We start from the raw sequence: 57,671 nt of genomic DNA, 5'->3' as shown, positions 1-57,671 counted from the left end.
CTTTGTCCGGGTTCGTGTCAACGGGGAGCTGCGTGATCTGTCGGACAGCATCGAGCTTGAGAAGAATAAGAAGCATACGATCGAGGTTGTGGTTGATCGAATCGTGGTCAAGGAAGATATTGAGGCACGTCTTGCCGATTCGATCGAGACGGCATTGAATCTGTCGGGCGGCCAGCTTCTGGTTGATATTATGGGACAAGAGGAGCTGCGCTTCAGCTCCAACTTCGCTTGCCCGATCTGCGGTTTCAGCATGGAAGAGCTGACGCCGAGGATGTTCTCTTTTAACACCCCGTTCGGAGCTTGTCCGGAATGCGACGGCTTGGGTGTGGAGATGATTGTGGATTCGGAGCTGCTGGTGCCGGATATGAGCAAAAGTATAGAAGAAGGCGCCTTTGCCGCATGGAGTGGAGGCACCTCCACCTATTATCCGCAATTTCTGAAATCGGTCTGCGTGCATTTCGGCATTCCGCAGGACAAGCCGGTCAGCACCCTGACCCAGGAACAGATGAATAAGCTGTTATATGGCACGGGCAAAGAGAAGGTTCATTTCCGTTATGAGAATGATTTCGGTCAGCGCAAGGAAGCGCACGTGACCTTTGAGGGAATTATTCCGAATCTGGAACGCCGCTACCGGGATACGAATTCCGAAGGTATTCGCGAGTACATCGAAGGCTACATGAGCAGCAAGCCATGCGACGTATGTAAAGGGCATCGTCTTCGGAAGGAGAGCCTGGCCGTTACGATCAATGAGCGCAATATGGCCTACGTTTCCAGTCTGTCGATCGGGGATTCCCTGAAATTCTTCGATCATCTGGAACTCAGCGAGAAAGAAACCCAGATTGCCAACCTCATCCTGAAAGAGATTCACAGCCGGCTGGGATTCCTGGTCAATGTGGGATTGGATTACCTCACCCTCAGCCGTTCAGCGGGAACGCTGTCTGGCGGGGAAGCACAACGAATCCGGCTAGCCACGCAGATCGGATCGAGCCTGATGGGCGTGTTGTACATTTTGGACGAGCCTAGTATTGGACTTCACCAGCGGGATAACGACCGACTGATCTCCACCCTTGAGCATATGCGGAATTTGGGCAATACGCTGATTGTGGTAGAGCACGACGAAGATACGATGATGGCTGCGGACTATATCATCGATATCGGTCCAGGCGCTGGCATCCATGGCGGCCAGGTTATTGCGGAGGGAACACCGAAGGAGATTATGAAGGACCCTAATTCTCTGACGGGGCAATATCTGAGCGGCCGCAAATTCATTCCGGTTAACAGCGAGCGGCGCAAGACTGATGGACGCTGGCTTGAGATCAAGGGCGCGAAAGAAAACAATCTCAAGAATATCAACGTGAAAATTCCGATTGGCGTGTTTACTGCGGTAACCGGCGTGTCCGGATCCGGTAAATCAACGCTGGTGAATGAGATTCTGTATAAAACGCTGGCCCGCGATTTGAACAAGGCGAAGGTGCGTCCAGGGAAATACCGTGAAATGAAAGGTCTCGAGCATATCGAGAAGGTCATTGACATTGACCAGTCTCCGATCGGCCGTACGCCTCGCTCGAACCCTGCTACCTATACAGGCGTCTTCGACGATATCAGGGACATCTTCTCCCAGACGAATGAAGCGAAGATTCGCGGATACAAGAAAGGCCGCTTCAGCTTCAACGTGAAGGGCGGACGCTGCGAGGCCTGCCGCGGGGACGGAATCATCAAGATTGAAATGCACTTCCTGCCGGATATTTACGTTCCTTGCGAAGTATGTAAGGGCAAGCGCTATAACCGTGAAACGCTGGAAGTCAAATATAAAGGCAAGAACATCTCCGAAGTGCTGGAGATGACGGTTGAGAATGCAACGGATTTCTTCCAGAACATTCCGAAGATTCACCGCAAAATGCAAACCTTGATGGATGTTGGCTTGGGCTACATTACGCTGGGCCAGCCTGCCACAACGCTGTCCGGCGGTGAAGCCCAGCGCGTGAAGCTGGCATCTGAGCTGTACCGCCGCAGCACAGGGAAAACGATGTATATCCTGGATGAACCGACAACCGGCCTGCATGTGGACGATATCGACCGTCTGTTAGTTGTGCTCCACCGCCTGGTAGAATCCGGCGAGTCCGTCCTGGTCATCGAGCACAATCTGGATGTCATTAAGACGGCGGATTATCTGATCGATCTTGGTCCAGAGGGCGGCAGCGGTGGCGGTACGATCATTGCCACAGGTACGCCTGAGGAATTGGTGAAGGTGCCGGAGTCTTATACAGGCAAGTACCTGAAGCCGGTCTTGGAACGTGATACGAAGCGAACCAAGGAACTGAACAAGGTTGAGGCTGCGCGTTCATAGTAGTTCGGCTTTCTTCCCATGCTGAAGGGGATTGCGCTGGCATTGTAATCAACAAATAACTTCAGCCAATGAACAAGAGGTTGTCTGAGAAAAGAGCACCCGATGGAATAATCGGGGGCTCTTTTTTTCTTATCCAAGAGCAGCTTAGAGAATGGAGTAGTCGGTGAAGGAATATACTGTGTATTTTCATATATTCCTCCAATACCATCCCGTTCCAGGATATGGTATGATCTTGGTGATTTTGATTAATGGGGGGATTGTATGAAGAGGTACACCTATTCCATGCTGATTGCTCTGGCAGCAAGTGCTTTATACATAAACTCATCCACTAGTGCTCAAGCAGGCGTTATTTTTTCAGATATCGATCCATCCTATGCAAAGGATGCCATTCTCCGGTTAGCAGACAGCGGGCTGCTCCAAGGTGACGGGTACGAGGAGTTCAATCCGAAAGAAAACGTGAGCCGGCAGGATTTTGTTATCATGATCGTAAATGCGTTAAATCTGAGTACAGGCAATCCTCCCGAGAGGGCTACATTTAAGGATGTGTCTAACGATCATTATGCCTTCTCCGCTATAGAAGCTGCGGTGAATAAGGGACTCGTCATGGGAGTCGGAAACGGAAGGTTTGGACTGGGACAACCGCTGACACAGCAGGATATGGCCGTGTTATGCCAGAGAGCCCTGCAAGAGATTACCGGCAAGGAAATTTTGCATGAGGGAACCTTGCAGGAGAAGTCTAATGATCCTTCGATTAGCGAATATGCAAAGGATGCTACAGCGCTTGCGCTGGAACTAGGTCTCTTCCCGGAAACCGCAAGTGATGGTTTTAGCCCCAAGGGGACAGTTACAAGGGAAGCCGCCGCCGCCGCAACCTTCAAATGGCTGCAAGCGGCGGAGCAGATCAAGCTGGATGCCCCCGAGAGCGGGTTGGATACTCCGGAGGAAGAGCTGGATTCTCAGCCAGAGAAAGAGCAGGAGACTCAATCAGAGGATACGCTACCGATCATCTATGGAGTTGCGACGCCTTCCCGAGAAGCAGCAGAAGTACCTTCAGGAGGTGCGCAGCCACATTCACCGCAATCGGGAACGGAATCGCAGGGGCCGTTACAATCACAGCTGCCGACAACACCACCTTCAGCTCCTAATGATGTGAAATTTCATGATGTGAATGGTCAGGTTCAATTGACCTGGACTCAGCGACAGGGCGAGACCTACAACGTCTATTCCAGTGCACAGCCGGGGGCAGGCTATACGTTATTGGCAGGCGGAGCGAGTGTGGAGGCGGGTTCTTATGTGATATTGAACGCAACTCATCAGGAGCCGACCTTCTATGTCATTGAAGCTGTCAATAGGATCGGCAAGAGCGGTTATTCCAGCGAAGTTTCGAGCCGGCCGAATAAAGTATCGGGTCTTCAGGCTATTCTAAATGAGGAAGAGGAATCCATTAGTCTAACCTGGTCAGATGCACAGGAAGGCGTTAAATATAATGTTTACTACATAGGACCCGACGGATCGAGATCACGCTTAAATGATGATCTGTTAGATAACCGTGCGTATCTCATCTCAAATCTCAATATGTTAGCTGGCCCGTCTGGCAGGTATACCCTTTATGTGGTCGCTGTTAACGGACTGAACGTAAGCAGTGAACCTTCCAATGAGGTTGCCCTCGATGTCAAAAAGGATCCGGAGGATCGGATCACGATCACGGACCCGTCCGTAGCCTTGCCTAATGATGACTTGGAAGAGGAAACGACAGCCGAACCGGAGTCGGTCACGGAGGACGATGGAGGACATCATCTTGATCCTGCAGATGTGCCGCTTGAGAGCTCCAAGCAGCCCCAACCCGATTACATTCCCTAAAATAACGGGCCACAGCCATGATGAAAGTCATGCTGAAGTCTGACAATTTGGTTAAAAATGAGAAATTTCTATGACTTTTTTTCATTTTTGGGGACAGAGGGCTTGCATCTGGACGGGCACATGGATAACATATAAGAAGATATGTAAATTTGCCCGAGAACAAACCCACGAGGAGGTACGTTTCATGATCCTTGCAGCAGCATCGGATGCGAGCGCAACATTCAAGACATTTGATATCTTTATGATTTTGTTTACGATTTTGATCTTGGTTGGTGTGGTTCGCTTGCTGATGGCCCGCCAAAAAAATAAATTCGCAATCGCTTTCGGCCTCGTCAGCTTATTTGTGTTCCTGTATTCTGACTATGCCATGATTACGGGATGGTTTAACAATTAGGCTGCATTCCGTACGTTATTAAAGCGGCTTCATTTGACGAAGGAAATACATACAAACAAGACGCCCTTCTGCTCTTGCAGGATGAAGGCGTCTTTTTGTTGCTTCGAGGGAAAGTTACACAATCCGCAAGAAAATAAAAAAGAAATAGGTCTAGAAGCAATGGCTGTATATGGAAAAACATGATAAATTGAGGAGTACAAGTTGGATAGAGGATGGAACCGGGGGAGGAATCGAACAATTGAAGAATATACATTGGCAGCAGCGATCAGCTGCTGTTCTGCTGGGGACCGTGATTCTGGCGGGAAGCTGCGGTGTCGTTATGGATACCGATATTGCGGCAGCTGCAGCATCAAAGAACAAAAGTACATATGAACAAAACGCGGTGCCACAGGTCATCAGCCTGATGTCGCCGTCGGTCGTTGGCATTATCGGGAAGGCTGCATCAGGAGGCGGGGAAGTGGACGATCGATATAACCTCGCTCATGGCACGGGGGTCATCTGGAAGTCAGACGGCTGGATTGTGACGAATGCCCATGTGGTGGATGGTCTTACCGGCATCACGATTGTGACCTCCGATGGCAAATCCTATAAAGCCAAGGGCGTATACAGTGATCCGATGAGCGATATCGCCTTGGTCAAAATCAATGCCAAATCCTTGAAGCCAGCCAAGTTTGCCGCTACCGCGCAAAATGCGCTGGTGGGGGAAACCGTGGTTGCCATTGGCACCCCGATCTCATTCTCGCTGCGGAATTCAGCCTCGGTCGGTGTGGTTAGCGGTCTAAACCGCAGCGTGGACGGTTCTTACCGTCTGATTCAGACCGATACAGCGATCAACCCTGGAAACAGCGGCGGCCCGCTGGTTAATCTGAAGGGCGAGGTTATCGGGATCAACAGCAAGAAATTCGCCGCGGTCGGCATTGAAAATATGGGTTTCTCCATCCCGGCGGAAACCGTTCGTTATGTGACGGATCACTTATTGAAATATGGTGAAGTGAGAAGAGCGGCACTCGGGTTGGAGCTGGAAGAGAGCTGGTCGGCCATTGTGGGGCTTCCTTCAGATGACCCACTGACGGTTACCAAGGTGCTGTCTGCAGAGGCACGCAAAATCGGGATTCAAGAAGACGATGTGTTATACGCAATTAACGGAAAGCGCGTATATTCCGTTGTAGATATAAACGAACGGTTAAAGTCCTTCATGCCGGGCCAGCATGTTCAATTGCTGATGCAGCGTGACGGGGATATCGTAAATCTTAAACTGACGCTCAGCCAGGATGGAAGCCAAGCTGTTTCGTCAAGCGTTGGGGAGGCTGAGTAATGGTTAAGAGAGCAAGCACGGAATCAAGCCGGCGTCTGCGGCGGTTTACAGCGGGCGCTGTGGCGGCTTTCATGTTATTTACGTCGCTGTCACTTCCGGTATGGGGGGATGACGTGGTTCCCGAGAAGCGGGTATTGATGGTGCAGAGCGGCAGCAGTACAGCTTCGGTGAATGGCACGGCCTACACGATTGCCAAACCCCAATTGAAACAGGGGGTGCTCATGGTGCCGCTTGGCGTGTTCAAGAAAGCTTTTGGCAGCGAGATCAGGCTCGAAGGGGAGAATCGGGTTCGATTGCTGCAGGGCTCGCATACCGTTGTGCTCGTGATCGACAACAAGACGGCTTGGATCGATGGGAAAAAGGTGCAGCTTCCGGCAGAACCAACGATGGTAGCCGGCACGCTGATGGTGCCTCTGCGCCCGGTTGCGGCAGGGATTGGCGCCAAGGTGAGCTCTTCCCAAGGCAAGCTGTCCATTAGCCTCATGGTTATGGATAAGGAAGAGAAGCAGGGCGAAGGTGAAATCAACAATACCACGGGAAAGACACGGATCGGGAATAGTTATTATGAATGGAGTATGAATTATCCCTCCTGGATGATGGTTGGAAGAGGGACGGACGACGAGAGCGGAGCCGCGTTCAATGACGCGACGGGCCGTTACTACTTGGAAGTCCATGCTTCCTCCCAGAAGGTGAAGCAAAGTCCCGATGACCTGCTGGAACGTCTTCTGAAGGAAGTAAACGACTCCGGGGATGTTGTGCTTCACCAGGAGACGGTCTCCGGCGGAACCGTGCCATACGCCAGAGTCATTTCTCGCGATGTGGACGGCGTCTTATGGGAAGGGCGGCAGTATTATGCCAACGACCGCGTGTATGAGCTGTATTTTGCCGATGCAGAAGCGGTTCACTACAAGGATATGGACAAACATGCGGGCTTGCTGGGCTCATTCAGAACGACCTATAATGCGGGGGACAAATCAGCAAAAGATGTATCGACCATCGTCAATGGTCTCCGGGAAACAGGAAGTGAGGAATACGGAATATGGTTCGGCGTTCCTGCAGGCTGGGAGATCAATAACAAGGAAATGCTGTATGGCGGGGAGGGAGAGGGCTACCTGTCCGTTTCGGTGACATCCGCTCCGACGGGGGCCGACTCTACATTGTCGGCTTGGGCACAGCGGCTTAAAGACTGGCTGCCGGAATCCTTTGTCAAGGATGCATACGAATATGTCGGACTTACGCCTGTTGAAATATCGGGTGTAAAAGGACAGATTCAGGAGGTACGGTACAACTTCGGCGATAAATGGGTAACCGAGTATGAAGTGATGATTCAGAAGAACGGCTATCGTTATTATCTGGAGTACGCGGTACCGGATGGCCAGGAGCGGGCGGCTTCCAACTGGAAGAAGGTTCTGGAATCGATTGAAATCGATTATGAGGTCGTGCCGGAGAACTTCGGCCGTATCGGCGAGGAAGGCTATCTGACGGATAAATCCAAAATGAGAACCAAAAACTCTCAAGCTTATCGCTATCATATCGATATCCCAAGGTATTGGGAGCCGCTGAACGATCAGTTCGAGCAGGGAAGCGTGGAGTATGGTTTTGCCGGGGGCGGATTTGAGATTATTGCACAAAGGGACGTCGCTGCAGAATACATCGTCAGCAATCTGAAGCGATATTATAACGAAGCGAGCTCAGCCTCGGGAACCAAGGTGAAGCTGCTTGGGGTTGAAAATATCACTTACGCCGGTGTCCCAGCCGTGTCGTTCAAGGTACATCAGGTCAAGAGCGGTGTAGGTTTCACCACACAGGAAATCGTCTTTGAGAGCGGGAACATTGCCTACACGATTACGACGACGCTGAACGATGCCAATGCAACGGACGCGCAGAAAGCCGCGATTGAGCGTGCGCTGTCATCATTTGAACTGGTGAAATGATAGAAGACATGAAGGAACTCATCTGATCTTTTTATTGCAATAGGGTTCATTATCGGCATCATTTATAGCTGTCCAGCTGCATCCATGGGGTGCAGAGGGGCAGCTGTTTTGATATAGACAGCGGGGATATCGCCAAATTATTTGGTGACATATAGAACGTATGTGCCGTTTTTGCGGTTCGATATGTTAAAATTAAAATAGTGAGTGTATTTATAATCAATGAAATCGGCTTGTAGAAGAGGGAAACAGCGGATGAAAAAAACAATAGGCATGTTCGCTCATGTGGATGCTGGGAAAACCACGCTGGCAGAGCAGCTGTTATATATGACCGATACCATCCAGGAGCGCGGCCGCGTGGATCATCAGAGCGCTTTTCTGGATAGTCATGATATTGAAAAAGAACGCGGGATCACCGTATTCGCCGATCAGGCGACCATGCAGTTCAACGGCTCTACCTATTATTTGATCGATACACCGGGTCATGTCGATTTCTCCCCGGAAATGGAGCGGGCCATTGGGGTAATGGACGCCGCGATTGTTGTCATCAGTGCCGTGGAGGGTGTCGAGGGTCATACCGAGACGGTATGGCATTTGCTGCGCAAGCATGGGGTGCCCACGTTCTTTTTTATTAATAAAATCGATCGGGTGGGCGCGGATGTGCCGCGTGTGCTTGAAGAGATTCGACATGAGCTTACCGAGGACGCCTGCATGATCACAGAGGAGGATGTGCTGCACGAAGGCGTGATGCAGTCCTCTCTTATAGAGGCGATTGCAGAGCGGGACGAGAAGCTGCTGGAGCTCTATATGGAGCAGGGATATGAGGTTTCGCAGTGGTTGGATACGATGACAGCGATGATACGGGAAGGACAACTCTTCCCCTGCTTCAGCGGCTCTGCTCTGCAGAATATGGGGGTGACTCATTTTCTGCATCAGCTGGATCTGCTGACCGTTACGGATTATGATCCCGGGGCGGAGTTTGCCGGGAGGGTATATAAGATTCGCCATGATGAGCAGGGAACGAGGCTGACCTATATCAAAGCCATGGGCGGAACGCTGCAGGTGCGGGATGAAATCGTTTATGTGTCCGGAGCCGAGATGATCCGGGAGAAGGTGACGTTTATCCGCCTGATCAACGGGGGACGGGTCATGAATACCGACCGGGTGCATGCGGGTGATCTGTTTGTGGTGACGGGTATTTCTGCGGCTGCGGCAGGAGACGGACTCGGGGCTTTAAGCGGACGGACGGCATACGAGCTTGTACCGACATTGAAGTCGAAGGTGCTGTTTGAATCCTCCATTCATCCCAAGGATATGCTGCGCGGATTTCGTCTGCTGGATGCGGAGGACCCCTCGTTGTCCGTGCAGTGGGACGAGCCGGCCCAGGCGATTCATATTCACGTGATGGGGATCATTCAGCTTGAAGTACTGGAGCGCATCGTGTTCGAGCGGTTCGGATACCGGATTTCATTCGGTGAACCGGAGATTCTATACAAAGAAACCATCACAGAGGATGTTGTGGGCTGCGGCCATTTCGAACCGCTGAAGCATTATGCGGAGGTGCATCTCCGGCTGGAGCCCGGAGATCGCAACAGCGGCATCGTATTTGCCAATGCTTGTCATCCCGATGTTCTGCCGGTCAACTATCAGCATCTGGTTGCCCAGCATGTCGGTGAGAGGGATCATCACGGGCTGCTTACAGGCTCTCCGGTCACTGATATCAAGATAACCCTGCTCAAGGGGCGGGCGCACAACAAGCATACACACGGCGGGGATTTCAGGGAAGCTACCTACCGAGCCCTTCGCCAGGGCCTGGAGAAAGCAAGCAATAGGCTGCTGGAGCCTTACTATCACTTCAAGGTGAAGGTGGATGTGGAGCATATTGGACGGTTGATGTCGGATCTGACCCAGGCGAAAGCCAACTTTGAGCCGCCGGAAACATCAGGGGACAAGGTAACGGTCACGGGGTCAGCTCCTGTATCGACCATGATGAATTACAGTATGGAATTAGCCGCCTATACCAAAGGAAGAGGTGCGATATCCCTTGTTTACGGCGGTTATGACCGTTGTCATAACGAGGCAGATGTCATTGATCGTAAAGGATACGATAAGAATGCCGATCCTGAATACAGCTCCTCCTCCATCTTTTGTGCGAAGGGCAGCGGTTATGCTGTGCCTTGGGATGAAGCCGACCGGCATATGCATGTGTAGGTCGGCGGAAGCGAATAGGCGTACAGCTAGGAAATCGAGTGATAATGCGTCCAGCAGTGCAGACAAGAAATATGGGCAAATAAGGGATACCAAGGCTTTATTTAGGTCCGGAAGGTGCTGCGCATGCATCATATCGATCTTAACGCGTGCGCAGTCCAAGAGGATTATGAAGAGAGGGATCCTTTTTCTACTGGCTGCTGGCGCGAAGGGCGCATCGTCCAATAGGTGATGCCGGTCGTAATCAGCATTAAGACGCCGGTCATCAGGAATACCGAATGAATGTTAAAAACGCCGCTGACCAAACCGCCAACGAGCGGTCCGGCCATGCCGCCAATCTGGTTGGCCGTCTGGTTGAGGCTGAACGCCCGTCCGCGGAATTCGCTTGGCGTATGTTTGACAACAAGGCCGTTGAGTGCGGGGAATACGGCACAGAAGAACGCACCGTAGGCAAAGCGGATGGCTGAGAACGCCCAAATATTGCTGAACAGGATTTGAGCGAGCGATCCGATTCCGCCGGCCAGCAGGCCGATCAGGAGCACCTTCTGGAATCCGATTTTATCGGCCAAGCGCCCCCACCTAGCTGCAAACAAGATGCTCGCGATCCCGACGATGGAGAAGACGAAGCCGGCAATCATCGAAGTATGTGATGAAGAGCCGCCAATCTGAGCGATATAGAGTGGCAGTACGGGCTCGATTGTCATGACGGAGAACTGCGTCAGAACGGTGAGCATGAGCACGGTCATGAGCGCTTTGTTGTGTCCGGCGACTTTGAAGGTGTTCATGACGGAGACGCGCTCCTTGCTGGGTACGAATTTCTCTTCTTTGACCCAGAATATGACGAGCAGCGTAGCTGCGAAGCAGAGCATCCCTGCCAATCCGAATGCCATTCGGTTGCTGAACAGGGAGGCCAGCGTGCCGCCGATCATGGGACCCATGATGCCGCCGGTGGCGGTTGCCGTGGACATCATCGAGAGGGCATAACCGACCTTTTTCTCAGGGGTATTGGTACCGACGATTGCGATAGCGCCCGGGATAAAGCCGGAGAGAAGGCCTTGCAGCAGGCGGAGAATCAATACCTGGTACTCATTCGTTACAAACGCCATCAGAACATAGATGACAAAGAGCACGAGCCCTGCACGGATAATCATCGGCTTGCGCCCGTATTTGTCCCCTACAGCTCCCCAGAAGGGAGAGGACAAGGCGCCCGCAAAAAAAGCGGAACTGAACAGCAGTCCCGACCACATTTCCGTATTCTTGGTAACGCCGAGTTCAATCAGAAAAAGCGGGAGAAATGGTATGACCATTGAGAAGCTTGATGAAACAATAAAGGAGCCGAACCATAGTATCCATAAATTCTTTTTCCAACTTTCCATGTCTTCTTCATCTCCTGATGTGCGATTTGTTGTAATCCTTCGGGCTTCCCCTCCAATCTTTAGATAGATAATGGTGTATGTATTAGTTGTTCACGGTCTCTTGGGTTATTTATAAATATCGAAATCTTAACTTCGGTCATTCCCATAAAAGGGATATCACAATTCGGATAAAGCAAAACGCCCCCCAAATTCGGTAAACTGGAATCACCCAGACTACCGCACTAAAGCGAAAGGCGTGCAACTTCATCCTACACCACATGATATGGAATGGGAAGAGGCTGGGTACGGGTGGATGGAGGCTAAGGGCTCATTTCAGGATGGCTTGGAATCCCCTGGTCATCGCATAAATAAAGGGTTTTCAGGAATCGATAAGACGTTGACATAATATCGTAAAATTATTTTTTTGGGGAGAACTGATATGAGAGAAACGCTGAAGGATCTATATTCGAATACATTGTTCCAACATGTGACCGACCGGTTAAAGGAAGCCTATCCGGCATTCGATGTGAACCGGTTCATGGGGCTTGTTCATGATGAAGCTTGGGAGCGGGAGGAGTTCAAGCAGCGCATTCGTCATATTACGATGGCCTTAACGGACACGCTGCCCGCTTCCTACCCCGATGCTGTGCAGATCCTTAAACAGGTGGCACCGCATTTTAGAGGCGTTGAATATGTGTTTTTTCCGGATTATGTTGAGGTTAATGGCATGGAAGACCTGGAGACCTCGATGGAGGCTTTGGCGGTATTCACGCATTCTTCTACGGCGGAGTTTGCCGTGCGCCCCTTTATTATGCAGGATCAGGAACGGATGCTGACTCAGATGATGACATGGGCTCGGTCTGAGGATGAGCATCTGCGCAGATTGGCGAGCGAGGGCTGCAGACCGCGCCTGCCCTGGGCCCCGCAGCTGCCGGCGCTGATTAAGGATCCGCGTCCGGCTCTGCCGATCCTGGAGCAGCTGAAAGAGGACTCTTCCCTCTATGTAAGAAAAAGCGTGGCAAATCACCTGAACGATATCTCTAAGGACCACCCGGAGCTTGTGCTTGAGATTGCCGCGAAGTGGTATGGCCAGCATCCTCTCACGGATTGGATCGTGCGTCATGCGCTGCGTTCTCTGCTGCGAAAAGGGGACATCCGGGCATTGGCTATTTTCGGATATGTGGAGCTGGAAGAGCTTGAGGGACTTGAAGTCCGCGAGCTTCGCATCAAGCGGTCTGTGATCGCGATGGGCGACGACCTGGAGTTTGTTTTTCAGGTGGTCAATGAAACGGGTAATCCGATGGCACTGCGCATCGATTATGAGATTGATTATATGAAGGCGAACGGCAAGCTTGCGCCGAAACGCTATAAATGCTCGGACAAGATCTATTCACCGGGAAGCTGGAAGGTCGAGAAAAAGCAATCCTTTAAGCCGATCTCGACGCGCCGCTTCTACTCCGGTGATCACCGCCTTCACATTGTGGTGAACGGCAAGCGATTGGCCAGCATGGACTTTGTGCTGGAGGGCGCGGAGTAAGCGTAGGGGACTTGTGCAGGACGTATACCGACAAACCCTGGGTGCAGGACGTTGCACTGCAAACCTGTGGCAAAGGAATCCCGGACCGGGTTGACGGTACGGGAGAGTTCCGTTCCAAAGTTTTGTACATCGTGTGCGACTGCTCCCTGGCGCACGGCACGGTGCGTGGTCCGGGGCATGCTTGGATGGCTGTCGACCGCCGAGATGTTAAGAAGGCTCTGACTAAAGGATACGGAGATCAACATGCAGTATTCCAGATCCCTGGTTGAGGAAAGAGGAAGTAATCCCCGTATGCAAAAGAAAGAGATGATAATACTAGCCCCGCACGGTGATCATGCCAGGCAGCGGTCGTAGCAGGTCATGTGAGGCAAGCCTTCCAAGGGGAGGGCTTGTTTTTGTTTTGTGCAAAACTGAGCGCCATGCGGATTATGGCAGCACTATCAAATGTGTGGAAATCAAGCTAGCAGGTAGAAGAGAAGCCGGACTTTTGGTACACTAGATAAGTTGAAGAGCTATTCAAGTGTTAACAACCAATTGATATAGATGTGAAACGCCCTGTTCTATGAAAATAGAGTATGGCTTGTTGGTTTCAATGAAAGAATAGTAGTACACAGTATACCGGCATGAACCGGTCTGGGAGGATATAGATGGACACGAAAGCAATACAAAGAGAAGACGTGGAATTGCTGGCGCCGGCAGGGGATTGGGATTGTATGCGGGCTGCCGTGGCGAATGGGGCGGACGCGATCTTTTTTGGAGTCGAAAAGTTTAATGCCCGTGCACGGGCGAACAATTTCCGGATGGATGAGCTGTCCGAAATTATGGCCTTCCTGCACAGTTACGGGGTTAAGGGATTTCTGACCTTCAATATTCTGGTGTTTGAGAACGAGCTGGAGGATGCCAAGGAACTGATTGATGCTTGCGTGGATGCCGGGGTGGACGCGGTGATTGTGCAGGATCTGGGTCTGGTGAAAATGATTCGCGAAATCTCGCCGGACTTCCCGATCCATGGCTCTACGCAGATGACAATCACTTCGCCGGAGGCTGTCGAGTTCACAAAGCCGTTTAATATGGAGCGCGTCGTGCTGGGACGCGAGAACAATCTGAAGCAAATCCAGAAGATAGGGGAGCAGGCAAAACTGCCGATGGAAGTATTCGTGCATGGTGCGCTATGCGTATCGTACTCGGGTCAGTGCCTGACTTCCGAAATGTGGGGAGGTCGTTCCGCGAACCGCGGCGAGTGCGCGCAGGCCTGCCGTCTGCCGTATGATCTGATCGTGGATGGCGAGCAGAAGCCGATGGGCGACGTCGCCTACTTGCTCTCGCCAAAGGATCTGGCCGCCATTGATCTGATGCCGGAGCTGATCGAAGCGGGCGTGACTTCGTTTAAGATTGAGGGCCGTTTAAAGAGCCCTGAGTATGTGGCCAACGTCGTGAGCAAGTACCGGAAGGCCATTGACCGGTATTTCGACGGGGAAGATGCGAGACCGAGCAAGGAAGAGGTGCGTGAGCTGCAGCAGAGTTTCTCGCGCGGCTTCACGCATGGCTTCCTGGATGGAACGAACAATAAAAAGCTGGTTGAGGGTACGTTTCCAAAAAGCCGCGGCGTGTATCTCGGCCGGGTAGAGCAGATTCTGCGCGACGGTGTTGTCTGCAAGCTGGATGCGCCGCTCAAACGCGGGGACGGCATCGTGTTCGATGCTGGAGATCCTACGAAAAAAGAAGAAGGCGGACGCGTCTACGACCTACGGCGCAAGGGCGTGAAGCTGGAGGGCGAAGCGGAGGAAGGCTGGATCATTGATATTGTTCCCGGCCGGAGCGACGTGGACCTGCGCAAGCTGCATGTCGGCGACCGGATCTGGAAGACCAATGATCCGGCACTGGACAAGCGCCTCCGTCAGACGTACGAGACGGAGAAGCCGTACCGGGTATTCCCGGTACATGTGCGTGTCAGCGGCCGTCCCGGACAGCTGCTGTCGACCTGGTGGACCGATGTGCAGAAGGGCACGACGGTCCAGGTGGATTCGGAGCTGGAACTGGAGATTGCCCAGAAGCGTCCGCTCAGCCAGGAAATTCTGGAGGAGCAGCTTGGCCGCCTGGGCGGAACGGTGTTCCAGCTTGAGGCACTGGACGTCGACCTGTACGGCGACGTCATCGTGCCGATTCGCGAGCTCAACAGCATCCGCCGCCGTGCGGTGGAGCTGCTCGCCGGCGAGCGGCCTAAACCGCCCGTGTACGTGAAACGGGCGGTGGCGGTGTATGGCGATGCGGCTGTGCCCGCAGCGCCCGTGGGCCGCGGTGAGGCGAAGCTCACCGCGCTGTGCCGCAGCCTGCCGCAGGTGCAGGCTGCACTCGAGGCCGGCGTTGAGATGATCTACGCCGACTTCGAGTTCATCAAGCAGTTCCCGGCAGCGGTGGAAGCCGTGCGTGCAGCCGGCAAACAGATTGCGCTGGCAACGCCGCGCATTCACATGCCGGGCGAGAACGGCTACCACAACAACATCCTGCGCCTCCAGCCGGACGCCGTGCTGGTGCGCAACACCGGTGCGCTGTATTTCTACCTGCGCCACCGGATGGAGAACCCGGGGGCGAAGCATCCCCGGCTGATCGGCGACTTCTCCTTGAACATCGCCAACCATAAGGCGGTTGACCTGTTCGTCGAAGCCGGATGCGATGCCGTCACGCCTTCCTATGACCTGAACATCCAGCAGATGGTGGATCTTCTCGGTAAGGCCGACACGTCCAAAATGGAGATTGTCATCCATCAGCATTTGCCGATGTTCCATACGGAGCACTGCGTGTACTGCACGTTCCTCAGCGAAGGAACGGACTTTACGAACTGCGGTCGTCCGTGCGAAGAGAGCCGCGTGTCCCTGCAGGACCGGATCGGCATGTCCCACCCGGTTCGGGTAGACGAAGGCTGCCGTAACACGGTATATAATGCCATCGAGCAGTCCGGCGCCGAGTATCTCGCGAACTTCATGGAGCTGGGCGTATCCAGCTACCGCGTGGAGTTTCTTGAAGAGACGCCGGAACAAGTCCATGAGGTCATCGATCTCTACAACCGCGCTCTGCGCGGTGAGATCAACGGTACCCAGGTATGGAAGAAGCTGAAGGCAACCAACCAGCTTGGGGTAACGCGGGGGCAGTTGGTGAAGTAAGGAACGGATATCTTTATGAAATATAAGCACATGCCAGCGATTGGGCTGACATGTGCTTTTTTTGTCTGGAGAATATGAATATAACTTCTATCCTATCTCAACTCTTTAATGTTATTCCGTTCTTCCACATATGCAATGCTCCGCTCCACAAATTCCAGCACCTCTTCCGAGACAGGATACAGCCCGGATTCTTCTGCCGGACGCTTTCGCACTTCCCAGAACTTGTCCATCAAGTCTTCATCTCCGCCAAAAGTTTCATTGGACAGCGCCATTAATTCGCTGGCTATATTATAGCCCTCATCGGATTCCGGCAGGATAGCCTGCTGTACGCACCACTCTATTCTCCGGAGCAGTGAGACGTACTGCTGTGTCATCCGGTCATTGTGGCTGAGGTTCGGGAGTGCCTGCTGTAGAAAGACGCGCTCTTCTTCCTCGAAATAATCCGTCCATTTTTTCGCGCTCGCTTGTGCGTTCTGTACAAGGTGGGATACTCGCTCCCAGGAGAGCGAACCCTCCAGATCGGTCATATGGATCAGGGAGGTGGTGTTGGAAATATGGGTCTGTAACAAAGACAGCTGTTCCTGCAGATGATTGTGATGCGCAGTCAAAATATCGCGGTAGGATAACTTGTCCAGCACATTTTGGATCTCCTCCAGCGGCAGCGCCAACGATTTAAGGAGCGTGATTTTTTCCAGCGTAAACAGGTCGTCTTCCGAATAGTAACGGCGTCCGTTATCCTCTTTCTCGCTTGGCTTTAAGAGACCGATCTGATCATAGTAGCGCAGCGTTCGGACCGAGATGTTCCACTGTTTGGCTACTTGCCCGGTTGTCCATCGATTCATGCCGTTCCTCCTGAACATAAAACTTGCAGGTGACGTCACGTCACTCTCTATAGTGGAATTATATCACAGAGAATCTGGAGGAATGGATGATGAGTAGAACGGAGACTTGGAAGCAGAAGGACCCTTGGACATGGCGGGAGCTGGTGTTGTTGCTGGTCCTTGAATTTGTGTTAGTGATGGTGGTAGTCAAGTATGGGATGCAATCCATATATGAAACCGTCTTTGAAAATACACTTTACTCCGGTACACTCACTGGTCTCACGATCGCAGGTGTACTTTTAACAGGATTATATTTAGCTGCACTGCGCCCAAATTTGAGACCACCGATCTCTATAACTGCGCTTTGCGCGGCGAGATTAGCGTTCCCTACGTCCACCAACAGGATCAGTGTGAATTTCGAGATTATTGATGTAGACGTTTCTTTCTATCATCAGCAATCAACATTTTGGCTTTTTGTCGAATGAAGTTTTTTACAAGTGATGGGCTGCCCGTTCCATGGGTAAATGCTCGAATTCTCTATCTCAAGATATCGGCCTTGGCTTTCCAAAGTCGCACCAAGAACCGATAAAGGTCCAAGGGAGTCATTCTTGGCTACTTCATATACGATTTGAGATGGGAGAGAGACTTTAGCATGATCACGAACACAAGAAGAAGGTGCATTGCTTTTCTGCTGCTATGTGCCCTGCTGATCGTTTTGCCAGAGAAGGGGATTACGTCGGCAGCTGCTGCCGATGGGAAGGAAAAGGTAAGGCACCGGGCAACCTACATTTTTGATGGAACCCAGAATCAAGTCACGGTCCGTACAACCCGGATCAGCTTTGATACCGGGATGAAAAAGGTGAGTGAATATGATTTTACCGATAAGACATTGTTGCCGTCGCACTACCGGTTTTGGTCCACGAACGGTTTCAATATGCAGGATGGGGTTGTCGCGGACACGCCTCAAGGACTCAAAGCCTATACGGTAGCGGTACAGAGCCCTGTCCAAGGAAAAGGTGAAATTACTATTATTTATGAATTTGATTACACCACCTTGTCGCTGCGAAAAGTGAAGGAGATCCAGCCGGGGCCAAGAGTCGGGCTTGAAGCCCAGCTCGGCCTGTACTCCTTATATTCGGAAAAAACCGGAATCCAGTATTACTCACTGGTGGACAACAAGCGAAAGCTGTCCGGGGGGCGGTTAATCACTTCGGAGGATGTGACGGAAACCGATTACAGCCTCTCGCCGGCTCCGGCTTCACAGAATTTTGGTGTATATTGCCCCATTAGCCAACTGACCGGCTGTTATAACGTTACATTCGGCGGAGGGAAGGGCAGCGCGGTCAAAGTCACGGAGAACCGGGTGGCATATGATTCCAAGCAATCCACGTCCACGAAGAGTTTTATGGCCGGAGGGACCAGGATTAAATGGAAGAACAGTTACCAAAACGGTACCTACCAATGGACCGTGGAGGGAAGTCGCAGCGGCGGCAAAACCGTCTCTCTCTATAAGGGGCTGGTCAAGGAAGTAAAAACCTTTGTTTCCCCCGGCGGCAAGTACTTGGTGATCATTGCGGATCCTTCAGGAGGCGTCAACAAGACGCAGAACGGCAAAGTGTACATGTATGATCTTAAAACCTTGAAGCTGGTACAGCAATACGACGCCTTATATAAAGCGTATGTTACCGGGATTCGGTGGGCATCGGATGAGCTCTATGTCATCGAATACTATTTTTCTAATCCGGGCGCCTATCCGCCGTCCTTCTATTACGTCCCGGAAGGGAAACATTTCAAAATCGAGTACGACCAGTACCGGGATTGGGTCAACTACTGGGACTCCTTCTCGTATGAGGGCCTATTCTATTTGACGCTTCCGGTCGCGGTGACATCCGGTAACGGCGTGCTTTCTTATGAAGGGCAGCCCGCGTTCCACATGAACGGCCTGTATTACGTTCCACTGAAGGAGTTCGCCGATGCATTCCATATCCAATATGAGGTGAAGGGTAAGGAACTGCTGTTCCAGCGGGAAAGTCGAACGAGCAAACTTGCAGCCAGCCAGAACAAGCAAGTGGTCGTCGACGGAAAGGTGTTCCTGCCGCTCGGACAGTGGAATAAGGAACTGGGATTAAAGGTTGCCTTGGCCAATAGACACGTCATGAACACTACACTGCAAATCAGCGATGAGCTGCGTAAGACGGAGGCGGCTATGAAGACGGAGCCTCAAGCCTTTCAGGCTATCGTGGAGCGGCTTCAGCGGGCGGGTGATGGATCCGGTGGTTTTGTGGGTGATCTTGCTTGGGAGATGACCGAGGCGGATCGCGCCGTATTAGGGAATGTGCAAGTTGTGCTTAATCATGACCGGAGCTTGAGCATCCGCATGCAGACTAACCGTGAATACGGGGAGATAATTCCTGTCATCATCACTAGCAGGGATTATGGCAAGGTGCTCATGGAGCTTCCGGTCGATATGAAAGATAAGTACCAGGCGACGACCTCAGCCTTGCCGAACCATGTTTTTGATGACGGGGTAGTGACCGTCGTCCTCCCCGACTCCAAGGAGTCGTTCTCGGCCTTTACGCTGAAGCTACCTGACTTTGACAAAAATCGGTTTTAATCGAAGGTTTGATCGGACTCATGGTACAATGTCATCAATATGTGGGAGACTTACGAGAATGGAGAAGATAGGATGAACATTCGTAAAGCGATCATACCGGCCGCGGGACTGGGCACGCGGTTCCTGCCGGCCACGAAAGCAATGCCGAAAGAGATGCTTCCTATTGTGGACAAGCCTACTATCCAATACATCATAGAAGAAGCTGTGGCTTCCGGCATTGAGGACATTATCATCGTGACGGGTAAAGGAAAGCGGGCGATCGAGGACCATTTTGATTCCTCATTTGAACTTGAACATAATTTAGCGGAGAAGGGCAAGTGGGGGCTTCTCGAAGAGGTGCGCAAGCCGTCCAATATGGCGGATATCCATTACATTCGGCAAAAAGAGCCCAAGGGTCTTGGGCATGCGATCTGGTGTGCGCGTAAATTCATTGGAGACGAGCCGTTTGCGGTATTGCTCGGTGACGATATCGTGGAGTCGGAGGTGCCTTGCCTGAGGCAGATGATGAAGGTCTACGATACATATCAATCCGCCATTGTGGGCGTTCAGCCTGTCGAGTGGGACGAAGTTAATCGATACGGGATCGTAGATGGCCAGCAGAAATCAGAACGAATCTATGAAACGTCAAGGCTGGTAGAGAAGCCGTCCCGTGCAGAGGCACCGTCCAACCTGGCCATCATGGGCCGTTATATTTTGCCGCCGGAGATCTTTGACTTGCTGGAGAATCAGGAGGTTGGGAAGAACGGGGAAATTCAACTGACTGATGCGCTGTCTGTACTAGCTTGCCGGAGTCCGATTATAGCCTACAATTTTGATGGCATACGCCATGATGTCGGCGAGAAGCTGGGTTTTATTGAAACCAGTATTCATTACGCATTGCAGCGGGAAGAGTTGAGAGATGATTTGATTGCTTATATGAGCAATATATTGAGGAAAGTGAGATGATTTAGGAAAAATAGCGGGTGCATTCCTATAGCAGGTGTTGGTCTGCTTGGAAATGCGCCCGCTATTTGTTTTAGAATTGAAGATCTATTAGCTGCTTGATATTGTGCTGTGCATTCGGGTCAACTTGCTTTAACTTCTCAAGCAGCACTTCATCGCTCTGGCCTTGCTTCTGAAGCGAAGCTAGGTACCATCTAGCGATCTCTTGATTGGATGACTGCGTAAGATCCTCCTGGATGCCTATTTTGAGGGCATTGGCTGCCTGCTCCAATTGATTCATCATGTAATACATTTTTCCTGCATGGAGGATCATATCCGGTGTAATTTCAAAGGGATTCCCCTGGAGTTGTCCTTCTGGCAACGTCTTCAGGTGTTGAATGCCTTTCTGGACTTTAGAGAATGCATCGGTCGCCTTCATAAAGTACTCGTCTTTTTTAGAAGTTTCGCCTGTTCCAAGGGCCTTCATGCCGAGTTCATACCCTTGCAGTATGATGTCCTTGTACCATTCAATGTCCCAGTTGAACTTTTGAGCGTTCTGGATCAAGACCTCGTATGCTTGCTCCGGTTGCTGCTTGATTTCATATAATTTCATTAAACTTCGCAACATTAATTTGTTATAAGGTTCGTCTTCCAGTGCTTTGTTAAGTAAGTCAACTGAAGCATTATAGAAGCCTTCATCTTGGTTTTGCTGATAAACCGTTTGATAGAGAGATGATAGAAGCAGAACAGAGTCTGGATGACTCGAACGGATGCTAAGATCTTTATCCAGAGGGGCTTTGATCTCTTCATAAGAGGTACTAACCTGGATGACCCTGCGAGCCTCCGCAGCTGCATCGGCAGCTTGAACATATCGAATCGATGTAATCAAGACAAGAACAGCACTGAGACCAACCACAGCGCTATATGCGCCTCTAGCAGTGGAATCCTTTACATTCCATTTGTTAACCGGTCTATGCTCCATCGCCGCTGCCATACCACCAAGGCCCAGGAATACAAGAATTCCCATGAACACATAACTCATATTAAAGTCCAAAATACTATGAATCAAAATGGAAAGGACAATGATGAGATATAGGAAGTGACTATGGCGCTCATCTTTACTACCTTTGATATAACCACGAATATACTTAAAGAATATATATAAGATAAACGACATGAAGATCACGAATCCGACAATGCCGACCTCGATCAAGTACTGTAAAAAGAAGTTATGCGCTTGACGGCTTGTGTATGGGTTGTTCTGATACTGCTCATAGAGTGAAGCCCATGCTCCGCCTCCGGCACCAATTATCGGGTAGTCAGCCAGCACCTTCATAGCATCTTTATAGAAGGTAAAGCGTTCCAAAACACTGTGCTGATTAAAGTTAATGTTCTCAAGTCGGACGCTGATGCTTTGCGGGAGTATATTTTTTAACCCAGTACCCATAAATAGAATAATCAGCAGGCCTCCAATTATAACGGAGCCAAGTGGGATCCATAGGTTGGAGGTTTTTTTAATTGACCAATTGCTTAGAGCTTTTTCAAGTTTAGGAGCGATAAGACTTTGTATAACCCACCCGAGGAGTCCTACGATAGCGGACGTAACAAGCAAAATTCCCCAGCCCTTAAGGGCACCACTGCTGCTGAATGCTTCATTTAAACTCAACCCCAGCTCTGTTACTGGTTTGGAAATGATCAGCGAAGCCACACCTGCTATACCGCAGTATAGGATCCACAATAATTGTTTAGCCGGCTTCAGGAATAGGAGCAACAGAATAAATACTACGGGAAGCATGACCAGACCACCACGAGACAATGTCAAGAGCAGCGATACTATGATGGGTACCAGCATAAAGCTATGAAAAGCTTGACTGTACCATTTTCGAGATGTCGTTACGAAAAAAACTGCTGCAAACAAGAAAGCCATGAGAAAAGCCGCATAAGTATTTGCGTATTGGAACACCGATGTCAGACGAAGACCATTAGAGTCGGTCATGACAGCATAAGTATATGTACCGTTTAAGACCGTGTTAGAAAACCATTTTGCAATGGCACCTACAGTTCTGCCCTGGCCAAACCAATGCAGTAGACCGAAACCAACAATAAGATATGCTACAGCCATAATCGTACTTTGAATGATTCGGTTCCCTAACTTGTCACGGAGTACGTACAGTCCAATGATAAACATAATAGCGTAGATACAATTAATGATAACCATATTCATGGCAAGAACATGGGAGGCGGCACTAGTTAGCGAGAGTATGTAAGTTAAGGGAAGTAAAAGCACACCTACAGCTAGCCAATCCCTTTGATCTTTTAATTGGATGCTTTTAAAGCTATTTGCAATCCAGAGAAATAATAAAAGACATGATAAGATTGAAGCCCAGAAAATCGGTTTCTCAAAAACTAAAATTTGTCCGTTAAATAGAGCTGTTTGGAAAGGAGTCCAAGCTAGAAACAGAATAATTCCTGATATTAACACCCAAAACAAAACCGATCTCGTATCGCCCTTCCTCGACGCGGCGGCTTTTTTACCGTATACTGGATTCGACAACGTAATTAGCTCCTTTTCTTGTAGATACGACAATATTCTAGCATATGATTTATATTATAACCAAGATAGTAAACATTATCTGGGGAAATGTAACTCTTGAATTAATTCAGAAGTATATTAAATCGCTTTTCTATAAAGTAAACCAAATAAGGGGAAGTCTAATGAGTCGTTTTAAGAGAGTTCTTTTGTTTGTAATAGCAGTAATATCAATGATAGGTTCTTTTTCTATCTTGGAAATATATAATCGATCTAATTACAATGTCTTACTAAGCTTTGAAGTGAAATCAGAATTCTCAGATGATTATCAAGTTTTTTATTCTAAAGATAACTTAGGGTGGGAAGAACAAAAATCTTTACACTTGGACTATAATACTCCAGGAGACTGGAAAACTCTCGAATATCAAATTCCAAAGGACACAAGTCAATTACGAATTGATTTTGGAACGAACAAAGGTGATATACTACTTCGTTCGTTGATTATTTCTACTAATTCACAAGTTCCTATTTTTCTGGAAAGACTAAAAGAAGCTTCATACAATCAACTACAATTAAAGAATGTACTTGAAGATCGGCTCGAGATTTATTCTTTGGGAAATGATCCTTATATAGAATTTAGCGTACAGCAATTTATCCAGGATTCGGTGCATAATACGAGTTATAGTCATAAGGTTAAAAATATTGTTATTAGTATTATTTTTAGTGGTCTTATTGTATTTATAACTAGATACCTGAAAACCATTTTCCAATTTTTCAGAACTATTACGGCTAATAACCGCTTAATTTTAAACTTAGCGAGAAATGATTTTAAAACTAAATATGCCTCATCGTATCTTGGAGTCATTTGGGGATTTGTAAATCCTCTTTTGACTATTCTAACTTATTGGTTTGTATTCCAGGTCGGTCTTAGAAGCGGTAACGTTTCAGAAGTTCCATTTATCTTGTGGTTTATTACAGGTATCGTTCCTTGGTTCTTCTTTGCAGAAGCATTCTCAGGCGCAACCAACTCATTACAAGAATATAGTTATTTAGTAAAAAAAGTTGTGTTTAAAATAGAACTCTTACCTGTAGTGAAAATAGTTTCTGCATTATTTGTTCATTTATTTTTTATTTGTTTTCTATTCGTTGTATTTGCTGCGTACGGTTACTATCCGACAATCTATAATCTTCAATTTATATATTACTCTGTTTGCTTGATAGTTTTGGTTCTATCGTTATCTATTCTAACATCTGCAGTAGTGTTATTCTTCAAGGATTTAGGCCAGATTATAACTATAATTCTACAAATGGGTTTTTGGTTTACCCCTATAGGATGGCCGGTGGCTATGTTATCAGAATTCTGGGCATACATCTTTAAGCTTAATCCTGTTTTTTATATTGTACAGGGCTATAGAGATACTTTCATTGACAAGATCCTGTTTTATGAGAGACCGTATGAGACATTATATTTTTGGATATTATGTCTAAGCATTTTTACTTTAGGGACAGTGGTGTTTAGAAAGTTGAAGCCTCACTTTGCTGACGTACTCTAGGAGTTGAATATTTTATGAAACCAATGATAGAAGTTAAAAACATTGTAAAGAAGTACAGATTATACAATAAACCAATAGATCGTCTAAAGGAATCTTTGAGTCCCAACAAAAAAAAATATCATCAGGAATTCAATGCTTTAAATGATGTATCCTTTATTGTAAATAAAGGTGATGCAGTGGGAATACTCGGGAAGAATGGGTCGGGTAAATCTACATTACTTAAGCTTATCACTGGTGTTATATCTCCAAGTTCTGGGGAGGTTATCGTAAATGGGAAAATATCCGCTATTCTTGAATTAGGTGCTGGTTTTAATCCTGAATATACTGGTAGAGAAAATATATATTTGAATGGATTAATGATGGGTTACACTAGAGAAGAAATGGATGAGAAGATCAATTCAATTATCGATTTTGCTGATATAGGGACATTTATAGAACAGCCAGTAAAAGTGTATTCAAGTGGAATGTTTGCAAGACTAGCATTTGCTGTTTCTATTAATGTTGAACCAGATATTCTAATCGTTGACGAGGCATTGGCAGTAGGAGATATTCGATTTCAGACAAAATGTATTGAGAAAATGAAGGAATTGAAGTCAAACGGGACTACTATATTATTTGTATCCCATGCAACGGAACAAGTAAAAAGATTTTGTAACAAAGCAGTTTGGATTAAAGAAGGTAAAGTTAAGGCTGAAGGTGCATCGAGTGAGATTGTAGATTTATATGAAGATTACATGAAGCATGGCAATGATTATTTTGGAGCTGCGAATACAAACTCCGTTGCTGTTAATAGAGCTTTTGATAAAAGTGACGAGGAAACAATTATATTGCCAGAAGACCCAAATATACTTGCTTCCATCACTAACGTCAATATTACCAAAGACGAACTTAAATCCTTCGACCAATTAGAAATTGAAGTTATCTATGAAATATATGAAAATTTTATTGAAGACATTTTAATTGGAGTAGCCCTTTATACACCCAAAAGAGACTATATTTTTGGTCCTAATACTCACTTGGAAAAAATAGAGATCCCAAAAAGTTTTGGGAGACACAGTATAAAATATATAGTTCCGAAGCTTCCATTGATGGGAGGTACTTATTGTATTGATGTTGGAATATTTAGCAATGAAGGTTTAATCTGTTTAAATTATAAGGAGAATGCCAATCAATTTGTAGTTACAAATGATTATTTTTCGGAGGGTCTTGTTTATTTGAATCATAGATGGGAAGTGGTTAAATGATCAATATTTCTTTTGATCAGTATCAACGATACAAGAATGTTGCGAATCTAATAAATCGTCTTCGTACGAAAAATGAGGTATTTAGAATCCTTGAGGTCGGGGCTAATGAGCACCAGAACCTAGAATTATTTTTGCCAGATGACATGATTTTTTATCTGGACATACAAATTCCCGATCAGCTTTTAAATAACCCACGATACATTTTGGGCGATGCCACAGAAATGTCCTTTTCAAATGATTCGTTTGATATTGTAGTAGCCTTAGATGTATTCGAACATATCCCTCCCCAGAAAAGAGGGGATTTTATTAATGAATTATATAGAGTTAGCTCTCAGTTCTTTGTGCTCACTGCACCGTTTTATTCAACAGAGATAATTGAAGCTGAAAAGAGAGTAAATAAAATATATAACCTATTCTTTAAAACTGATTTTATTTGGTTAGAAGAACATTCAACTAACGGTTTACCGAAACACGAAGAGTTGGAGAGTCAATTGAAAAACAACCATTATCCGTATTGCGTTTTTAATCATGGGAATATAGATATATGGGAAAAATTAATGGGAGTTCATTTTATTGCTGCTTCCAATCCTGAGTTATTAATGTATCGTCAAGAAATTGACGATTATTATAATAGATATTTATTTGATTATGACTTTACTGATAGCTCCTATCGGAAAATATTTGTTGTGGGTAAGGAAAGAAGTATTGAGGCTGTTCAAATGAAACCTCACTGCGACATTCCTCAAGATAGAATAAATAAAATCAATGAATTAGTAATTAATTTTTATAGACTTGCGGCCCTTATGAGTTCAAAGCTGAATGTTCCAATGGAACAATTAATTAATAAAGAGGATGAGACTGATTATATTCAAGTTTTCATTGATGAGGGGCATGGCTACAATGAGCAAAACAGTCATACTATAAAACATATTCACGGACATACGGTGAGACACTTTTCTAAGGAAGTTAACTATCACAATTCTATTGCCTCGATTAGAATTGATCCCTCTAATTATATGGGCATTTTTAAAATATATAACATAAGACTGTTTGATAATATTGGAGAAGCATTTTCAAGATATACGATATCAGGAAACTATAGTTTTAATCATAAAAATAATTATCTTTTTGAAGAGGACGATCCACAGATAATTATTAAGTTTGATTCTAATGTTAATCTGAATCGTATAGAATTCGATGTTTTAAGGTTCTTTGATGATTATCGAGTTATTATTCCTGAGATTAAGAATGAAATTCTTGCATTAAATGACATCTGCGAAAACAGATTAACTGAAATTAACAATTTGAATAGTGTAGTGTCTGAGATAACCAATAAACAAAATGAAACTTTAGAATTACTTGAACTAAAAGAGAAAGAATTAAAAAGAATGCAACTGGAGTATGAGACACTTCAATTGCAAATGAGGACTATAGAGTCTAATAATGAAAATGAGATGAGGATTGTTAGAGAGCAGTTAGAACTAAAAAGTAATGAGTTAAATCGAATTTATAGCTCTAGGGTTTGGAAGTTGATTAAAGGGACTATTAAGACTTAAGAGGAGTGTAGGTTTTGAAATTGGGGAGATTTAAAGATAAATTAACTTCTGTGATAACTGGAATATTTAGAATTAAAACGAAAATAAGACTAAAACCTATCTCAGATTTAAGAAAGTCAGGGGGGGAATGGATTTCAGATGGCAATGATCCTGCTTTTTTAATCGAAGGTAATTTTTTTGGTGGATGGAATAAAATTTCATATTTCTCCCAGTCTGAAGAATACATCCCATTGAAGTTATACTGGGATATTGGAGAAGGATTTTCTGAAAAAGATAGTAAAGTCATATGTGCTATATTGCCTGGAAGCCTGAAATATGAACAATTTATATACATCCCCGTAGGAACGATCAATCTTCGGTTGGATCCTGGGGAAAGAGAGCTAACTTTCGGTTTGGAGAATCTGTATTTCAGAAAAACGACAAGGTTAGATGTATTGTTAGCATCATTCAGTAGAATTCTCAAGGAAAGAGGAGGTGGTTTAGTAACTTTTAAAAATATAATAAATAAAACTTATAGAACTTACAAAACTCAAGGGCTAAAGGCAATATGGAGAAAGGCAAAGAGTACATTGGGGATAGATTCGGAAACTAGTGCTCAGGCTTACCAGATATGGATTATACAAAATCAATTGTCAGATGAGGATAAATTAAAGATTAACAGAGAAGTCGAGCAATTTACATACAAGCCGTTAATCTCAATAATTTTGCCGGTATATAATGTTGATGAGATTTGGCTACGGAAATGTATTGATTCAGTGATTAATCAGATTTATCCTAACTGGGAACTGTGTATTGCTGATGATGCTTCACCTAAACCCCATATTAAGAAAGTACTTAGGGAGTATTCAGAACGTGATGCCCGAATAAAGGTAGTCTTCAGAGAAAAGAATGGTCACATCTCTGAATCATCAAACACTGCTCTTAGTATTGCACAGGGAGAATTCATTGGGTTACTTGATAATGATGACGAGTTAACAATTGATGCATTATATGAAAATGTCAGACTCCTTAATGAACATCCAGATGCTGATATGATTTATAGTGATGAAGACAAAATTAGTGTAGAAGGTGAGAGAAACTCGCCATTTTTTAAACCAGACTGGTCACCTGATTTATTAATGACACATATGTATGTTTGCCATTTTGGAGTGTATCGTACATCTTTGGTTAAGAAAATTGGAGGATTTAGAAATGGGTTAGAAGGTAGTCAGGATTTCGATTTAGCTTTGAGAGTAAGCGAACTAACTCACAACATCTACCATATCCCTAAAATTCTATATCACTGGAGAACTATTCCTGAATCGACCGCGTCTGGTCCAGGAGCTAAAAACTACACACATTATGCCGGACTAAAAGCAGTTAATGATGCTATACAACGAAGAGGGATTGATGGTTACATTGAGGAACTCGAGGGTTACTCGAATTTTTATAGAGTGCACTATAATAATAGGATTGATTCACTGGTTAGCATTATCATTCCTACTAGAGACGGCGTATTGCTAGATCAATGTTTGAGTTCATTAACGAAAACACTGTTGGATAAAAAATATGAGATTATTATTGTTAATAATGGAAGTTCTCTAAGAGATACATATTTACTTTTTGAAAAATGGAAGAGTATCCTTAAGGATCAATTAAAAATCATAACAGTTGATGAGCCATTTAATTACGCAAGAATAAATAATGTAGCTGTTGAAAATGCGAGTGGAGAGCTTCTCTTATTATTAAATGATGACATTGAGGTTATTAGTTCTAATTGGTTTGATGATATGGTAGGACAGGCAGTAAGAGAAGAGCTTGGGGCAGTAGGTGCCTTTCTAATATACCCTGATAAAACGATTCAACATTCTGGTTTAACTCTCGGTTTAGGTAAACAAAGAGCTGCCGGAGATGGACATCACAATCGTCCAATAACTGATCCGGGATATTTTGGGGCAATGTTATCTGTTAAGAATGTATCTGCTGTGACGGCTGCATGTTTGATGGTGAAAAAAGAGATATATCTAAAAGTAGGCGGGATGGACGAGAATTTGTCGGTGGCTTACAATGATGTGGATTTTTGTCTTAAACTAAGATCTGAAAGTTACTTAAATATATGGTTACCTTATGTTCAGATGATTCATCATGAGTCAAAAACTCGAGGAGATGATTTGTTATCTAATGAGAAATTAATTAGATTAAACAAAGAAGCATTATACCTGCAAAATAAATGGGGAAATATTCTTCTAGAAGATCCTTACTATAATCCTAATCTTTCTTTGGATACAGGGTATGCTCTAAACATAGAGGCTTCTTTAATAAAGTAGAAATAGACTTGGTATTAGGGGGAATCGGACTCTATCGTATAAGTTTTGAAGACTTAAGTTTGAGGTCAGCAGATATATTACCTTGATATTTGTATCTTGTCTCTACTCTAAGTGATTAATAGCAGAGAAAATGGCTGACATGATAAATTGGTGATCAATTCGATAATTTCCCTCGCTTCTTTAGTGAGAATTCATTGTTTGAAATTACTTGAAAAATAACAATGAGATATTGAAGTCAAGGCGGGGTATTTTAATGAAGAAGAATTTTGCTCTCTGGATTATATTAACCATTATGTTGATAAAAGGGTTGGTTTGGACATTCATTATTCCCCCCTTACAAAACCCTGATGAGCCTGTTCATTTTGCATATGTCCAATTTATGGGTGAAGAAAACAGGGTACCTATCCAAACATCCGAACAATCTTTTTCTCATGAGCTAAACTTATTTACAATGGCTGTTAAACTTAATGAAGTTGCCTTCAATCCAGAGTCAAAATATACCACTAATCAACCTATTTATGACATGCTCTCAAAGCCTGAAAACAATAACCCGTTACAACGTGTTTCTGATGGAAGTAATCTTGCCGCAGGGTATCCGCCAGGTTATTACTTTTTCGCATCCTTATTTTACAAATTGGGATATGAATCCACAATAATTTTCCGGTTTTATGCTGTTAGGATTTTTTCAGTATTGTTAAGTCTGGTCGCTGTTACATTGGCGTATTTCGCTGGCAAAAAAATAGAGCCGAATTCAAATTTTTTAGCTTCAGTTTTAGCAATTACAACGGGCATGCATCCGATGTTTTCAATGATTGGTTCAGCGGTAAACAATGATATCATGATGGATGTTGTTTCTATAGCGCTTTTGCTTTGGCTTTTTACTATAGCAACAGAATCTGTTAGTGAAAAAACACTTATCATCGGTGGTTTACTTTGTGGATTTGGTTTGATTATTAAAGCTCATATGGTATATGTTTGTGGATTTATTTTATTCTCAGCTCTCTTAATTTTTATAAAAAAATACGGAATGAAATCTACACTGCGTTCTGCTGTGATGGTTTCTGTGCCGCTGCTTATTTTATACCTTCCCTGGGCCTTCTTTAGTTTAAGACACTATGGTTCTTTCACTGGTGGCGTATCAATGCAACCACAAGGTGATGCGTCACTTGGTTTGAAATGGTATTTTCAAAATGCCTTTTTAAATGAAGCAGGCAGGAATAGATTCTTCGATCTATGGATACGGACATATTGGGCTAAATTTGGGTGGTTAGATACCCGATTCAATTCGATCTTGGTTTATAAATTGATTGCTCTAATTGTGATCACGGGATTAACTGGGGCAGTGTATGGCATAATTCGCAGAAGAGAAAATTATAAAATAGTTTTGTTCTGTTTGCTTTTTTCTTTAGGGAATGTATTCTTTTTATATCTAGTAGAGATTATTTATTTCAGGGAATACCATAATTTCATGCTGCAAGGACGATATTTGTTCACTTCTCTTGTTCCAATTAATTTAGTATTGATTTATGGATTCAAATACATTTTCCGGAAATATACAAACTACGTTTATTATTCAGCTGCATTTTTAATGATTTTATTTAATTTAATATCAATTAGCCTTATATACAGTCGGTATTATTAGAAGTAATAATGTCACTTATTCTCAACAATTTTTTCGCTTACTCGTCTGGATTTCAAGAATATTTAGCTAGGATTACAAAATTAGTGGACTATTTATTATAAAATGAAATGGAGGGATAACAAAAAAATGAGGATATTGGTAATAATACCAGCTTTTAATGAGGGAGGAAATATCGAAACAACCCTTCAAAATATAAATAGTATTTATAATACTGATCTAGATATTCTTGTAATTAATGATTGTTCTACTGATAATACCTCTCAAATATGCAGAAATTATAACGTGCATTTGATAGATCTACCATGCAATCTAGGAATTGGTGGCGCTGTACAGACAGGATATAAATTTGCTCGGAATAATAATTATGATATTGCTATTCAACTAGATGGGGATGGTCAACATAATCCAATTTATATAGAAAATCTCATTAACCCAATTCTTAGGGGTGAGGCTAGCTTAGTTATTGGTTCAAGATATATTAATAAAATGGGATTTCAATCTACAGCAATGAGAAGGTTGGGCATTCGCTATTTTTCTAAACTTCTAGAAATACTTACCGGCCAGTTAATTACTGATCCTACATCTGGATTCAGAGCATGCGATAAGCGGGTTATTCAACTGTTTTCCAATAGATATCCAGTAGATTATCCCGAACCCGAATCTATTATGTTTTTAAAGCGAAATAACTTAAAAATTATGGAGGTTCCTGTAATCATGGAGCCAAGGTTACAAGGTACTTCATCTATTACTTCATTAAAATCCATATATTACATGACCAAAGTATCACTAGCTATAGTTATAGATCGAATGAGAAAGCAAGTTTCGTAAGGAGGGGCTATGATCTCTTTTAAATTACAGGTTATCTTAATAGCTTCTTCGCTGCTCTGTGTAGTTTTACTAATAAATCTTTTAAGCAGATACAGACTGGAATTAAAATATTCTATTCTTTGGATCGCTGTTGTAGTGTTATTGTTCATACTATCCATATTCCCTAAAGTTTTCAGCTTTTTCTCGGAATCATTGGGCATAGAACTTCCTGTAAATGCATTGTTTCTGTTCTCGATTTTTGGTTTGATATGTATTTCCTTTTCTGCAACATTGGAAATCTCAAAAGCCAATAACAAAATTAAAGATCTAACTCAAGAAATTGGAATTATGAAAAGAAATGTAGAAATGTTATCTATACAATTAAAGTTGAAGAGCGAGGATAGGGATGTTAAAAAATAGCACTGCATTCAGTTATCTTTTGTTGGGATTAAATGTAATTATGTTATCAGGAGGACAAATACTCTTCAAAGTTGGTTTAGAAAGAATGGGAGGAGTAAACCTAGCTCAATCCTGGAAAGCAATTTTTAATCCGATAATATTCTCTGGTCTAATGCTTTATGTGATAGCTACTTTAATATGGTTTGTTGTGTTGTCGAGAATTCCTTTAAGCATAGCCTATCCAACACAATCCATAGCTTATATTCTTGGTATCTTTGCTGCTGTATATATGTTTAATGAACCAGTATCATTGATGAAGTGGATAGGAGCTTCACTTATACTTATTGGTGTTATTTTCATAGCCACAAATTAATTAGGAGGTATTCTAAATGAAAGGCATAATACTAGCTGGCGGTACTGGCTCACGCTTGTATCCCTTAACTAAAGTAACTAATAAACATCTCTTGCCAGTTGGAAAGTACCCAATGATATTTCATGCTGTACATAAGTTGAAACAAGCGGATGTTCAGGATATTCTAATTGTAACAGGTAAGGACCACATGGGTGATGTAGTAAACCTACTTGGAAGTGGAAGTGACATGGGAGTAACTTTTACGTATAAAGTTCAGGATGAAGCAGGTGGGATCGCTCAAGCTTTAGATCTTGCTGAAAACTTTGTTGGAATTGATCAAATGGTTGTTATTCTAGGTGATAATGTTTTTGAAGATGATCTATCGCCATTCGTTCAGAATTTTAGAAAGCAGCAACATGGAGCGAAAATTCTTATACAGGAAGTAGAAGATCCAAAACGATTTGGCGTGCCCGAACTCCAAGGGAATCGAATAATCTCAATAGAAGAAAAACCGTCTAACCCAAAATCTAATTATGCAGTAACAGGAATTTATATGTTTGATCATCATGTTTTTGGCATTGTTAAGACACTGAAGCCTTCTGCTCGTGGAGAACTCGAAATCACCGATGTTAACAATGCATACATTGCAAGAAGTGAACTCACGTATGATATTTTAAACGGATGGTGGACCGATGCGGGCACACACTCTTCTCTTGCAAGAGCAAATGAGTTGGCACATGATCTATTATTTACCGAGGAATTTGGCAAGCTTAAAGTCTAGTAGGCTGGTAGGAGGTAGAAATATGAGTGTTATTCGCTTATCCTTAAACGATGCTTTGTTGATTGAACCAAAAGTCCACGGCGATCACCGGGGTTTTTTTATGGAGAGTTACAACGATTCGCTATTTAAGCAACACGGCATTACCTACAACTTCATCCAAGACAATCAATCTTTATCTGCCGAAGCTGGTGTCTTGCGGGGACTTCACTATCAACTCAACCCTAAGGCTCAAACCAAACTCATACGTGTCTTAACAGGTGCCATCTATGATGTCATCGTAGATATTAGAAAAAGCTCTCCTACCTTTGGTAAGTGGGTTGGTGTCATTTTAAGCGAACACAACCATCGTCAGCTGCTTGTTCCTAAGGGCTTCGCACATGGTTTTTGTACGCTTGTGCCCAATACCCAGGTTCTCTATAAAGTGGACGAATATTATTCCCCCGAAAATGACCGCGGCATACTATGGAAGGATCCGGCTTTGGGGATCGATTGGCCAACATCAAATCCGATTTTATCGGATAAAGACCAGCAGCACCCGCTGCTGAAAGACGCAGAGATGAATTTTGACTAGGGGGCAGTTTGGATGAAACTACTTGTTACCGGCGGGGCCGGTTTTATAGGCAGTAACTTTATTTTATATATGATTCAGCAGTATCCCGATTACCAGATCATCAACATGGATGCTCTTACGTATGCGGGCAACCTTGAAAATTTAAAATCCGTTCAACACCATCCTAACTACTCATTCGTACAGGCAGATATCGCTGATAAACCAGCAGTAGACGCGATTTTCCAACAAGGCATTGACGTCGTAGTTAATTTCGCAGCAGAATCCCACGTGGATCGCAGCATCCTGGAACCGGAAATCTTTGTAAACACCAATGTCATGGGCACACAGGTTCTTCTGGATGCAGCCAAAAAATATGGCGTGACCAAGTTTGTTCAAGTATCCACTGACGAAGTATACGGTTCTCTCGGGGATACGGGATTATTCTCTGAAACCACACCACTTGCTCCTAACAGTCCTTACTCAGCTAGCAAAGCAGGCGGGGACCTGCTCATAAGGGCTTATCATGAGACCTTTGGTCTCCCGGTTAACATCACTCGATGCTCGAATAATTATGGACCATACCAATTCCCAGAGAAACTGATCCCTCTGATTATTTCTCGTGCCCTAAATGATGAATCTTTGCCAGTCTATGGCGATGGCCTCAACATTCGCGATTGGCTGTATGTCGAGGATCATTGCAGTGCGATCGATCTGGTTATTCATCAGGGGAAAATAGGTGAGGTTTATAATATCGGGGGAAACAACGAGCGGACCAATCTGCATATCGTCAAAACGATTCTGGAAGAGCTCGGCAAGCCGGAATCCTTGATCACTTATGTTGCTGATCGCCCAGGCCATGACCGTCGTTATGGCATTGATCCCACAAAAATCATGAATGAGCTGGGCTGGAAGCCCAAGCATAACTTCGAGACAGGCATTAAGGAAACGATTCAGTGGTATTTGAACCATAAGGATTGGTGGACACGTATCCAGTCTGGAGCTTACCGGGATTATATGACCCAGCAGTACGGGAAGCGGTTGGGTGAAGCTGAATGAAGGTACTCGTAACCGGAGCCAACGGTCAGTTGGGGCAGGATGTAACGAATGTTCTTGCTGAAGCTGGGTATCAGATTATCGGCTGTGGAAGAGCAGAACTGGATATTACGAATATGGAGCTATGCGAACAGGTTATTTCATCTCATAATCCGGATTTCATCATCCATTGTGCGGCTTATACGGCTGTAGATGCAGCCGAAACCGATACAGACGGTGCTTATCGTGTGAATACTTTAGGTACGCGAAATATCGCAGTATCCGCCGAAAAGATAGGTGCCGCCGTAGTCTATATCAGCACGGATTATGTTTTTAATGGTACTAGTGAGACGGCTTATGTTGAGTACGACGACACCGACCCGCAAACGATTTATGGTCGATCCAAGCTGGCAGGCGAGCAAATGCTCCGGGACTTCTGCTCCAAGTGGTTCATCGTAAGAACATCTTGGGTATTTGGGTTACACGGGAATAACTTTGTGAAAACGATGCTCCGGCTAGGTCAGGAAAAACCTCAGCTGAAGGTGGTTAATGACCAAAAGGGTTCTCCCACCTACACGGTAGATCTGGCACAATTTTTGTTAAACCTCATCTCCACCGAAAAATACGGCTTATACCATGCCTCCAACAGCGGCTCTTGTACATGGTATGAATTCACTCAGGCTATTTTTGAAGAAGCACGAGAACAATTGGGACTAGAGATTATGGCTGAACTGCAGCCTTGCACGACAGCAGAGTTTCCACGGCCCGCTCCGCGTCCGGCTAATTCAACAATGGATCACCTGGCTATCCGCCTAAACCAATTAGAGGATCTACCGCATTGGCGCGAAGGACTGAAGCAGTTTATGGTGGATATGAAGCAGCACCCTGAACTATACTTAAAGTAAATACAGCGATGTAAGAGACCTGATCTGTATGGATCAGGTCTTTTATTAGTCTATCTTTTAATTCACTCATAGATCTAATGCATGACGATAGTATGAAGCCAATGTTTTCCGGAGGTTCTTTCATGATGAATAAAGTGCAAGTATTGCTATCCGCCTACAATGGCGATCAGTATATTTCTGAACAAATCCAGAGCATTCTCAATCAGACACACCCCTCCATTTCGATTTTGATACGAGACGATGGATCCACGGATCTAACAGTAGACGTTCTCGAACAATTGATGAGGATACATCCGAATAACATAAAACTCATCAAAGGAACGAATGTCGGCGTTGTCTCCAGTTTCTTTGAACTGCTGCGTGCTGCAGACGCTGAAGCTGATTACTACTGTTTTTGCGACCAGGATGACGTGTGGCTTGATCATAAGGTGGAGGGAGCTATAACGTCGCTTAAATTCCTCCGTACATACAGAAATACCCGCGATGGTATTTACATCGACCTACCTAACGGATAACGAATTAAATCAAAAAGGTACATGGCCCAAGCCTCCGGCACGGGAGCCATCCTTCTTTAATGCGTTATATGAGAACATCGCTATTGGCGCGACGTTAACCATGAATCGGTCAGCAAGGAACCTTTTTATGAATAGTAAATCGGTGGACAGTCATAAGGTTCTTATGCACGATTGGTGGTTTTACTTGCTTGTATCCGCATTTGGAACCGTAATCTACGATAACAAGCCATCCATGTTATACCGTCAGCACAATAATAATGTGGTAGGGGGCAGCAACTCCATCCTGGGTAAGTTGAAGAGCAAATGGACCAGTTTTAAGAGACATACAGGCAAAGACTTGCTGCATAAACAAGCGAGTGAGTTTGATAGAATCTATGGATCACGTTTAACTGGCCTAAAAAAAGAGCAGTTGGAGTTATTCCTTGCATCTCGTACAAGTTTTATAGACAGGTTGCATTATGCACGTAAGAGCAAGTTGTACAGACAATCCAAAGCAGAGAGCCTGTTATTTAAGTTTTTTATATTGATCGGTTTTATATGAGATAGATAGGATGAAACACTATATTATTGATATTCCTTCTTTCCCCACGAACTATGTTATAATGTCGATAGATTACTATATTTGTCAGGAGACGTTATGCAATGGATTTAAGCATTTTAATCGTGAACTACAACACCTGTCAGCTGACGGTGGATTGTTTGCGATCGGTATACGCATCGGAGACCGAATTTACATACGAAATCATCCTCATAGATAACAACTCGAAGGACGAGTCCGTTCAGACCATCCGAGAGTTATTCCCGCAGGTCAAGCTGATCGAGAACACGGAGAATACCGGCTTTGCCAAAGCCAACAATCAGGGGATGGAAGTGGCGGAAGGTCGCTATATGCTGCTGCTTAATTCCGACACGATTATCCAGCAGGATACGATCCAGACGATGGTAGCTTTTATGGACTATAATCCGATCATCGGTGCTTCCGGCTGCAAAATCGTCCTCCCGGACGGTTCGCTGGATAAGGCCTGTAAAAGAGGGTTTCCAACGCCTTCGGCGTCCTTTTACTATGCCTTCGGACTCAGCAAGCTGTTCCCGAACAAACCGGAGTTTAACCAGTATCAGCTGGGATATTTGAACCCGGACGTAGAGTACCCGGTGGATTGCTTGGTGGGGGCATTCATGCTGGTGCGCCGCGAGACGATCGAGCAGGTGGGCGGACTGGACGAGACGTTTTTTATGTACGGGGAAGACATTGACTGGTGCTATCGCATCAAACAGGCGGGATGGGGAATTCACTATTACCCCCGGACGACGATTATCCATCATAAAGGCGGCAGCGCTCGGCGTCGGCCGTTCAAGATCATTTATGAGTTCCATCGGGCGATGATTCTTTTTCATCGGAAGCATTACCGGCAGAAATACAACATATTCGTTAATGGAGCCGTGTATGCGGGCGTTGGTTTAAAATTGCTCCTGTCCCTGCTTACGAACCGGCTCAAACCCGTTCGTCCAGCAAACATAACGCAAGCTTCAGGTGGAGTGGAGGTAAAATCATGATCCGGCAGAATCAAGGCTTTCTGACTAAATTGTATATGATTACCGACTTTGCATTTATCCAGCTGGCGTTTCTGCTTGCATGGTGGGTGAAATTCGAAAGTGGTTGGTTTCCGTATGAAAAACCGCTGCCCATCCAATCTTACGGGATGTGGAGCTTGGTATACGGAGCGGTTGCGGTTGTCGTCGGCATCATGATTACCTTGTACTCACCGAAACGGAAAAAGCGCTTTGCCGACGAGTTCTTAAAGATCTTCCAGATGCATTTCATCGGTATGTTCATTCTCTTAAGTATTATGTTTTTTGTTAAAGAGGTAGATATCTCCCGTTGGTATCTCGCCATCTACATGATCTTTAACGTCGCTTTTATCATCTTGTACCGTTATTTCCTAAAGAAATCCCTCAAGCATTTTCGGGAAAAAGGCTACAATCGCCAATTCGTGCTCATCGTGGGTGCTGGTACGCTGGGCAAACGCTTCTTCAAAAATCTAAAGCAATACCCGGAGCTTGGTTATGAAGTCATCGGTTTCCTGGATGATTACCAGCAGTGGGATGAGATCGAAGCCAGACGCCTCAAACCCATTCTGGGTTCAGTCAGCGATCTACATAAGGTGTTAAACGAGAAACTTGTGGACGAAGTCGTGCTGGCCCTTCCGCTAAATGCACACCACTTGTATCCTGAAATCATTGCTGCTTGTGAAAAAGCTGGTGTGCGTACGCTCATCATTCCCGACTTTTTTGATTACCTCCCGGCAAGGCCGGTATTTGATAACTTTGCGGGTATGCCGATGATCAACGTACGCGATATTCCGCTGGATCTTGCGGCAAACAGACTGTTTAAGCGTGCGTTTGATATCGTATTCTCCTTAGTGGCGATTATCCTGACCCTGCCGGTAATGATCGGGATTTACCTCGGAATCCGGTTGACCTCCCGGGGACCGGTCATTTTCAAGCAGGAGCGGGTCGGGCTAAACCGCAGGAACTTCTATATGTATAAATTCCGCTCCATGAAGCCGCTGCCGGAAGGGGCAACGGATACGGGCTGGACCGTGGAGAATGACCCCCGCCGAACCAAGTTCGGCTCGTTTCTCCGGAAGACCAGTCTGGATGAACTGCCGCAGTTCTTCAATGTCCTGTTCGGACATATGAGCGTGGTGGGTCCTAGACCGGAGCGTCCTTATTATGTGGAGCAGTTCAAAGAGGAGATTCCGAAGTACATGGTGAAACACCACGTACGCCCTGGCATCACAGGGTGGGCACAGAGCAACGGTTTGCGCGGTGACACCTCGATTGAGGAGCGGATCAAACACGATATTTTCTATATCGAGAATTGGTCAATCCTGTTTGATATCAAAATCATTCTGCGCACGATCCGCAACGGGTTCAAGAACGCATACTGATTGTAATCAATGAAGACGTCATTTGGCATGGGCCAAATGGCGTTTTTTTTCTTGTGTCCCACGAAGCAGATACGTAGCCAAGATAAATACATCCCAAGCACGAATCACAGGAAAAGATATCGAATACTGTCGCTTCATGTGAAAATATGACATACCAGATTACGATGGGTTCATTTTTTAAAAGCTGGAAATGCAACACACCCATCAGATAATAGTTACTCGGATATATTTACAATATATAACTTTAATACTATTATAATGAAATGTCGGCTTACTGCGGTACCGCACTGAGAATATGTTTCTTCGTAGGGTGCCCGTGCAGCCTATGACCCAACGTCTTTGTCCAAGCGTTGACTCCGTACCTCATGCAGCAGCCATCATTATACCGCGTGCCTGAAGAGGAATTTCTTGAGTTCGCTAAATTTTTTCGATTTGTCGTGTTTTCAATCCAGTCATTGTATTAGCAAGTGGAAGCTAAAGATCCAATACTAGGAGGGAATCCCAATGGAAAATGCGAAGGTTCAGGATTACATCGAAAGCAACCAGCAGCAATGGGACGAGGAGTACCGATCCCGCATGTGGGATTATTTATCGGACATCACGGAATATGCCAGATACTCGGTCGTGTATGGTTATATAAGAAAGTATATTGCGGACGAGGGAATCCTGGATATGGGATGCGGGGCCGGAATATTGTACGATATGCTCCTGGAGGGCGAAAAGTCTAATTACACCGGCGTGGATTTATCCGAAGAGGCTGTCAAAATCGCATCCAGCAAAACTTCGAGGCACATTTTCCATTGTGCAGACATTAATCATTATGTTCCACACAAACGCTATGATGTCATTGTATTTAACGAATCGTTGCAATACGTGCCCAACACACCAAGCAAGCTGCTTGAATATGCCCGTTATCTAACCCCGGACGGGGTCATCATATCTTCGCTTTATTCTCATAAGAACACCCAGGATCCGGATTATACGATGGTAGAACATAAAATCGAAGAGATCGAAAGCTGCGGATGGTTTGACGTCTTGGATAAAGTGAGTGTGTTTAATCACAATGCAGGATTGAAATGGTATATTCATCTTTTGAAGGCTAAGGGCTAGCGTACTATAACTACCGCATCCATAAAGAACATTCCGTCATTTGGCAGCCGCCGAATGGCGCTTTTTTTGTTTTGCCAACCATTCAAAAGGGTAGTTAACTAGCAACAACTATGCAAAAGGTGGGCATACCATGAAACGGATCATTGCTGTCCTTATTTTAATTTCCGCCATCAGTATTCTATTGCTCACTTATCATGAGAACGAAGAAGAACCGCAGGGATTCACGGCCTATCGCTTGATTGCGCATGCCATGGGAAGTATCGGCGAGCAGCCGTATACCAATGCTTATGAAGCGATGCTTGCCAATTACGAGAAGGGCACTCGTGTCTTCGAGATTGACTTGATGCTGACGGAGGATCGTAAAGTTGTTGCGCGTCATGAGTGGACGGAGAGCATGACCCAACAGCTCGGTCAGCAGGATAAACTTCCGGATCATAAGCAAGCTGCCCGCCTAACCCATGAGGAATTTATCAATACGCCGATACTGGAGCAATATCAACCGATGGATATAGAGGCCATTATGGACATGATGCAGCACTATTCAGATATGTACATTGTGACGGATACGAAGGAGCAGGAGGATAAGGATATTGAGCACCTGCTGACAGAGATCGTGAATGCTGCCGAGCAGCGAGACCCGGAACTATTGGATCGAGTCGTTATCCAAATTTATAATGAACCGATGCTTGATATGGTCCACGAGATCTATCCTTTTGAATCCATTATCTATACGCTTTATGCCACGCAGGATTCGCCTGCCGAGATCACGGCCTTTGTTCAGGAGAACAAGATCGACGCCGTAACCATGCCAGAGTATAAAGTCAGCCCGAATTTTGTGGCAAAGCTGAAGGCAGCCGGGGCCGTAACTTATGTGCATACGATCAACGACACCAATACCGTTAACAATTATGAAAAATGGGGTGTTTATGGTGTATACTCAGATTTGCTGACCGAGCCGGAAATAGAGCAGAACAGCTTGAGATACTTGTATTAGCCAATAACCATATATCAGAATTTGAAAAAATATGTCTATAAAAGGACATATTTTTTTATTTATACCAGTAATTGGCTTGTGTTATTTACTGGAAGTGGTAATGTTATTAGAACTTAAAGACTATTATGATTTGGGTCTAATGATATAAATTGATAGATTTTTAGTCAAATAGTCTTATAGTATGAATAAATTATTAGGTGAGAGAGAGGAATTCAACTTGGGTAACAGACTAGGATTTTACCAGAAGGCTTTAAGTGCAGTATTAGGGATAACCCTCATACTGTCTCCGTTAGGTGGAGCCTACGCTGCAACAGCAAAGAATGAAACAAAAACCACTTCCAGTGCTAGTGATATTGAAGGACACTGGGCGAGCAAGACACTTCAGAAATGGAATGAACAAGGTTATCTTAACGGGGATCAAACCGGAAAGATTAATCCGGATGCTCCAATAACTAGAGCTCAACTGGCAGCGGTCGTTAATCGATCGTTTCAGTTCGAGACCAAGGCTGGCATTTCATACAGCGATGTCAAAAGTACATCATGGTACTATAATGACTTGTCGGTGGCAGCTTCGCAGGGGTATATGAAGGGTTACAGCAATGGAACCTTCAAACCAGACAACAAGGTAACACGTCAGGAACTGGCTGTCATCTTGAGTTCACTAATGGAGCTCAAGCCAAGTGATGCAGCTAATAAATTTACAGACACGGATCGTAGTCCGGCATGGAGCAAAGGAGCGATCGGAGCCGTTGCTTCTAGCGGTATCATGAATGGGAGCAATGGCAAGTTCAGACCGACAGCAAGCGCATCCCGTGCTGAAGTCGTTACTGTACTCGATCGTGCTCTTGAAGAGATTAAATCTCAGGAAGTTACGAGTTACGATACGGCAGGTACATACGGTCCTGTTACAGGAACCAAGAACGTTCCGGGATCCGTACATATTAATGCCTCGGATATCACGCTTCAAAATATGACCATAGAAGGTAATCTTGTCATTGGCGAAGGCGTTGGTGAAGGGGACGTCACGCTTAAAGGGGTAACGGTTAAGGGAAGTACAACCATAAAAGGCGGAGGCAAAAACAGTATTCATGTGGTTGACTCCATGCTTATTACCGTTATTGTGAACAAAAAGGACGGCAGTGTCCGTATCGTTACCGAAGGTGGCAGCTCTGTGTCACAGGTTACACTGCAATCCGGTGCGATTCTGGAAGAAACAGGTTTGACAGGTGAAGGGTTTAAAGATCTGTTATTGTCCAATCTTATTCCATCTGGCTCCAACGTGACTTTGGCAGGGCAGTTTGAAACAGTGGATGTTACAGCAGCTTCGCTGAATGTGAATCTTACTTCAGGCTCTGTAGCTCAGCTAAATGTTGCGGCGAATGCTTCCGGCACGAGTCTGAATGTTGGATCTTCCGCATCTGTTCTATCCCTGATTCTTAATGCAGCAGCGTCTGTGAGTGGTCAGGGAAGCATTGGCAGTGCTCAAGTTAATGCTGCTGGCGTATCCTTCACTCAGCGCCCTGGCAGTCTGGTGTTAGCGGATAACGTTACCGTAAGCGTTGGTAGCGGAGGTTCTACTTCTGGATCTAACGCTGGAACCGGAGAGAGCGGGAATACAACGAATCCTAATCCTACCCAGCCGCCGGTTACGGACCGTATTCAATTGAGTAACGGACAGGCAGTACTGCAGTTTGTGAATGCAGTTCCGTCTCTGGAACTAATTGATTTTAACATCAGCGCAACGGTTGCAGGTGCTGTTTATCAGTTGGAGGACATTGCGTTTAATAACGCGACTAAGATACTGACATTTACACCGATTTCGCTGGATGAACACTATGGTGATACATTGGTTCTTAATGTTACTCCTGCAGCAGGCAGCTCCAAATTCACAACAAGTTTAACAGGCAGCATTAAACTCGAAGGCTTTGAAGGGACAATAACCGATGTTAACGAACTCCCTGTGGAAGGTATGAGAATTGATTTCCGCAGAGGATTAGGCAATACAACGGGCAGCATTGCGACGTCGACGCTTACGAATGCAGATGGACGATTTACCGCTAATTTGCCAGCCGGGGTATATACTGGACAACTCACAAAAGCCGGCTTTATTACGACTTATGTAGTAGGCGTCTCACTAAGTGACAGCTTTAACCGGAATGAAGATGCGACTGCAATCAAAATCCCGGCAAACGATGAGATTCGCATCGTGTTGACATGGGGAGAGAAGCCGCGGGATGAAGACTCCCATCTACTTGGACCAGCACCTGATGGAAGATCATTTCACACTTATTTTGGTGACCGGGAATATTATTATCAAGGAGAAAAGTACGCGGATCTGGACCATGATGATACAGACTCCTATGGCCCAGAGACAACGACAATCCGCAAGCGCGTAGACGGCAAGTATCAGTTCTATATTCACAACTACTCCAGAAACGGATATGACGGATCGGAAACGCTGCGTAATTCATCTGCTAAGGTTGAGATATACAGCGGGAATAGCGGTCAGCCTGTGAAAACATATCATATCCCGAGTGGAAGCGGAGACGAGTTATACTGGTATGTATTCGATATGGAAGTTAACGGTGCGGAACTGAATTTCACGGATCATAACAAACTTGTTGTGGATGAGCCTCAATCCGATCTTCAGCCAGCCATCGATTATAATTTTTACTCATCCATTGAAGGAAATCAGTTAGTAGATAACGCTTTACAGCTTACATTGGGTACAGGGTATTATCCAACGCAAGATAAGGTCTTCCTTCGTTTTTCTGTTGAGGGTCCGCTGAACCCAGCTCTTATTGAACTCAAGTCAAGTGAAGGAGCTTTGTTACCGTTCCAGACCAATTCATTGAATAATTCGATTGAGGCTTACCACGGTTCAAATGATAACGGATATGATGTGTCCAATCTTGAACTCCAGTATGAGCTGAAATTCAAGCAAGCGGGAAGATATACACTTAAAACTGAGTTTATTGATGTAAGCAGTAATCAAGTTTTGGATACGACTTACGATACGCTGGACATTAAAGACGGAGAGCTTGAACTTCTCAACGAAGAGAAGGCCAAACTATCGTTAGAGTCGAGAGTTTCCTATCTTACAACGGTTGGGGAGGCTGTTTATCTTACAGATCGAAATAATCCTCTATTGGATGATACTTTAGTTATCATTGAGGATCTGGAAATGACAACTCCAGCAACCGTGATTGGCAGCGTATATCTCAAGCAAGATCAAGGTGCTATCCTTCTTGAGAATTACAATGACGGAAATCAATACGTTACTTATCAAGCAAAGGTTAAGCTGGTCCGTGGGTCGCAGCAGACAATCGCACAAACCATCTCCATTATTGTCCCAACGCTGGATATCCTGATTGAAGAGGCTGTTGAAGATGCCGATGAGCTAATTCATGATGATCCTGGCTTGACGGAGCTGATTTCTGCTCGTGATGCTGCGATGCAAGCAAGAGTTGGCAGCCAAAACGATGTTAAAATAGCGTCTCTTAAACAGCTGGCGGGACTACTAATTAACCTGCTCTAAACATGAGGCCAATATAATCTCCTCCGCCCGTCGGATTCACTCTAGTGAATTCGGACGGGCTTTTTCATTCCCTTCACAGCAGTAAGTACCGCGGCCATTAGGTCACACATCACAATTACCAAAAAAATGTTCGCATTTTATACGAACATAAATTGACTTGATTACCGTGCTAGCATAGACTTATTTTAGTATAATAGTAACCCGTGAACGTGGAGGAATGACGCTTGAAAGAGATGATACAATCCTGGAAGCATGTGTTTAAGCTGGATCCCGACAAGGAGATCAGTGACGACAGCCTTGATGTGGTATGCATGTCAGGAACCGATGCCATTATGGTTGGGGGTTCAACCGGAGTCACTTATGAAAATACCGTGGATCTTCTGTCCCGTGTAAGGCGCTATGAGCTGCCGTGCGTACAGGAAGTATCCGATCTGGAAGCCGTTGTACCCGGATTTGATCTGTACATGATCCCGATGGTTTTGAACACACAGGATCCGACCTGGATCATGGGGCGGCATCGTGAAGGAATCGAACGCTATGGTTATATGATTCCGTGGGACTTGGTTGTGACCGAAGGGTATATCGTATTAAACGAGAATGCGGCGGTGGCGAAGCTGACCGGAGCAGAGACTTCGATTGAAGCAGGCACGGCCGCCGCCTATGCGCAGATCGCGGACAAGCTGATGAATTTACCGATTGTTTACCTGGAATACAGCGGAGCCTTTGGAGATATGGAGACCGTTCGTACGGTTCGAAGATCGCTGGATAATGCCCGTTTGTTCTACGGTGGCGGAATAACCAACGCCCAGCAAGCGCTGGAAGCTGCCTCTACTTCAGATACGATCATTGTAGGCAACGTAGTGTACGATGATCTCGAGCAGGCGCTTGAGACGGTTAAGGCTGTGAAGGGCTGACCGGATCGGCTATCTTTTCTGTTTGCAATCATTTCTCTTTTATTAAATCTACAAATCTAGGAGGCAAAATAATATGCAGCCCATTGACATACACGAGGCGGTCAAGCGTCTCAATCCCGAGCAGCGGAAGGCCGTTGAAGCTACGGACGGACCTCTGCTCATTATGGCAGGAGCCGGCTCAGGCAAGACGAGGGTGCTGACGCACCGGATTGGTTACCTGATCGCCACCCGTAAAGCCGCACCATGGAGCATTCTTGCGATTACCTTTACGAATAAAGCAGCCCGCGAGATGCAGGAGCGGGTATCCAAGCTGGTCGGCCGCGAAGGCCAGGATATCTGGGTATCGACATTCCACTCGATGTGCGTGCGCATTCTGCGCAAAGACATCGAGCGGATTGGTTTTACCTCCAATTTCAGCATTCTGGATTCAACGGACCAATTATCGGTCATTCGGAACGTGATGAAGCATCATAACATCGATCCGAAGAAATTCGAGCCGAAGGCGGTTCAAGCGGCCATGAGCGCGGCCAAGAATGAGCTGATCTCCCCGCAGCAGTATGAACAGAAAGCCGGGGACTATTTTGAATCCCTTGTAGCCAAGGTGTACACCGAATACCAGAAGCGCTTGAAGAGCAACAACTCGCTTGATTTCGACGATCTGATCATGACCACGATCCAGCTGTTTAAGGAAGTGCCGGAGGTCCTCGACTTCTACCAGCGCAAATTCCAGTACATTCATGTAGATGAATATCAGGATACCAACCGGGCGCAGTACATGCTCTGCCGTATGCTGGCGGACAGCCATCACCGCATATGCGTGGTCGGGGACAGCGATCAGTCCATCTACCGCTGGCGCGGTGCGGACATCACGAACATCCTGAATTTTGAACAGGATTATCCCGAGGCGCGGACGATTCTGCTGGAGCAGAATTACCGTTCTACAGCGAACATTTTGAACGCTGCCAACAATGTGATTGGCCTGAACACGGGCCGCAAGCCGAAGAATCTGTGGACCGAGCAAGGTGAAGGACCGAAGATCAAGGTGTTCCGGGGGGATACGGAGCATGATGAGGGATATTTTGTTACCTCGGAAATCAGCAAGAACATCAATGCAGGCAAGAACTATCAGGATCATGCGATCCTGTACCGGACCAATGCGCAGTCCCGGGTTATCGAGGAAATTCTGATCAAGTCGGACATTCCGTACCAGATCGTCGGGGGTATCAAGTTCTATGATCGCAAAGAGATCAAGGACATGCTCGCCTACCTGCGCCTGATTTCGAATCCGGATGACGATATCAGTTTGACGCGGATCATCAACGTGCCCAAACGAAGCATCGGTGACACCACCGTCGCGAAGCTGGCTGCAGCAGCCGGAGAGCGGGGCATCTCGATCTTCCGCGTGCTGGAAATCGTGGACGACCTCGGTTTTGCCGGACGGACGCGCAATGCGCTGGTGGGCTTTTACGACATGATTGCCGCCCTCAGTCGAATGGTCGAGTTTCTCTCGGTCACCGAGCTTACGGAAAAAATACTGGAGATGTCCGAATACCGGCTCGAGCTGCAAAATGAGAATACGATCGAATCCAGATCCCGCCTTGAGAACATTGACGAGTTCCTGTCGGTTACGCAAGAGTTTGAGAAGAATAATGAGGATAAGTCCCTCATCTCCTTCCTTACGGATCTTGCGCTGATCGCGGACATCGATTCGATGAACGATGACGAAGAAGACCGTGACGACGCTGTCGTGCTCATGACCATGCATAGCGCCAAAGGTCTGGAGTTCCCGGTGGTGTTCATTATCGGCATGGAAGAAGGGGTATTCCCGCACAGCCGTGCCTTCATGGATAACGAAGAGCTGGAAGAGGAGCGCCGCCTTGCTTATGTCGGCATTACGCGTGCCGAGAAACAGCTGTTCCTGTCCTGTGCGCGTATGCGTACACTCTTTGGCCGCACGACGGCGAACCCGCCTTCACGCTTCCTGGAGGAAATCCCGGAGGAGCTGAAGGAGGACACGCAGATGGCGCATGACCGCTACCGCCGCGGTGGAAGCGGAAGTGTAGGCGGATCTTATGCAGGACGTGGCTTCGGCGGAGGCGGAGGCAGCAACTTTGGCGGTGGACGCAGCGTGGACCTCTCCCTAAGTGGATCGACGGCTTCGGCTCAAGCCGCACCGAAGAGCCGGGTGACCATGACAACCGGTGCCGCATCCCGACCAGCGTCTGCTTCGGGCAGCGGGGAATTTAAAGCTGGCGACAAAGTAGCCCATGGCAAATGGGGTACCGGCACCATTGTGGCGGTGAAGGGAAGCGGCAATGACATGGAGCTGCAGATTGCTTTTCCAGCACCGGTTGGCGTAAAACGTCTTCTTGCCGGTTTCGCGCCGATTACAAAGGTGGAATAAGGGAAGAACTAGGAGCATCAGCATGAACGAAACGCAGCCTGTTATGCCCTTATATTATTGAAGGAGGATTGCCCCTGTATGGATTTCAAGGAAAAGATGGGGAAGCTCATCACGGAGCTGAACAATTATAATTACCACTACTATACGCTGGATCAGCCGCTGGTGAGCGACAAGGAGTATGATGCCCTGTACGATCAGTTGGTAGCGTTGGAGGCAGAGACCGGAGTGACGCTTCCGGATTCTCCGACCCAGCGGGTGGGAGGGGAGATTCTGAAGGGTTTTGCCCCGCACCGTCATTTGGCTCCGTTATGGAGTCTCGATAAGGCTCAGAACATCGAGCAGCTCCGTACCTGGCATGATCGGGTGGTCAGGCTGGTCAATGACTACAATACGAAGAATCCCGGCAATCCTCTGCCGAATCCTTGTTACGCGCTGGAGCTGAAGTTTGACGGGTTAACGCTGAACCTGACCTATCAGGACGGCAAACTGGTTCAAGCTTCGACACGGGGCAACGGTGCAGTAGGCGAAGGCATACTGCCCCAGGTGAAGACCATCAAATCGGTCCCGCTGACGATTCCTTATGATGAGGGCACGATTGAAGTGCAGGGTGAAGGCATCATGAACCTGTCGGTGCTGGAAAAATACAATCAAACTGCAGCCGAGCCGCTCAAGAATGCGCGCAATGCGGCGGCAGGGGCGCTTCGCAATCTCAGTCCGAAGGTGACGGCCGAGCGCAAGCTGAACGCTTACTTCTATAATGTAGGCTACTCGGATGGAATCACTTTTGCCGACCACAAGGAAATGATGGATTTCCTGCGTGAGAACCGCCTTAAGGTCAATCCTTACATTTTCTACTTTGAGCAGTTTGATGATGTGATGGAGCAGCTGGCCGATATCGAGAAACGCCGTTCCGAGCTGGACTATCTCATCGATGGAGCGGTTGTGAAGGTGACCGATTTCCGCATCCGCGAGGCGCTGGGATACACCGACAAGTTCCCTCGCTGGGCGGTCGCTTACAAGTTCGAAGCGGAAGAAACTACGACCGTACTGCAGTCGGTCACCTGGAACGTGGGACGAACGGGTAAAATCACGCCGCTCGCGCGCGTGGAGCCTGTTGAGCTTGCCGGTGTTACCGTGCAAAATTGCACGCTGAACAATATCGGGGATATTGAGCGCAAGAACCTCAAGTTCGCGCTGGGTTCACGTGTCTTCATCCGCCGTTCGAATGACGTCATTCCCGAAATTCTTGGAAAAGTAACGGAAGAGAACGACGGCGAAGAGATTTTGTTCCCGGTGGAGTGTCCGTCATGCGGATTCCCGTTGGAGCAGCGCGGGGCGCATCTGTTCTGCAACAACAAGACCGGCTGCAAACCGCAGATCGTGGCGAGAATTACGCACTTTGCTTCCAGGGACGCCATGGACATAGAAACGTTCAGCGACAAAACCGCCATTCAGCTGTATGAGGAGCTCGGCGTTCGGGAGCCTGCGGATCTGTATACCCTCTCTTTTGACAGCTTGGTGAAGCTGGAGCGATTCGGCGAGAAAAAAGCACAGAACCTGCTGGACGCCATCGAGAAGAGTAAGGAGCGGGATCTTGCATCGTTCCTCTTCGCCCTGGGTATTCCGAATACCGGCAAATCCACGACCAAGATGCTGGCCGATCACTACCGTGATCTGCATCGCGTGATGGCAGCGACCGCAGAAGAGCTCGTCGAGCTTCCGGACGTAGGAGGCATCGTGGCCGACAGTATCGCCGGATACTTTGCCGACCCTTTTGCGCAGGCGAGTATCGAGAAGATGCTTTCATTGGGCGTTCAAGCACAAGCGCCGGAAGCACCGAAGCCGGTCAGCAGCGATTCCTATTTCAGCGGCAAAACCGTTGTGCTGACAGGCACGCTTCATCTGCTGACCCGTGAAGAGGCAACGGAACGCTTGGAAGCACTCGGTGCCAAAGTCACCGGCAGCGTCTCCAAGAAAACCGATCTCCTCATCGCAGGCGAAAAAGCCGGCAGCAAGCTGGCCAAAGCCCAGCAGCTCGGCATCGACATCCTGGAGGATGAAGAAGAGTTCGTGCGCTTGCTGAACGAATAACATCTTAATCTGGATATATCTTGCAGAAGCAAATAAAACCCTATATAAACCGAGGCTATCAATAGCCTCGGTTTTCTTTTTTTCACTCGCTCGATTCAACCTCTCTTACTTCCCTTGTAAGCTTGATTTTTCTTGAATCTATTGCGTTTTCTCTCATTCGTCAAAACCTCCTATGAAATCGACTTTTTTTAACAAAAAAATACAGAAAAGGATGGAGGAATCTAATTTTGTGGTCTAGAAGTTATTTACCATGGGTCAGTCATCCAATAGAAAGAGGTGGTAGTGAAGTCGTTTACTGCTAGTTTTAAGACCCTGTTGTTATAACAGAAAATTGAGTTGTAGGGAGGAGCAAAGTCTTGAGTAAACGAGTGTTGTCCATATTATTAAGTTTGATATTAATGCTTTCATTGGTTATTCCGGCAGCTGCTGCTCCATCGGAGTCCAAGCAACTGCTGAACAACCCGTTAAGTGCGGAAGATGCTTTGCAATTAAAGCAGATTCTGCAGGATCGGGCTGAGCTTGCCAAGACGCCTGTGCTTGATGAACAATTGGAAAGTTTGGGGACGGGTCAAGTTGATGTCATCGTTGAATTGTCTGCTGAGCCGGTTGCACTGGCGAAGGGGATTTCCTCGATAGCGGGCAAATCATTTAGTTCTTCCATGAAGGCAAGGGTTGAGCAGAAGGTAGAACTGCAGCAGCAGACCTTCATTGACAATCTGAGCACCAACCATATCAATCATGAGGTTTCAAACCAATATAGCTATGCTTTTAACGGGGTAGCTTTGGAGATGGACAGCAATAAACTTGAAGACATTCTCAAGATCCCGGGTGTGCTCGGGGTATATCCCGATCTGGAAGTAACGGCAGGACCAAAAGGTGAAGTTAGCCCGCATATGAAGGATACAGGCCCGTTCATTGGCGCTCCGGAGGTATGGGATCTGGGATATACGGGTAAAGGGGTTAAAGTTGGTGTAATCGACACGGGAATCGATTACGTTCACCCTATACTGAAGGATGCTTATAAGGGTGGGTATGACTTCGTGGATAACGATAATGATCCTTATGAAACGACACCGCTTGATTGGGAGAACGATCCTACCAATCCGCCAGAGGTGGATGATAGAGGAAGCACGTACTGGACCGAACACGGAACGCATGTGGCGGGCACCATCGCAGCCCGGGATGCGGGTGAATTCGGCGTTGTGGGTATTGCTCCGGAAGCGGATATATACGCCTATCGTGTTCTTGGACCTTATGGAAGTGGTAAGTCCAGCTGGGTACTGGGAGGTATCGACCGTTCAGTTCAGGATGGACTGGATGTCATTAACCTCTCGCTTGGCAATGCCCGCAATGATCCGGACTACGTCACGTCCGTAGCTATTAATAATGCTGCGCTGGCTGGTGTTACGCCAGTCGTTTCCAGCGGCAACTCGGGGCCGAACCGGTGGACCGTAGGATCCCCGGGGGCATCAGCATTTGCCATTACCGTAGGTAACTCTACAGGGCCAAGTGATGAAATTTCGGCAACCACGCATTTTTACACGGATGCTGTACCGCCTGCGGCGCCAATCGGCGTGGATGAGAGCGCAGTAGATACTGGGGCTCAGCCTGAACAACCGACTGTTCCTGAAGAACCGCCTGGTGTACAAGCAGATGATATAGCCCAACTGGCAGTGACGGATGAGAACCCGTTGAATGCAGCAGGCGAAGAAGCTCCGGCAGCGGATGCGGTCCCTGTTGAATCTGCCGAAGAAGAAGCTGTTCCTGCAGCAGACACAAATGCACCTTTGAGCGTAGTAGACGCTACGTATAAACTTGAACTGATGGCTTGGAATCTCGCCGAGGATCCGGAAGTAGTCCTTAACGGAGAGTTTGGCCTCGTTTATGCGGACCTGGGTAAACCTGAGGACTTTGCAGGCAAAGACGTGGCGGGCAAAATCGCGTTGATTAAACGCGGAGAACTCGCATTCGTAGATAAAATTGCCAATGCCAAGGCAGCAGGTGCCATCGGAGCGATCGTATTTAATCAAAATCCGGGACCGATCGGCGTCCTGCTTGGTGACAGCTTTAACTTTATTCCGACGCTTAGTATGAGTAAAGAAGATGGGGATGCCATCAAATCTCTGCTCGACGCCAACCCCGATCTCAAAGTAAGTTTTTCCGATTTTATGAGAAACAAGTCGGCCGGAGACGAGATCAATGACTCAAGTTCCCGCGGTCCGGCTAAAAAGACGCTGGATATTAAACCTGACGTTGTAGCACCGGGAACAAGCATTCTATCATCCGTTCCGGCTTACGGGAAGAACGATCCAGACGCGGATTACAGTCAATCCTATGACCGTTTAACGGGTACAAGCATGGCTGCTCCACACGTAGCGGGGCTTGCCGCACTCGTCTTGGAGAAACACAGTGACTGGACTCCGTTTGATGTGAAAGTCGCACTGATGAACAATGCCAAAATGCTGGATACGGATTCCTATGATGTCACGGATCAAGGAGCCGGACGTATTCAGGCAGTTGATACCATTCAGGCCGAAGCTCTGGTCAAGGTTCTGGATAAGACCTCTTATCTGGAAAACGGAACAAGTAAAGAGCAGGACAACATTACCGGAAGCATTAACTTCGGTAATTTTACGGGAGCAACGGCTCAAACCGTTCAGAAGAAAATAAAGGTTGAACAGATTGGTGGTATTGGCGGAGCGTTTGAGGTTGAGGTTCATACAACACAATCGACCCCGGGAGTAGCGGTTACGGTGGATCAATCCTCCTTTGACTTAAGCGGGGAGAAAGAATTGATCGTAACGCTAGAAGTACCAGCCGGTATTACCGGAGTTTCGGAACAGCAGGGCTATATTAACTTTGTAAACGGTACCCGCACTTATTCTGTACCTTTTGTAGCATACTTTAATCTTGAAATGACGGGTGTCAAATATACGAAGGTCTATAACGACACGGAAACCTACCTGCCGCATTTTCCTTTGAATGAACAGGGGGAGCTTGGTGAAGTGTCTGTAGGTTTCGAATTTTATAATCCTATGCAAGTTGTCATCATTGATTTGTACGATAGCCTGAATCCTGAATCAGGACCAGATGGTGACGGGTTGATTGGGCAGATTTTTGGTGCAGATGAGTTTCTTTTCGAAGCCAATACGGAATATACCCTCGGATTTGATGGGGAGTACTTCAATTACACAACCGAAGAAATTGAATTGATTAAAGACGGTCTGTACTCGGTAGATCTTAAGTCCCTCGGTACTAATAGGGTCGTTTACGGCGATTACGCAACCATTCCGTTCTTTGTCAAAACCAAAGCACCTATCATTAACACAAAATCTGATGTGCAGGCTTCCAGTGGTTCCCCTCTCGCATTAACTGGAACCATCAACGATCTTTATGTTACGGCTGTTCCGGCTTTAATGGACGAATGGACGATTGATTTTGATGTCAGCGAATGGCTGGATGCCACTTATGTTGTCAAAAAAGCCGACAAGACCGTTGCCAAGCAAGGCAGCTTCGACGTCGAACAGGATGGCGCATTTAACATTGCGTTAGATGGACTGTCCTCAGGTAAATACAACGTTGAGCTTTCGGTTAAGGACCATCAAGGATTGGAAGGAAAAGCTGCGGTATCTGTTAATGTACCAAGCACTCCAGATCCAGGTAATCCTGGCGGCGGCTCATCATCCGGTGGCGGATCCACAGGCACACCATCCACTCCAGCTCCTGAAGTTTCGGGTGATGCCAAAGTAACCACGAAGAAAAATGCGGACGGCACCGAGTCTGCAACAGCTGCCCTGTCCGAAGCAGCGGTTACAGCTGGAATTGCTGGTGACAGCAAGGAAGTGAAGCTGGACGTATCCAAGCTTGATTTCAGTAAATATAGCGATGTAGCTCTTACACTGGGCAAGGCAACCGTTGATAAACTGAAAGCATCGGGCAAGCCTCTTGTTATAACTGGTAACGGCTTTACCCTGACAGTGCCTGCCGATGCCTTGGATGATTTCACAACGACCAGCGGATTCAGCTTAACGGTCTCGGCAGCTGCGAGCAAAGCAGGATCCGGAAACAGCTTGAGCGCTGTATCTTCCATTGTTACGGTTAAACACGCCGCCAAGTTCAAACATCCGCTTCTGTTGACCTTGAACTATGACCCGGCCAAAGTGAAAGATACTCGTAAGGTTGGAGCTTACGTTCAGTCGGAAAAAGGAGACCTGCAATCCGCAGGATTGCTGCAATCGGCGTCACGCGGATCGATCACGTTCCGTATCAACGGACCGGGATCTTATGCAGCCGCTGAGAATAACGCAACCTTCAGCGACATCGTAAGCCACTGGGCTAAAGATGAGATCGAAGTTGCGGCTTCGCAGCATATTACGAACGGTACCGGTGCAGGCCGGTTCTCTCCGAACAATGCAGTGACCCGCGCCGAATTTGCGACGCTGCTTGATCGTATTTTTGAGACAGGCATTGATTGGGAGACACGCAGCACAGAAGCGGGTGCGAAGAATCCGCTAACCCGTGAGGATATGGTAGTCATGATTGCTGAAGCATTGAAGATTGATTCTGAAGCAGGCTCCTTGTCATTTAACGATGCGAATCTGATTTCGGAGGATGCACGTGCGGCTGTAGCCTTTGCTGTGAAGGAAGGTCTGGTTAAGGGCGTAAGCGGCAACCGCTTTGCTCCAGACGAAACCTCCACTCGGGCGCAGGTATCCGTGATTGTGTACCGCTTGCTGGATTATTTGAATAAAATCTGATGATCTACGAGCTAGTGATTATATGCAGTAAGATATCGACGGGAGTTGTCCTGGGTCTTAAAAAGAACCGGGCCAGCTCCTTTCTTTTTTAAACTGTAAAATATGGTTATATATTCTCATTGTGTCATGGTATATTTTATATGGATTAGTCAATCTTTAATCGGAAGGGATAGACATGAAGAGTAAAAAAACATTCGGCTATCTGGCCATACTCTTATTCCCGTTGTTTATAATCATTTTGGTTTTAAGTGGATTGACTCAGCCCGGGAGGGAAGCGGAAGATCTTCGCATGAGCATCGAATGGCTGACGAAGTACGTACTGCCATGGATATTTCTGTACTGGTTCGTCAAACTCGTTAGAAAAATCAAATAAAAAGACACTCACCATGCACGTACTGTGCAGTTGATGAGTGTCTTTTTTACAATATGAGGGTTATTCTCTGGACCATTCGTCCAGCTTGTCATCGCCAGGAAGAAGCAGGGCAAGGAGACCGAGCAGAGGCAGAAAACCAATCGAGATCATGACATTGCCGATTCCCCAGGCATCCCCAAGATTACCGAGTACAAGCGAACCGATACCGCCCATGCCAAAAGCGAACCCGGTAATCAGTCCGGAGACCGTGCCAATATTGCCCGGATGCAGCATTTGAGCATAGACGACGGTAACCGAGAAACTCGACAGAAGTACAAACCCACCGATCACGAGCAGAACGGCCGCCCAGAACGAGGAGACAAATGGAAGGATCAGAGCAATCGGAGCTGTACCAATCATCGAGAACATAATCATGTTTCTGCGTCCGAACCGGTCTGCCAGAGGTCCACCGAAGAAAGTGCCTATGGCTCCTGAAGCGAGAAACAGGAAAATATAAATCTGAGCATTATCCAGCTTGATCTGGTAAGCATCCATGAGATAGAAGGCATAATAGCTGCTGATGGCTGCGCCATACCAGGAGCGGATAAACACAAGGACGACGAGCACCAGCGTTGCGTTGCGAATGCTTTTACGGCGGGCGGGATCGAGCATGCGCCCGGCGGCTCTCTTTTTAAACGTGTATCCTGCCTTCAGCATACCGTGATACCAATAGGCAACATAAGATTGCACGAGGATGCCCGCAGCGGCAACGAAGGTGAACCCGATCGCGCCAAACTGTCCAAACGGTACGAAGATATATCGCGTAAGTAGTGGAGCCAGCGACTGACCGGCATTTCCCCCTACCTGAAAAATGGATTGAGACAGTCCCTTTCGCATGCCTGCAGCCATATGGGCGACCCGCATTCCTTCAGGGTGGAAGGTCGCAGAGCCTAACCCGATCAGGACAACGGCAAACAACACCAGGATATAGGTATGCGCATAGGCCAGAATGAACACGCCTGCAAACGTGAAGCACATGCCGATCGGAAGCAGAATCGGTGTCGGCCTTCGATCCGCGGCGTAGCCGATAACCGGCTGGATTATGGAAGACGTAAAGTTGATGGCGAAGGAGATCCAGCCAATCTGCGTGAAGGTAAGAAAGAGATTATCCTTTAATATAGGAAAAATAGCAGGAATCACGGACTGAATCGAATCATTGAACAAATGTACAAAACTGATAGCGAGCAGTATTTTATATACCGTGGCCTGTTGTGCCTCTCCATGGGCAGGGCTTGGCGTATCCTTGGGTTTCTGGAGAGTTATGCTTTTGTCTGCCATTTGGCGAACTCCTTTCTTATGTAAGTAGTCGGGCTGTAGAAAAGCGATGAACTAACCTTAAAACCTTTTGAATAGGAAATCAATGACATTTCGAGATGAAATGAAGAATAATGCGAGTCTGAAATTCGATTGGTTTTGGTAAAGGATAAAAGATAAATGGGGAGTTTGGAGTCTTAAAACACCGAAATACGTATAGATCCGTTGTTATGAGAAAAGTATCATAATTATATATGAAAAAGCTTGCTATATCACTTTCAGCATGGTATATTACTAACTGTCGCTTTTGACGAAAGCTTTTGAAGCTTGTCGAACGGTGTCGAAAAAAAGTGTTGACATCAAGTTGAATACTTGATAAGATATAAACCTGCGCTGCTGATTGAGATTAATCGGCAAAGCAGCCAACAAGTTCCTTGAAAACTGAACAAATGGAACACGTCAATGTAACACAAGCAAACGTTGATACGTTAGCTTCTAAATGAGCAAGTCAAACCTTTTTGGAGAGTTTGATCCTGGCTCAGGACGAACGCTGGCGGCGTGCCTAATACATGCAAGTCGAGCGGACTTGAAGGAGTGCTTGCACTCCTGA

The 57,671-nt window shown here is 46.4% G+C and carries 39 protein-coding genes and 1 rRNA gene (1 of these 40 running past the window's edge); 36 read left to right on the top strand and 4 right to left on the bottom strand.

What is annotated here, in order from left to right; all coding sequences use genetic code 11:
- The 6 genes from uvrA to PVOR_RS28320 all read left to right on the top strand — a co-directional run.
- Positions 1 to 2,347 carry the 3' portion of an excinuclease ABC subunit UvrA gene (gene uvrA / locus PVOR_RS28345; RefSeq protein WP_006213011.1) on the top strand. Its footprint begins 524 nt before the window's first position, so 2,347 of the gene's 2,871 nt are visible here — the last part of the coding sequence; its start codon lies beyond the left edge, outside the window; it ends in the stop codon at positions 2,345 to 2,347.
- Positions 2,348 to 2,608: 261 nt separating this feature from the next.
- Positions 2,609 to 4,207, top strand: a complete 1,599-nt coding sequence (locus PVOR_RS28340; RefSeq protein WP_100086550.1) for an S-layer homology domain-containing protein — start codon at positions 2,609 to 2,611, stop codon at positions 4,205 to 4,207.
- Positions 4,208 to 4,391: 184 nt separating this feature from the next.
- On the top strand, positions 4,392 to 4,601 hold the full coding sequence (locus PVOR_RS28335; protein ID WP_006213009.1) for a hypothetical protein: 210 nt from the start codon (positions 4,392 to 4,394) through the stop codon (positions 4,599 to 4,601).
- A gap of 238 nt (positions 4,602 to 4,839) precedes the next feature.
- Positions 4,840 to 5,916: a S1C family serine protease gene (locus PVOR_RS28330; protein WP_006213008.1), complete on the top strand. Its 1,077-nt coding sequence runs from the start codon at positions 4,840 to 4,842 to the stop codon at positions 5,914 to 5,916.
- Positions 5,916 to 7,850, top strand: a complete 1,935-nt coding sequence (locus PVOR_RS28325) for a copper amine oxidase N-terminal domain-containing protein (protein ID WP_006213007.1) — start codon at positions 5,916 to 5,918, stop codon at positions 7,848 to 7,850. The genes PVOR_RS28330 and PVOR_RS28325 overlap by 1 nt, the downstream gene beginning before the upstream one ends.
- Positions 7,851 to 8,102: 252 nt before the next feature.
- Positions 8,103 to 10,058 (top strand): GTP-binding protein, encoded by a 1,956-nt coding sequence (locus PVOR_RS28320; protein WP_006213006.1) that lies wholly within the window; start codon positions 8,103 to 8,105, stop codon positions 10,056 to 10,058.
- A gap of 164 nt (positions 10,059 to 10,222) precedes the next feature.
- Here the strand turns inward: PVOR_RS28320 and PVOR_RS28315 are convergent, their stop codons facing one another.
- The gene (locus PVOR_RS28315; RefSeq protein ID WP_006213005.1) at positions 10,223 to 11,431 is read right to left on the bottom strand and encodes an MFS transporter; all 1,209 of its coding nucleotides are present in this window, start codon (positions 11,429 to 11,431) and stop codon (positions 10,223 to 10,225) included.
- Between the two features lie 418 nt (positions 11,432 to 11,849).
- Here PVOR_RS28315 and PVOR_RS28310 point away from each other — a divergent pair, with 418 nt between their 5' ends.
- The 3 genes from PVOR_RS28310 to PVOR_RS28300 all read left to right on the top strand — a co-directional run bounded on the left by PVOR_RS28310 (position 11,850) and on the right by PVOR_RS28300 (position 16,108).
- Positions 11,850 to 12,947, top strand: coding sequence for a DNA alkylation repair protein (locus PVOR_RS28310; protein ID WP_006213004.1), 1,098 nt, complete (start codon positions 11,850 to 11,852; stop codon positions 12,945 to 12,947).
- A gap of 41 nt (positions 12,948 to 12,988) precedes the next feature.
- Positions 12,989 to 13,216 (top strand): hypothetical protein, encoded by a 228-nt coding sequence (locus tag PVOR_RS28305; protein ID WP_234973119.1) that lies wholly within the window; start codon positions 12,989 to 12,991, stop codon positions 13,214 to 13,216.
- Between the two features lie 378 nt (positions 13,217 to 13,594).
- The gene (locus tag PVOR_RS28300; RefSeq protein WP_006213002.1) at positions 13,595 to 16,108 is read left to right on the top strand and encodes a U32 family peptidase; all 2,514 of its coding nucleotides are present in this window, start codon (positions 13,595 to 13,597) and stop codon (positions 16,106 to 16,108) included.
- A 92-nt stretch (positions 16,109 to 16,200) separates the two neighbouring features.
- Here PVOR_RS28300 and PVOR_RS28295 read toward each other — a convergent pair whose 3' ends face one another.
- Positions 16,201 to 16,950: a MerR family transcriptional regulator gene (locus PVOR_RS28295; protein ID WP_006213001.1), complete on the bottom strand. Its 750-nt coding sequence runs from the start codon at positions 16,948 to 16,950 to the stop codon at positions 16,201 to 16,203.
- An 86-nt stretch (positions 16,951 to 17,036) separates the two neighbouring features.
- Here PVOR_RS28295 and PVOR_RS31175 point away from each other — a divergent pair, with 86 nt between their 5' ends.
- The 3 genes from PVOR_RS31175 (at position 17,037) to galU (ending at position 20,488) form a co-directional block, all read left to right on the top strand.
- Entirely contained in the window at positions 17,037 to 17,414 is a 378-nt protein-coding gene (locus tag PVOR_RS31175; RefSeq protein ID WP_200860850.1) for a hypothetical protein, read from the top strand.
- 167 nt (positions 17,415 to 17,581) lie between these two features.
- Positions 17,582 to 19,543 carry a hypothetical protein gene (locus PVOR_RS28285; protein WP_006212999.1) on the top strand — a complete coding sequence of 654 codons (1,962 nt, stop codon included), beginning with the start codon at positions 17,582 to 17,584 and terminating at the stop codon, positions 19,541 to 19,543.
- Between the two features lie 72 nt (positions 19,544 to 19,615).
- A complete protein-coding gene (gene galU / locus PVOR_RS28280; RefSeq protein WP_006212998.1) occupies positions 19,616 to 20,488 on the top strand; it encodes a UTP--glucose-1-phosphate uridylyltransferase GalU in 873 nt (290 codons plus the stop codon).
- 70 nt (positions 20,489 to 20,558) lie between these two features.
- Here the strand turns inward: galU and PVOR_RS28275 are convergent, their stop codons facing one another.
- Positions 20,559 to 23,018 carry an O-antigen ligase family protein gene (locus PVOR_RS28275; protein WP_006212997.1) on the bottom strand — a complete coding sequence of 820 codons (2,460 nt, stop codon included), beginning with the start codon at positions 23,016 to 23,018 and terminating at the stop codon, positions 20,559 to 20,561.
- Positions 23,019 to 23,179: 161 nt separating this feature from the next.
- Here PVOR_RS28275 and PVOR_RS28270 point away from each other — a divergent pair, with 161 nt between their 5' ends.
- The 23 genes from PVOR_RS28270 (at position 23,180) to PVOR_RS28160 (ending at position 55,768) form a co-directional block, all read left to right on the top strand.
- Positions 23,180 to 24,547, top strand: a complete 1,368-nt coding sequence (locus PVOR_RS28270; RefSeq protein ID WP_040681074.1) for an ABC transporter permease — start codon at positions 23,180 to 23,182, stop codon at positions 24,545 to 24,547.
- Positions 24,548 to 24,561: 14 nt separating this feature from the next.
- Positions 24,562 to 25,791, top strand: a complete 1,230-nt coding sequence (locus PVOR_RS28265) for an ABC transporter ATP-binding protein (RefSeq protein ID WP_006212995.1) — start codon at positions 24,562 to 24,564, stop codon at positions 25,789 to 25,791.
- Positions 25,788 to 27,347, top strand: coding sequence for a class I SAM-dependent methyltransferase (locus PVOR_RS28260; protein WP_006212994.1), 1,560 nt, complete (start codon positions 25,788 to 25,790; stop codon positions 27,345 to 27,347). The genes PVOR_RS28265 and PVOR_RS28260 overlap by 4 nt, the downstream gene beginning before the upstream one ends.
- Before the next feature lie 14 nt (positions 27,348 to 27,361).
- Positions 27,362 to 29,653 carry a glycosyltransferase family 2 protein gene (locus tag PVOR_RS28255; RefSeq protein ID WP_006212993.1) on the top strand — a complete coding sequence of 764 codons (2,292 nt, stop codon included), beginning with the start codon at positions 27,362 to 27,364 and terminating at the stop codon, positions 29,651 to 29,653.
- Between the two features lie 253 nt (positions 29,654 to 29,906).
- Positions 29,907 to 31,295, top strand: coding sequence for a DUF2142 domain-containing protein (locus tag PVOR_RS28250; protein ID WP_006212992.1), 1,389 nt, complete (start codon positions 29,907 to 29,909; stop codon positions 31,293 to 31,295).
- Between the two features lie 102 nt (positions 31,296 to 31,397).
- A complete protein-coding gene (locus PVOR_RS28245) occupies positions 31,398 to 32,123 on the top strand; it encodes a glycosyltransferase family 2 protein (RefSeq protein ID WP_234973118.1) in 726 nt (241 codons plus the stop codon).
- Between the two features lie 9 nt (positions 32,124 to 32,132).
- The gene (locus PVOR_RS28240) at positions 32,133 to 32,522 is read left to right on the top strand and encodes a DUF2304 domain-containing protein (protein ID WP_006212990.1); all 390 of its coding nucleotides are present in this window, start codon (positions 32,133 to 32,135) and stop codon (positions 32,520 to 32,522) included.
- On the top strand, positions 32,509 to 32,874 hold the full coding sequence (locus tag PVOR_RS28235) for an EamA family transporter (RefSeq protein ID WP_006212989.1): 366 nt from the start codon (positions 32,509 to 32,511) through the stop codon (positions 32,872 to 32,874). Before PVOR_RS28240 ends, PVOR_RS28235 begins: the two co-directional genes overlap by 14 nt.
- Positions 32,875 to 32,890: 16 nt before the next feature.
- Positions 32,891 to 33,634 (top strand): sugar phosphate nucleotidyltransferase, encoded by a 744-nt coding sequence (locus tag PVOR_RS28230; RefSeq protein ID WP_006212988.1) that lies wholly within the window; start codon positions 32,891 to 32,893, stop codon positions 33,632 to 33,634.
- 22 nt (positions 33,635 to 33,656) lie between these two features.
- On the top strand, positions 33,657 to 34,205 hold the full coding sequence (gene rfbC, locus PVOR_RS28225) for a dTDP-4-dehydrorhamnose 3,5-epimerase (protein WP_006212987.1): 549 nt from the start codon (positions 33,657 to 33,659) through the stop codon (positions 34,203 to 34,205).
- Positions 34,206 to 34,217: 12 nt separating this feature from the next.
- Positions 34,218 to 35,240 (top strand): dTDP-glucose 4,6-dehydratase, encoded by a 1,023-nt coding sequence (gene rfbB, locus PVOR_RS28220; protein WP_006212986.1) that lies wholly within the window; start codon positions 34,218 to 34,220, stop codon positions 35,238 to 35,240.
- Entirely contained in the window at positions 35,237 to 36,121 is an 885-nt protein-coding gene (rfbD, locus tag PVOR_RS28215; protein WP_006212985.1) for a dTDP-4-dehydrorhamnose reductase, read from the top strand. The genes rfbB and rfbD overlap by 4 nt, the downstream gene beginning before the upstream one ends.
- Before the next feature lie 122 nt (positions 36,122 to 36,243).
- The gene (locus PVOR_RS32420) at positions 36,244 to 36,636 is read left to right on the top strand and encodes a glycosyltransferase (protein ID WP_234973117.1); all 393 of its coding nucleotides are present in this window, start codon (positions 36,244 to 36,246) and stop codon (positions 36,634 to 36,636) included.
- Positions 36,637 to 37,278: 642 nt separating this feature from the next.
- The gene (locus PVOR_RS28205; protein ID WP_006212982.1) at positions 37,279 to 38,190 is read left to right on the top strand and encodes a glycosyltransferase family 2 protein; all 912 of its coding nucleotides are present in this window, start codon (positions 37,279 to 37,281) and stop codon (positions 38,188 to 38,190) included.
- Positions 38,187 to 39,587, top strand: a complete 1,401-nt coding sequence (locus PVOR_RS28200; RefSeq protein ID WP_006212981.1) for an undecaprenyl-phosphate glucose phosphotransferase — start codon at positions 38,187 to 38,189, stop codon at positions 39,585 to 39,587. The genes PVOR_RS28205 and PVOR_RS28200 overlap by 4 nt, the downstream gene beginning before the upstream one ends.
- A 504-nt stretch (positions 39,588 to 40,091) precedes the next feature.
- Positions 40,092 to 40,697, top strand: a complete 606-nt coding sequence (locus PVOR_RS28195; RefSeq protein WP_006212980.1) for a class I SAM-dependent methyltransferase — start codon at positions 40,092 to 40,094, stop codon at positions 40,695 to 40,697.
- A gap of 130 nt (positions 40,698 to 40,827) precedes the next feature.
- A complete protein-coding gene (locus PVOR_RS28190; protein WP_006212979.1) occupies positions 40,828 to 41,691 on the top strand; it encodes a phosphatidylinositol-specific phospholipase C/glycerophosphodiester phosphodiesterase family protein in 864 nt (287 codons plus the stop codon).
- Between the two features lie 217 nt (positions 41,692 to 41,908).
- Positions 41,909 to 45,229 carry an S-layer homology domain-containing protein gene (locus tag PVOR_RS28185; protein ID WP_006212978.1) on the top strand — a complete coding sequence of 1,107 codons (3,321 nt, stop codon included), beginning with the start codon at positions 41,909 to 41,911 and terminating at the stop codon, positions 45,227 to 45,229.
- Positions 45,230 to 45,453: 224 nt separating this feature from the next.
- Positions 45,454 to 46,143: a heptaprenylglyceryl phosphate synthase gene (locus PVOR_RS28180; RefSeq protein ID WP_006212977.1), complete on the top strand. Its 690-nt coding sequence runs from the start codon at positions 45,454 to 45,456 to the stop codon at positions 46,141 to 46,143.
- A 73-nt stretch (positions 46,144 to 46,216) separates the two neighbouring features.
- A complete protein-coding gene (gene pcrA, locus PVOR_RS28175; protein ID WP_006212976.1) occupies positions 46,217 to 48,547 on the top strand; it encodes a DNA helicase PcrA in 2,331 nt (776 codons plus the stop codon).
- Positions 48,548 to 48,625: 78 nt separating this feature from the next.
- Positions 48,626 to 50,638, top strand: coding sequence for an NAD-dependent DNA ligase LigA (ligA, locus tag PVOR_RS28170; RefSeq protein ID WP_006212975.1), 2,013 nt, complete (start codon positions 48,626 to 48,628; stop codon positions 50,636 to 50,638).
- A gap of 356 nt (positions 50,639 to 50,994) precedes the next feature.
- Positions 50,995 to 55,395: a S8 family serine peptidase gene (locus PVOR_RS28165; RefSeq protein WP_006212974.1), complete on the top strand. Its 4,401-nt coding sequence runs from the start codon at positions 50,995 to 50,997 to the stop codon at positions 55,393 to 55,395.
- A 175-nt stretch (positions 55,396 to 55,570) separates the two neighbouring features.
- Positions 55,571 to 55,768 carry a hypothetical protein gene (locus PVOR_RS28160; RefSeq protein ID WP_006212973.1) on the top strand — a complete coding sequence of 66 codons (198 nt, stop codon included), beginning with the start codon at positions 55,571 to 55,573 and terminating at the stop codon, positions 55,766 to 55,768.
- 60 nt (positions 55,769 to 55,828) lie between these two features.
- On the opposite strand, the gene PVOR_RS28155 is transcribed toward PVOR_RS28160, so the two are convergent.
- Positions 55,829 to 57,085, bottom strand: coding sequence for an MFS transporter (locus PVOR_RS28155; RefSeq protein ID WP_006212972.1), 1,257 nt, complete (start codon positions 57,083 to 57,085; stop codon positions 55,829 to 55,831).
- 491 nt (positions 57,086 to 57,576) lie between these two features.
- Here PVOR_RS28155 and PVOR_RS28150 point away from each other — a divergent pair.
- Positions 57,577 to 57,671: ribosomal RNA gene (locus PVOR_RS28150) — 16S ribosomal RNA — on the top strand; the annotation flags it as partial.

Origin of the sequence: Paenibacillus vortex V453, assembly GCF_000193415.1 — a bacterium.
Taxonomy (GTDB): domain Bacteria; phylum Bacillota; class Bacilli; order Paenibacillales; family Paenibacillaceae; genus Paenibacillus_AQ; species Paenibacillus_AQ glucanolyticus.
Note: the sequence above shows the minus strand (reverse complement) of the source record. Positions and strands in the feature narration are given on the sequence as shown.

Coding starts and splice junctions, on each gene's coding strand:
- ligA (WP_006212975.1), top strand. CDS start 48,626: ATGGATTTCAAGGAAAAGATGGGGAAGCTCATCACGGAGCTGAACAAT.
- PVOR_RS28190 (WP_006212979.1), top strand. CDS start 40,828: ATGAAACGGATCATTGCTGTCCTTATTTTAATTTCCGCCATCAGTATT.
- PVOR_RS28340 (WP_100086550.1), top strand. CDS start 2,609: ATGAAGAGGTACACCTATTCCATGCTGATTGCTCTGGCAGCAAGTGCT.
- rfbC (WP_006212987.1), top strand. CDS start 33,657: ATGAGTGTTATTCGCTTATCCTTAAACGATGCTTTGTTGATTGAACCA.
- PVOR_RS28235 (WP_006212989.1), top strand. CDS start 32,509: ATGTTAAAAAATAGCACTGCATTCAGTTATCTTTTGTTGGGATTAAAT.
- PVOR_RS28250 (WP_006212992.1), top strand. CDS start 29,907: ATGAAGAAGAATTTTGCTCTCTGGATTATATTAACCATTATGTTGATA.
- PVOR_RS28155 (WP_006212972.1), bottom strand. CDS start 57,085: ATGGCAGACAAAAGCATAACTCTCCAGAAACCCAAGGATACGCCAAGC.
- PVOR_RS28300 (WP_006213002.1), top strand. CDS start 13,595: ATGGACACGAAAGCAATACAAAGAGAAGACGTGGAATTGCTGGCGCCG.
- PVOR_RS28270 (WP_040681074.1), top strand. CDS start 23,180: ATGAGTCGTTTTAAGAGAGTTCTTTTGTTTGTAATAGCAGTAATATCA.
- galU (WP_006212998.1), top strand. CDS start 19,616: ATGAACATTCGTAAAGCGATCATACCGGCCGCGGGACTGGGCACGCGG.
- PVOR_RS28325 (WP_006213007.1), top strand. CDS start 5,916: ATGGTTAAGAGAGCAAGCACGGAATCAAGCCGGCGTCTGCGGCGGTTT.
- PVOR_RS28315 (WP_006213005.1), bottom strand. CDS start 11,431: ATGGAAAGTTGGAAAAAGAATTTATGGATACTATGGTTCGGCTCCTTT.
- PVOR_RS28245 (WP_234973118.1), top strand. CDS start 31,398: ATGAAATGGAGGGATAACAAAAAAATGAGGATATTGGTAATAATACCA.
- PVOR_RS28295 (WP_006213001.1), bottom strand. CDS start 16,950: ATGAATCGATGGACAACCGGGCAAGTAGCCAAACAGTGGAACATCTCG.
- PVOR_RS28205 (WP_006212982.1), top strand. CDS start 37,279: ATGGATTTAAGCATTTTAATCGTGAACTACAACACCTGTCAGCTGACG.
- PVOR_RS28285 (WP_006212999.1), top strand. CDS start 17,582: ATGATCACGAACACAAGAAGAAGGTGCATTGCTTTTCTGCTGCTATGT.
- PVOR_RS28160 (WP_006212973.1), top strand. CDS start 55,571: ATGAAGAGTAAAAAAACATTCGGCTATCTGGCCATACTCTTATTCCCG.
- PVOR_RS28230 (WP_006212988.1), top strand. CDS start 32,891: ATGAAAGGCATAATACTAGCTGGCGGTACTGGCTCACGCTTGTATCCC.
- PVOR_RS28265 (WP_006212995.1), top strand. CDS start 24,562: ATGAAACCAATGATAGAAGTTAAAAACATTGTAAAGAAGTACAGATTA.
- rfbD (WP_006212985.1), top strand. CDS start 35,237: ATGAAGGTACTCGTAACCGGAGCCAACGGTCAGTTGGGGCAGGATGTA.
- rfbB (WP_006212986.1), top strand. CDS start 34,218: ATGAAACTACTTGTTACCGGCGGGGCCGGTTTTATAGGCAGTAACTTT.
- PVOR_RS32420 (WP_234973117.1), top strand. CDS start 36,244: ATGATGAATAAAGTGCAAGTATTGCTATCCGCCTACAATGGCGATCAG.
- PVOR_RS31175 (WP_200860850.1), top strand. CDS start 17,037: ATGATGAGTAGAACGGAGACTTGGAAGCAGAAGGACCCTTGGACATGG.
- PVOR_RS28195 (WP_006212980.1), top strand. CDS start 40,092: ATGGAAAATGCGAAGGTTCAGGATTACATCGAAAGCAACCAGCAGCAA.
- pcrA (WP_006212976.1), top strand. CDS start 46,217: ATGCAGCCCATTGACATACACGAGGCGGTCAAGCGTCTCAATCCCGAG.
- PVOR_RS28310 (WP_006213004.1), top strand. CDS start 11,850: ATGAGAGAAACGCTGAAGGATCTATATTCGAATACATTGTTCCAACAT.
- PVOR_RS28335 (WP_006213009.1), top strand. CDS start 4,392: ATGATCCTTGCAGCAGCATCGGATGCGAGCGCAACATTCAAGACATTT.
- PVOR_RS28240 (WP_006212990.1), top strand. CDS start 32,133: ATGATCTCTTTTAAATTACAGGTTATCTTAATAGCTTCTTCGCTGCTC.
- PVOR_RS28260 (WP_006212994.1), top strand. CDS start 25,788: ATGATCAATATTTCTTTTGATCAGTATCAACGATACAAGAATGTTGCG.
- PVOR_RS28320 (WP_006213006.1), top strand. CDS start 8,103: ATGAAAAAAACAATAGGCATGTTCGCTCATGTGGATGCTGGGAAAACC.
- PVOR_RS28200 (WP_006212981.1), top strand. CDS start 38,187: ATGATCCGGCAGAATCAAGGCTTTCTGACTAAATTGTATATGATTACC.